Raw genomic sequence first — 57,319 nt, forward strand, 5'->3', positions numbered from 1 at the left:
ACAGGCTGATGATGCCCAAGAGTCCATATCGACGGCATTGTTTGGCACCTCGATGTCGGCTCATCGCATCCTGGGGCTGGAGCAGGTCCCAAGGGTTTGGCTGTTCGCCAATTAAAGCGGTACGTGAGCTGGGTTCAGAACGTCGTGAGACAGTTCGGTCCCTATCTGCCGTGGGTGTCGGAAACTTGAGAGGAGCTGTCCCTAGTACGAGAGGACCGGGATGGACACACCTCTGGTGGACCTGTTGTGGCGCCAGCCGCACTGCAGGGTAGCTATGTGTGGAAGGGATAACTGCTGAATGCATCTAAGCAGGAAGCCCACCTCAAGACCAGGTTTCCCTTGAGAGCCGTGGAAGACGACCACGTCGATAGGCCAGGTGTGGAAGCGTAGTGATACGTGAAGCTGACTGGTACTAATTGCTCGATAGGCTTGATTTCCCGATGCTCATGCACGGCGATCGTTTCGTTCGCACGTCCATGTGCCTCGGTCAGGTTTTGTCTCTTCAGATTTTATTGGATCGCACGTGCCGACCGGGTGGTTATTGCGGGGGGACCCCACCCGTTCCCATTCCGAACACGGCCGTTAAGACCCCCAGCGCCGATGGTACTAAGTCCTAAGACTTGGGAGAGTAGGTCGCCGCCCGGTCTGCACGTTCGATCCAATGACCCTCCTTCATGCGATATCACGCACAAGAAGCCCCGCCGGCATCCGCCGCGGGGCTTTTTGCGTTCCGGGGCCGCGTTTGGTGACTTCGTCACAGACACGCGCGCTGCGCTGGCCGCATTCTTCCGGCATGGCCGCGTCTGGCGGCTGGCAATCGGAGGACATGACATGCCGCGCAACGAAGGAACGCTCGATCGGATCCTGCGGATCGTACTGGGCCTGGTGCTGATTTCACTGGTTTTCGTCGGACCGCAGACGGTCTGGGGCTGGGTCGGCGTCGTGCCATTGCTGACGGGCCTTGTCGGCTTCTGCCCGCTCTATGCTCTCATCGGCTTTCGAACCTGCCCGGTTCGAAGCTAGATCCGGTCGCTTCAGACTTGCGCCTTCCCCAGCCTCTGCCAGTCTCGGGGGATTGGCCGAGGAGGGAGCATGCCCGCAGGTAAGGCAGCGCATTCGATCGAATGTCCGCAAGGAACGGTCCTTTTCCGGGCCGACGATGCCTGCAAGGGATTCGTGGTCGTTCGCTCCGGACGCATCCGTGTCTCGTTGACATCGCGGACCGGGCGCGAGGTCACGCTCTACCGTGTCGGGCCCGGTGATATCTGCCTGCAAACCTTCAGCTGCCTCGTCGAGGGGCGGCGGTATGCCGCCGAAGGCGTTGTGGAGGCAGATCTTGTCGCCGAAATCATACCGCCGGACGCGTTCCGCCAGCGCCTGGCGTCCGATCACGTGTTCAGGGATGCCATTCTGAGGGCCGTTGCGCACCGGTTTTCCGACTTCGAACAGCTGGTCGAGGACGTCGCGCTGTCCGGTCTTTCGGCGCGGCTTGCGAGGGCGTTGTTGCGGCTCACTGACCCGCAAGGGCATGTAACCATCACGCATGAAGCGCTGGCGGTTGAAGTGGCCTCGGGGCGGGCCGTGATCAGCCGTACACTCGGCGAGTTTGCCCGCCGCGGCTGGATCGCACTTCATCGCGGCGACATCGAAATCCTGAAGCCCGAAGCCCTGAAACGTGTTGCCGGCTGATTTCCACCCAAGGCTTGCCGCCTCTGACCGGCTTCTACCTGCGATCGCTGGACCCGGATGCCGGGTCTGATACCTGCGAGATCGGGTCGGTTCTCTTCAATGTCCCGAGGTTTCCATGCTTTCTGCCTTCGCCAGCGCTCTTGTGCTTGCCTCCGTCCAGGATGGCTGCGTCGATCATTCCGCCTACAATTTCGATCTTGAGGGCGCGCGCCTGCGTGAGGTCGAGATCATCCGCAGCGAGCCGGCCGGCCGCAGCGAGAGCGGCAGCTTCCCGGATGGGACGGTCGTGACCGTTTCGGCCGCGTACTGCACCGATCCGGTGATCACGATGGATGTCGATGCCCCGCTTGATGCGCAGAATGAGATGCGTCTGGGCCAGCTCCTGGGGCGGCTCGATGTCATCGCCGGTTGCACGGCCAATGACTGGGCGGCGCAGGACGCGTCGCTGGCGGCCGCCACTGCGGCGGTCGAGGCGGGCGACGCTTGGAACAATGACGGAGCGCCGATCGCCGGAACCGGCGAGGGCGGCGAAGTCACGCTCGACGTTCGCCCGGTCGACGGCCGGCTTCACGCGACCTTCGTCTGCTCGCGCGCGGCGGGCTAACCCTCCCGCCTCACATCATCGTGCCTTGGCGGCTCCGGACCGGCCTGTCAGTCTGATGGGTGAGGGAGGACTGCCATGCTCGTGACTGCCGCCGCACTTGCGCTTTTCGTCCAGAGCGAACCGTTCGATGTCACGCGAGACTGGGACAGCGTACTCGACACCCGGATCAGCGCGGAATGGACCGGACCTCACCGCGAATACGATTTCTGGATCGGCGAGTGGGACGCGAACTGGCGTGGCCGAGAGGAAGACGGGCTGCATCATGTTGCCGACGGGAACCGCCAGTACCACCTTGTCTTCCCTGTGCTCGGCGGCAAGGCGATCATCGAGCTGGCCCAGCCGATGGAGCAGCCCGAAGGCGAAGCGCGCGGGCGGGGCTTTTCGATCCGCTACTATGACGAGGCCCGAGAACATTGGGTGATGGCCCAGCACTGGCCGAACCCGCAATTCGACGGCGTCGCCTTCCTCGACCAGCTGACCGGACGGTCCGACCACGGCCGGATCATGGTCTATTCCTCGGCCCTGCAGCAGACCTCGGACGCGGGAAACCCCACCATTCGCCGCTACCAATTCTCCGATATCGCCGCCGATCGCTTCCGGTGGGACGGGGCCAACACGACCGACCACGGCGATAGCTGGACAACCTGGATGGTGGTTGATTTCGACCGCACCGGTCCGCAGCCGGACCTGCCCGGCACGTCAGAGGCCTTCCCGGGACAGGATGAGGATCTCCTCTGCACCAGCGAGCCGCACGGCGCACTCGATAGCCTTGAGGGTGTCTGGTCCGGCACCGCCCTGTCGCCGGACGGAACCAGCGAGCCGGCCCGGCTGACGGGAACGCGCATGCTGGACGGCTGCGCGGTACTCGTCGTTTTCGAGCGCCCGGAGAGCGGCTATCGCAGCTTCACCTTCTGGAGCTATGCGCCGCTCTTCCAGCGCTGGTTTGCGCTCTATCTCAACAACCAGCCGGGCGAGGGGCATCGCTACTATGCCGGCGGTGTGGCCGGGGAGGGCGCATGGTTCGCCGCTCTGCCGGGCGCGGCGATCACCGACGAAACCACGCCGTTCATTGGCAATGCGGCCGGCGATCATTCCAATGCACCGGCGCGGATCGGCTGGACCGCGCTGGACGACGATCATGTCGTCTTCCGCGTCGAGGTGCGGGGCGGGGACGGGGAATACGCCATGCGCCGGGAATACGAGATGCGCCGCGAATAGCGCCCGGCGCTATTTCCCGCCGAGGGCGCGCGCCGGCAGCGAGATGATGCTGGCGGCCAGCCCGGCGAGCGTGCCGGCCGGGCCCGGTGTGTCGCGGCCCTGTTCGCCCAGCAATGCGGTCTGCAGCGCTCCGCTGGTCACCATGCTCATCAGTGTCGGCGAACTGGCGAAGGTCGTGTGGTTCAAGGATCCGCCATCGCTGAAGTGCGTGAGGTCGATCACTGTCACGCCCATCTGCGTCAGTTCTTCGACATGGTTGCCCGATCCGACACGCGGGGCCCGCTCGCCGCGAATGAAGCTCGACAACGCCAGCAGGCGGTCGCGGTGCGAGACGAAGACGACGAGATGCTCGGGCAATGTGTCCATCGAGGCGACCTGCTCGCGGAACACATCGGAATCGATATCGGGGGAGGCAAGGACCACGGCATCGAGGCGCTCGATCACGCCGCTCCGTCCCGTCAGGCTCAATTGGCGCAGCGACTCCATCGTCAGGAGAGCGCCCATCGAATGCGCGATCACCGTGATCGATCCGGTATCGCTTTGCGAGAGCAATTCGAGCGTATGGGCGAGCCCGTCGCGGCTGAACTGGACGCTGTCGCGGTCGTAGAGATAGGCCGAAAACCGCCCCGCCGACGGCCACGCGAAATGAACCCCCACGCCCTCGACCTGAAAGTCGGCGAAAATCTGGGCGTTCAGGTAAAGCCCGTTCGAAAACGGCGTATTGAAGCCATGGACGAAAACGACGATGTGACGATCCTCGCCGGCCAGGTCCGCGAGGCGGGCATTCAGGCGCGCGATGAATTCCGCTTCACTCCCCAGACCTTCGTAAGACGACAGGGCGAATTCCGAAGCGGGATCGACGCGCGAACCGGGATAATCGATATGGCCGGGCTCCCGCTGCCGCGGCACCCAGACCCCCGCATCGGCGAAATCGAGCTTGATCGACCGCGCGTCGTCAAACCGGCGATCGCCGGTCTCGTCGGGCGTCCGCGTGGTTGCAATCAGCAGGTGCTCGGTCTGGCCGAGCGAAGGGTCAGGCGTGACCAGAGGCAGCCGCGCCGGATTGGAGGCGCAGGCCGATGCCAATATGCAGAGCGCGACGGCGAGGCCGAAGGCGTGAAGGCTTGGCAAAGGGCGTCTCATTGCCTCTCCGGTGGGCCGCGGAATGACGGGCAAGATGCCAGAATGTCCGCGAGGTTCAACGCCGTGTCAGACTTCGAGCGCCGTGTTGCGCCCGGTGTCCATGACGACGCGATAGCCGGCAGCTTCCGCCATGGCGACCGGGTCGCGTCCCGACAGGTGCGGCAGGCGTTCCAGGACCAGCCGTTTCGGCCAGCGCGCTTTCGGTGCTTCGGCGAAGAAGGCTTCGAGGATTTCCGGCTCCGCCCCCTCGACGTCGATCTTGATTGCGTCGGCGCATTCGATACCGGCGGCATCAAGCAGCTGCAGGAGGGTGACGGCATCGACCGTCAGCCCGCCATCGCCGATCAGACCGCTCTCGCCGCGATTGTGCGTGTTCTCGGTGAAGGACAGCGTGCCGGCCTGACCCGCGACCGCGACGGGGCGCACCTCGATCCGGTCGGCAAAACCGGATGCGTCGATGTTGAAGCTGAGCCGCCGCAGCATTTCCGGCTGCGGCTCGATGGCGATAATCCGTCCGGGTCCGGTCGCGGCCGCGGCCAGCGTCAGTGAGTACAGGCCGAAATTCGCGCCGATATCGATAAAGCTGCTCTCCGGCGTCAGCGCGTCGATCAGATAGTCCAGCTCGCGCCGTTCCAGCTTGTCCGGCCGGGCGAGGGCGCGCTTCTCCGACAGATTGTCACGCGGATGCAGGCGCGCGCGGAAGCCGTTGACCTCGATGTCGACCGGGCCGGGATTGAACCAGGCGACCGGCCGCACGGCCAGGCCCAGCCCGCCGCGGGAAGCTTCGATCAGCGATTTCCTGAAGCCCGTCGGGGCATGGTCCCCCCAAGCGGCGGGGGCGGTTTCGGCGCTCTGTGTCATGGCATCGAGACTTAGCTTGGCTTCGCACTGCACGCCAAGCTGTTCCGCACACGGAGCCGCCCTTGCATCCCCCGCCGCCATGCTCTAGATACGCCGCTCCCCCGGAGACGGGGGCGCGGCCTGGCCGCATCTGAGACGGGGTGGAGCAGCCCCGTTCGCCCGCAGCGGGTTTCCCGCGAGGACGGACAAATGAGAAGGAACCGGGCTGCGGCCCTTTTCCGGATCGGCTCACACTGACGCGGGGTGGAGCAGCCCGGTAGCTCGTCAGGCTCATAACCTGAAGGTCACAGGTTCAAATCCTGTCCCCGCACCCAAACTGAAAGCCCCGCCAACCGGCGGGGCTTTTTCCTTTTTGCCGCACCCTTCAGCCATCGTTTTGTGGGGCGATCGGGCGTAGGGTCATGGATCACCTCAAGGAGAGGTCGAACCATGATGCGCCTCGCAGCAGCATTCCTCACGGCCTTCGCATTGACCCAGATCGCGGCACCTGCCGAGGCCGATCCGCCCACCGCCGTCGATGACAGCTATTCGCGCGATGCGCGCCGAACCCCCGCTGCCACAGGCGGATGGAACCAGGATTTCTACGAACTCTCACCCAGCAGCACGACCAGCCTGTCAAACGGTGGCGTTGCCTTTGCCTGGCGGACCTCGGCGGGTGAGATAAGGGTGCTGACGCGCGACCGGCTCGGCAATCAGACCGCCCCGGAGTTTGTCGTCAGTTCCACGTCGAGCGGCAGCCCGTCGATCGCCGGGCTGACCGGCGGCGGCTTCGTCGTCGCCTGGGCGGGAACCGACCCGTCAGGGATCGGGACGGCGCCGGACATTGTCGCGCGCCGCTATGATGCTGCGCTGAATGCGGCAGGTCCGGCCTTCCGGGTCAACAACGCCACCGCGGGTGACCAGGCCGTGCCCCACGCAGCCGGACTGACCGGTGGCGGTTTCGCGATCGCCTGGACGACTGCCAGCGAATACCAGGCCCGATTCTACGACGCGGCGGGATTGGCGGTCACCGGTGAGGTCATTCTCAATACGAGTGCCATTACCGGGACCAGCTTCTTCGACACGCGCGCCCTCGACGATGGCGGTGTGGTGTTTGCCTGGGCGACGGCGACCGAGATGCGTACCCGCGCCTATTCCGCCACCGGCACGTTTCTCACGCCGGAACGCAGCTTCATGTCGGCGGCAACGCCCGTCGACATGGCGCTGCTGGATGGCGGCGGCGTCGCGTTCGTGTCGCGCTACGACGTCGGTACGAACCGGGACCTGCGCATCGAGATGTTCGACGCCCGGGGCATTCAGACCGCGCCGCTCACGATTTTCGGTCCCCACCAGAGTTATCCGACCGAGTTCAATCACGTCACGCTCGACGCCCTTGATGATGGCGGCGCTGTCCTTGGGGCGGCCTGGTACCGGCCCGGCATATTCGGATATGCCGACCTGATTGTCGGCATTGTCGACGAACGGGGAGTGGTGATCGCAACGGCACCGACCGGGTGGGGCAACCGGTTCCGACCGCACAGTCCTGACGCGATTGCGCTGGAAGACGGCCGGTTCATCGTCGTTGGTCCGGCAGGAACCGGCGCTGTCTTCTACGACCTGGCCCTTTTGTACGAACCGCGCCCGCTTTCGGCCGAGGAGGTGCACACGCTGAACGTGGCGGTCAATGACCGTGATGGCGATGGCAATGCACTGACCATCACGCAGATCGCCGGTCAGGTACCCGTCGGCGGAGTGACCCTGCCGTCCGGCGGGGTCGTTTTCCTGTCGAACAACACGCTCGTCTACACGGCGACGTCGGCGGCTTTCGCCACGGCCCTCGCCAACGGCGAGGCGGGGGTGGATTCTTTCGCCTATACCATCAGCGATGGCACGGCCACGGATACAGCGACGGTGAACGTCACCCTCGTCGGCGTCGGCGATGCGCCCACCGCCAACAACGACACGCTGAGTTTTGCCGAGAACGAGGCGGCGCGGGATGTGCGCGCGACGCTGCTCGCCAACGACACCGATCCTGATACCGGTGAGACCGCGCAACTGACCGTCTCGGCGGTAAATACGGCCGGCACGCAGGGACAGGTCGTCTACGCTCCGACCGCAGTGACCTATGCGCCGGGCGGGGCCTTCGAGGCCCTGCCTGCCGGACAGTCCGGTTCCGACAGCTTCGGCTACACCGTCTCCGATCCCGCTGGCCTGACGGATACCGCGACGGTGAACGTCACCGTCAACGGTGCGAATGATGCGCCGGTCGCTGCGAATGACGCGGTGACCTTCTCCGAGGAGGAGGGCGCGCGCAACATCACTTTCGCGCTTCTGAACAACGACACGGATGTCGACACCGGCGAAACCGCCCAGCTGGCGATCACCGCGGTCGACACGGCGGGCAGCCAGGGCGTGGTCGATCTGACCGGCGGGCAGGTCCACTACATCCCGAACGGGGCGTTCAACAGCCTGTCCGCCGGACAGACTGCGACCGACAGCTTCACCTACACGATCACCGATCCGGGTGGGCTGACCTCGACCGCCACGGTGACGGTCACGATCAATGGTTTCGACGGTTACACGCTGACCGCCGAGGTCGAGGGCCTGGGGTCGGGGACGGTGTCGAACCTCGACCTCGCGATCAATTGCGGCACTGGCGGTTCGGCCTGTTCGGCGAAATTTGAGCAGAATACCAATGTCGAGCTGTTCGCCACGTCCGCCAGCGGCTCGCGCTTCGACGGCTGGTCGGGCGCGTGCAGCGGCACGGGCCAGTGCCTCGTTCCGATGACGATGGCGCAGGCGGTGACGGCCCGGTTCGAAATCGATACCCCGCCCGCCGGCCGCATCGTGGCCGCAACCCTGCCCGGCGCACGCTCGGGCTATGTCGGCGGACCGGTCCTGACCGCCTACATGACAGTGATCAGCCGGGCCACGACCCCGGCGCAGGATTGCCGCATCTCCGCGGCGGGCGGGGCCCCCTTCGGCTTCGGATACCAGGCGCTCGACGCCAGCAATCAACCGACGGGGCCGGCCGAGCCGCGCTTCGATCTCGGCAGTGGCCAGTCAATGAGCTTCGTGCTGATCATGGCCCCGCAGACCGCCACCAACGCATCGGGTTATGCCTTCCAGCCGCAGATCGCGTGTGACAATGCCGATCTTGCGACCATACCGGGCGTCAACACGGTGCTGGTCTCGATCGGCAGTGCGCCGGTCCCGGACATATTATCGATCGGCGTGACCGTGTCGGGCGACGGGGTGGTGCGCATTCCTTCCAGCGGCAACCGGATCAGCTTCATGTCGGCTGCCGCAATGAATATCGGTGCAGGGGATGGCTCTGCCGGCGCGAACGACGCCACCGTCACGGTCAGCGTCGATACCGGCGCGGCGACCCTGCCGGTCACGCTGGAAGTCTGCGAGACCAATGCCAGCGGCTCGTGCACCACGCCGCGGGGCCAGGCCGCGTTGTCAACGGTGTTCTCGGGCTCCACGGCCAAGACCTTCGCCGTCTTCGTCCGGGCAAACGAGGGGGCGAGCGTGCCGTTCGACCCTGCGAATGCGCGCGTCTATCTGCGCTTCACCGACGCCACCGGAACGCTGCGCTCCGTCACCAGCGCCGCCATCTCGGCTCCGTGACATCGCGCCGCCGCGTCCGGTTTGACACGGGAGTGCAATGTGATACCCACGCCGCGTCACTTGGGGAGTAGCCACCGCCGCCGGGCGGACCCTCGCGTCAACACACTCGGCCGGCAGGCCGTGGCGCAAGGGGAACGATCCATCGTTCAGGCGAGACCGAGGACATCGCGTCACCGCACGCCGGGCGGGGGACGGGATGTCTTTGGTTTGATGTCTGCCCGGCTGGAATGCTTCCATGGACGCGCTTTTCACTTCCACGCTTGTCGTTGCGCTCGCCGAGATCGGCGACAAGACGATGCTGCTCGCGATCATCCTGGCCGCGCGCTTCAACCGGCCGGTCGCCATCATTCTCGGCATTCTCGCCGCGACCCTGGCCAATCATTTCCTCGCCGCGCTCGTCGGATCGCAGACGGCGTACTGGCTCGACGGTTTCTGGTTTCGGCTCGCCGTGGCTCTCTCCTTCATCGCCATGGGCCTTTGGACCCTGATCCCCGACACGCTCGAGGACGACGAAAAGCCGTCCGTAACGCGTTTCGGAGCGTTCACTGCGACCGCGGTCGCCTTCTTTCTGGTGGAAATGGGTGACAAGACCCAGTTGGCGACGATCGCGCTCGGTGCCCGGTTCGAGAACGCCGTGCTGGTCACGATCGGCACCACGGCCGGCATGATGCTGGCGAATGTGCCCGCAGTTCTGCTCGGCGACCGGATACTTCGCCGCGTGCCCCTGAACGTCGTGCGGTATCTCGCCGCCGGCCTGTTCGTGGCGATCGGCGTCTGGATGCTGGCGGCGATCTGGATGACGGGCAGCTAGCGGGTCATCCGATCAACGCACCAGTCGCGCCGACAGGGAATTGGATTCCGGCACGATGTTGCGCAGCTCGTCAGGATAGCCTGCATAGCGGCGATCGCGCGTGTTCACGTCGCCCTCCGGGAAGTTGATGAACACCGTGCCGTCGCCTTCCCAGCTGGCACCCTCGACGATCCACACCGCCCATTCGTGCTGGACCTGGTGCATGTGTTGATAGGAGTTCCGCCGGTCATTGACCCAGATCAGCTTGGCGAGGGGCATGTAGATGACGCCCTCGATGTCGATCAGGCTGCCATCAAAGGCGTTCCGGTCGCTGTCATTGAGGCCCATGATCGCCATGCCGGCATAGGTGCCGGTGTCCGGCGCGGACAGGATGACCGTGGCGTCTTCCCATTCGAAGTTCACGTCGTCGCCGAAGATCAGTGTTACGTCCTGGCCCGTGACCCGTGCACCATCGATCGTGAAATCCCCAAAGAAATAATACGTACCCGGTTCCAGATGCGTCGTCCGTTCGACGGACACATCCTCGCAATAGGTACCGGGTTCGAGGCGGCCATTGCCGGTGCGAATCCGCACGCGCTCGTGGACCGCATCGGAACCCGGGTCCCGGCAATCCGCTGCGCCGCGCAGGGCGTTCGTGACCCGCGAATGCCCGATCGGATCCGGAATGACATAGGCGTTCAGGAAGGTGCCTGACGGGATGTAGTCGGTCAGGGGGCCCGGGCAGTGGTCGGGGTCGACACCAGCATGATGGCCGCCACCGACGGTCTGGACCATGCGCGCGTTGAGATAGTTGTCGCAGGAGTGCAGGTCGACGACATCGTCGAAATCGTCGGAATTGCCGTAGAAGAGACAATTCGGGGCTTCGATCCGGACTTCGTCGTGCAGTTCGATCGTGTGCTTCTCGTGCTCGTCCATCGACATCCAGCACGCATCGCCCCAGGTCCGGGCGGTGGTGCCTGCTGAACGGACGTCGAGACGCAAATCCTCGATGCCGAGAAGGCCAACCAGCATTGTCGGGATCGTCGCCTGTGCATGGGCGGTGAGCACGGCGTTGTCGCTGCTGTAGTCCCATGCCCATTGGACCGTGGGCTCGAAATTCAGCCGGAAGCGCGTCGCTTCGTAAAACTCCTGCGCGGCTTCCATGCGTTCGTCATCTTCGCCATCGAAGGCGACACCGGCGAGAACCGCACCGTCCATGATGGCCTGAAGATCGCGTTCGGCGTTCAGTCGAGCGCCGAATTCGACCGCGCCGCCGCCCAGCCCGATCAGCACGGGAATGGCCAGTGTCGCGATCACGGCGACATTGGCATTCGTGTGCCCCATAAAACGACGTAAGAAATTGCGCATGACGACCTCCATAGGGAAATCTGCGTATTTCAGAGGTCAGTTAATCACTCGATTCGTAACAAGAAACTTAAGATCCGTCTAAATCGGCCATTGGCTTTAACGCTTCGGTAGTATTTGGCCCCGTCCTTGCGGCGCACCCCGACCGGGTCATCTCGGAGAGGGGCCATGCCGTTTCAGATCGTTACAATCCGGCCAGGTGAACTGAGCGCTGACGATCATGTCCGGTGGTCCGTCGCCATCGCCCGAGGCGACAAATACTCCCCGCTCTTTCATCCCGATTTCGTTCGATTGGTCGCACAGGCGCGGGGGGACGTTCAGATCATCCGTGCCGAAGACCGAAGGGGGCGGCTGGGCTTTCTGCCGCTGCATCGGCGGCAATTCGGATTCTCGCGGCCGATCGCCGCGACGTTCAGCGACTATCATGGCGCGATCCGGGAACCGGGCTTTGACCTGGAACCCGAGACGCTGCTGCGAGCGGCAGGCATCAGACGCTACAAGTATTTCGGGCGTATCGGACCGGGCTTGAAGCCGGCGGGCCGTGGGCTGCGCGCCGACTGTCTGGATGGGTATCCGGCACCCTTCGAACATTTCGAGACGCAACACGCGAAGAAGGCCAAGCAGCTTCGCCGCCTGCGCCGCAAGCTGGAACGGGAACAGGGCGCGGTCGAACTCATCCTTGGCGACGACCGGCCGGAAACGTTCGACCGGCTGTGGGCGTGGAAGGAAAGCCAGTTTCGGGAGACCGGGCGTCACAACGTCCTGCGCCCGCTCTGGGCCGTTGAGTTGATGAACCGCCTGCACGAAGGCGGACGCGGTGAGGTAAGCGGGTTTGTCGCCTCACTCAATGTGAATGGCGAGCCGATTGCCACTGAATTCGGACCGCGCTGGCGCGGGGCCTTCCATCCCTGGATCGCTGCCTACGATCCGGCATTCGCCGAGTATTCGCCCGGCCATCTGCTGGTCGCGGGCCTGCTTGAAGGGATGCGCGACGCCGGCCTTGATCGTTATGACCTCGGCCATGACGACGCGCCCTACAAGGCGATGTTCGCCAACACATCCGTCGCTCTGACGGCCGGCGCCTGGCGGGCTGATGGAGCACGGGAAGCCACCTTCAACCTCCCGGGACTGGCCGGACAGATTTCACGCCGTTGGGAACAGATCTGTCTCGCGGAGAATGACGCGGCCGGCCTGCTTTCCGGCGCGGCAACGGCCGCAATCTCTCTGATCCGCCGATAGGAGGATGTGATGAATTTGAGCGTCGAACATGCCGGTCCCGCGATTGCCCTTCTTGGTGCGGGCCTGATCGCCGCCCCGATCGCTTTGGATTTTGCGCGCAATCGCCTGAGCTCGGGCTGGGCATCCCTGGTCCTTCCCGCTGGCCTTGCCGCGGTTGTGCTCGCTGGCGCTCTGCTCAGCGCCTGGCACAACCGGTCCGGCGAACCGCTTGTCTGGCTGTTCGGGTCCGAGACCGTCGACTTCGGCCTGTCGGAGTTTGGCGTCGTCTTCGCGCTGTGCGCCGCTACCGCCATGCTGGGCTGGCTTGCAATACGTGAAGACAATTGGGGACGCTGGGCATTCGCACTGGCCGGTTTCGCCGCCTTCCTGATTGCTGGCGAAGAACTCAGCTGGGGCCAGTGGATTTTCCACTGGTCGACGCCGGAGTCGATTGCAGCGGTCAATCTGCAGCAGGAAACCAATCTGCATAACCTCGTCGATCCGCGCCTGTACGACATTGTCTACGGCATTGCCGGCTTCGCCATCCTTCTGGTCGCCTCGGGACTTTACTTCTTCGGCAGCCGGGTCTGGTCCGGCGATGGCTTCCTCTCGCGCATGGTCGGTACAGCGACCCGCTGGCTCCGTTGCAGCCATTCCGGTGCGGTCCTGACCCTGTCGACCGCGGTCCTTCTGCAGCACGAATTGTTCGAGGAATATGTGGAATTCCTGTTGGGTGCGGCCGCTGTGCTGTTCCTGCTTTCGGTCGTCAGGGATCAGCGCGGCACGACTCGACTGGAGGCCGTCCATGTCTGACGGGCACGATATCCGGGTCTATGACTCCGGCGCGTTCGATGGCCGCTCCGCTCACTTCGGACGCGAGGTTCAGCGTTTCCGTCACTGTCTGCACCAACGTCCGGTGTTCACCGATGATGGCCTGATCGAATTGCTCGATCGCTATCCGCGCCAGCATATCGGCGTGTTCACGATGGGGGACACGCCCGACACCTGGCGGCGCGGGCGTCTGGGCCAGATCGGTGGAGCGGAACTGCTCGAGCGCGTGCGCGACGGTCGTCTGTGGCTCAATTTGCGCGGAGCGAGCGAACACGACGCGGACATGTCAGCGATCCGGGACGCCATCTTCGGCGAGACCCGGGCGAATGTCCCCGGCTTCCACCCATTCCGTGCCGATGCCGGGCTACTGATTTCGTCGCCGAATGCGCGGGTCTTCTATCATCTCGACATTCCGCGTGTGATGCTGTTCCACCTGCGCGGACACAAGCGCTTCTACGTCTATCCGCGGGAGGCGGGCTATATCCAGCCATCCGATCTGGAAAATGTCGCGCGCGGTCTGACCGAAGAGGAAATCCCTTACGTTGCCGGCCTTGATGCTGGTGCGCAGGTCTTCGATCTCGAACCGGGAGAGATGGTCCACTGGCCGCAGAACGCGCCGCACCGGATCGACAATGGCGGCGATCTGAACGTCTCGCTCTCAGTCGAATTCATGACGCCGCTGGCGCTGATGCGCGCCAATGCGCTTTACGCCAATGGCTGGCTGCGGGAGCGTTTCGGCGCGCAGGCCGGTCTCGAATGGCAGCCGTCGCTTGCATGGGCCTGGAAGGCGCCGCTGGCGCAGGCCTTGCGCAAGGTGGTCGCGTCAAAGCGCAAATGTAAGGCTCCACTTCCGCCCAGCTTCACCCTCGGGACGTCCGGGCTTCAATTCGAATGAGGTCGGTGTCCATCCGGGAAACGAAAAAGACGCCCGAAAGGGGCGTCTTTTCAATTCGAACCAGGCCAGAGACCTGGGCCAGAGCCGCCCGCAACAGAGCGGCCTGATTCACGCGCGGCGCGCTGGCTCATCATCCGGATTGCATGGTCCCATGCCTTCGTTTTCCGCCCGGTTGATCGCACGGCGATCGGGCTCGGAAAGCGCGTTGTGTCCGGTTCGGCCCTCGGGCGGGACGCGTGTCCGGGATGGCGGATTGCCCGGTGACTGCCGGAACATGCGCAGCGTGGGACGAAGCGGGCTGCGGGAAATGGGACGTATCTTCATCGGAAACTCCTGACGCGAGCCGGGCAGGTGTGCCGGTTCGCTGATCGGTTATGCCCTCGGGTGACCAACCGCGTCGCCGGCGGCAGGCATCGGAGAGGTCGGGACTTCAGCCAGCACGTCAGCGATCGTGACCGGGCCGGAGTATTCCGGCTTCGCGCCGCGCGGCCGAGGCATGCGGGAGTCGTAACGCCCAAGCCTGATTCCCCGACTGTTTAAATGTGACATAAATAACGCCTTTCAAATTGAAGCAATAATAATTAAATGGCGATTGCATTACGAAAAACAAGATCAATAAAAAGAAAAACAAATATATTTATTTGTTGCCGAGTCGCGCGCCGTGCGGTCGCTTGCGCCAGAAAAAAGGCGCCCCGCGGGGCGCCTTTTCCAATTCAGCGATGGCGCGAGGCCTATTCCGCAGCGACGCGGGACAGGGCGGCCTGGTTCACGCGCGGCGCGGCTGCGATGACGTAGGGCGCGACATGGTCCTCGTACTTGCCAAAGTTCTCGATGAACATCGCCGCAAGGCGGGCGGCCTGAACGTCATAGGCGTCGCCATCGGCCCAGGTCGAACGCGGGTTCAGGATCTGATCCTCCACGCCCGGAACCGAGGTCGGCACCATGAAGCCGAAATTCGGATCTTCGCGGTAGGTCGCGTTCTTCAGCGTGCCGTCGAGGGCGGCGTTCAGAAGCGTGCGCGTGACCTTGATCGGCATGCGGTGACCGGTGCCATAGGCACCTGACGTCCAGCCCGTATTGACGAGCCAGCAATCGACGCCGTGTTCGGCGATCAGTTCGCGCAGCAGCGCGCCGTATTCGGCCGGGTGACGCGGCATGAAGGGACCGCCGAAGCAGGCCGAGAAGGTCGCCGTCGGTTCTTTCACGCCCTTTTCCGTACCGGCCACCTTGGCAGTGTAGCCCGACAGGAAGTGATACATGGCCTGCGCCGGGGTCAGCTTGGCGATCGGCGGCATCACGCCATAGGCGTCGCAGGTCAGCATGACGAGGTTTTTCGGCTGACCGCAGCGGCCCGTTGCGCTGGCGTTCGGAATGGCGTGGATCGGATAGGCGCCGCGGCTGTTCTCCGCCAGCGTCGCATCGTCGAGATCGAGTTTCCGGGTCACCGGGTCCATCACGACGTTTTCCAGCACCGTGCCCCACTGTTTCGTGGTGGCGAAGATTTCCGGCTCGGCCTCGGCCGACAGGCGGATCATCTTGGCGTAACAGCCGCCTTCGAAGTTGAAGAGGCCGTTTTCCGACCAGCCATGCTCGTCGTCGCCGACAAGGGTGCGGCTGGCGTCCGCGGACAGCGTCGTCTTGCCGGTGCCCGACAGGCCGAAGAAGATGGCAGCATTGTCGTTCTCGGTCGTGTTGACCGAGCAATGCATCGGCATCACGCCCTTCGCGGGCAAGAGATAGTTCAGGATGGTGAAGACCGACTTCTTGGTCTCGCCGGCGTAGGATGTGCCGCCGATCAGCACCATGCGGCGGTTGAAGTCGACCGCGATGATCGTCTCGCTGCGGCAGCCATGGCGCGCGGGATCGGCCTTGAAGCTCGGCAGGTTCACGATGGTGAACTGGGCTTCGAAATCATTCAACTCGTGGGCTTCCGGACGGCGAAGCAGGTGGCGGATGAACAGGTTGTGCCAGGCCAGCTCGTTGACGATGGTCACGGGCAGGCGATGGTCCAGGTCGGCGCCGCCGAACAGGTCCTGGACGAAGAGCTCCTTGCCCTTCATGTGGGCCTTGAAGTCTTCCCACAGCGCCGCGAACTGGTCGGACGTCATGGAGGCGTTCTTTTCCCACCAGACCGTGTCTTCGGTGGTCTCGTCGCGGACGGTGAACTTGTCGTTGGCGGAGCGGCCGGTATGGGCCCCGGTCTTCACAACCAGCGGGCCGCCTTCGGCGATTTCGCCTTCGCCGCGCTTGACGGCTTCCTGATAGAGCGCGGCCTCATTGAGATTGCGGTAAACCGCGGCGGCGCCTTCGACGCCCAGATGTTCCAGACCCGTCGCTTGGCCGTTCGTCGCCACTGAAGACATATCGTCCCCCGTCTCAGCAGGTCGCGTGCCTGTTACCGGCACGCCTCACCCGATCCACTTCACCTTACCCCGTGCGGGCGCCGGAATCACCCCCGTCTGGGTCGTTCCGGGACGCCGCGTGCGGGCCGCTATAAAGGAAGAGCAAGCCGCCTGCCAGTCTGTCCGGTCTCGCTAGCTGCCATCCGGTAACGGAATATGTTCGGATTCACCGGGGGGCAGGCGGAACACGCTGTCCACGAAACCGGCTTTGGCGGAGGCAGACCAGTCGCGTTTGGCTTGTTCTATGCGCTCCGGGCGGCTCGAGACCAGATTCCAGAATATTTGACGCTTCCCGGTCAGAGGCGCGCCGCCGCACAGGAAAACATGGCCTTCCTTAAGGGCGCGGATCTCCGGTTCATGGCCGGGATCGAGCACCGCCATGGTTCCAACCGGCAAGACTTCGCCATCAATCGTGATGTCGCCCGTAGCGGCGTAGACGGCCCGGTCCTCGTGCTCGGCAGGCACGGTGACGGCGCTGCCTTCCGGCATGCGGGCGTGAACGTAGAGCGTCGGCGAGAAGACCTCGACCGGCGAGGTGCGCCCGTGCGATGTGCCGAGGATCAGCCGAAGCGTCGCGCCGCCCTCGCTCCATTCCGGCAGGCTGGAGCCCGGATGGTGATGGAAGGACGGTTCGATTTCTTCCTTGTCTTCGGGCAGGGCGATCCAGGTCTGGATGCCGCTCATCGTGAAGCCGCGTTCGCGCGCTTCTGCGCCGGTCCGCTCGGAATGAACGATGCCGCGCCCCGCCGTCATCCAGTTCACGTCGCCGGGGCGGATCGTCTGGAAACAGCCCAGGCTGTCATTGTGGTCCATCTCGCCTTCGATCAGATAGGTGACGGTCGCCAGCCCGATATGCGGGTGGGGTCGCACATCGATGCCCTTTCCGGGCGCGAAGGTCGCCGGACCCATCTGGTCGAAGAAGATGAAGGGGCCGACGGTGCGGCGGCCTGCGGCCGGCAGAACGCGGCGCACGGAAAACCCGCCGATATCGCGTTCGCGGCCCTCGATCATGCGCTCGATCATCCTGCACCTCCATGCTTCTGATGGCCGCAATGTAGACCCGCCCGGCGCGCCTGAAACCCGCGACCTCGCGAAAACGTCATTCCGGTTTGGAACAGATACGCGCAGCCCCGGCGTTGAGCCGCCGCGCGGGCTCGGCTAGCGTCGCCGCGATTTTTCAATCCGGGGAGTGGGAGCCATGCATCTGAAGACGATTACAACGGCCGTGCTGGCGGGCAGTTTGCTCGCATCGCCGGGTTGGAGCCAGGACGACACCGAGTTCACGATTCCCGAAAACCAGGCGGCCACGGCGAGTCAACTGGCCGAGGCGGGGCTGGAAAGCGACCTTGCGTGGGATATCGTCGAGAGCCTGACGACCGAGATCGGTCCCCGTCTCGGGGGCAGTGAGGCCGAGGCCCGCGCCCGCGATTGGGGTGTCCGCACCCTGACCGAACTCGGTTTCGCGAATGTGCGCATCGAGGAATTCGAGATGCCGTACTGGGAGCGGGGCGAGCTTGATGTCGCGATCGTTTCACCTTTCCCGCAGGCGATGGCCGCGACCGAGCTGGGCGGCTCGGCGGCGACACCCGAAGGCGGGGTGACGGCCGAGATCGTCTTCTTTGAATCCTTCGATGATCTGCAAGACGCGCCGGCGGGCGTGCTTGAAGGGCGCATCGCCTACATCAATGACCGCATGGTCCGCGCGCATGACGGGGCCGGCTATGGCCCCGCCAACCGCAAGCGCAGCCTCGGCTGGATCGAGGCGCAGGCGCGCGGCGCGGTCGGCCTCCTGATCCGCTCGGTCGGCACGGACAGTCACCGCATGCCGCACACCGGCAATATGTCGCGCGTGACGGAAAATACCCTGGCGCAGGGCAGCCTGTCGGATGTCGCGGCGGATTATGTCCGCGCGACCTATCCCGACCTCGCGGAGGCCCCGGCGCGGTCGCAAATCCCCGCGATCGCCCTGTCGGCCCCCGATGCTGACCAGGTCGAACGCATCCACCGGATGGGCGAGGCGATGGAAGTCAGCCTGCGCGCCTCCGGCGGCTGGCAATCGACCACGACGTCCGGGAATGTCATTGGCGAGATCGTGGGCCGGGAACTGCCCGAGGAGATCATCGTCATTGGCGGCCATCTCGACAGCTGGGACGAGGGCACCGGGGCTGTCGACGACGGTGCCGGTATCGCGATCACGGTGGCCGCTGCGCGTCTGATCGCCGAACTGCCGGAGAACCCGCGCCGCACAATCCGCGTCGTGATGTTCGGCGCGGAGGAAGTCGGTCTGCTCGGCGGTTTCGACTATGCCCAGCGCTATGCCGACAGCCTTGGCGATCATGTCGTCGCATCTGAATCGGATTTCGGCGCCGGCCCGGTCTGGCGCCTCTCGTCGAATGTCAGCGCGGACGGCACGGCCGCGATGGACGAGATTCTCCGCATCATCGCGCCCTATGGTGTGATCCGCGGCGAGCGTGCCGGCGGCGGCGGCGGTCCGGACATTATTCCGATGGCGATGCGCGGCGTGCCGACCTTCCGCCTGGAGCAGGAAGGCTCGGACTATTTCGATCTGCACCACACGCCGGACGACACGCTCGACAAGATCGACCCGGATGAACTGGCCCAGAATGTCGCCGTCTGGGCGGCCACGGTTTACCTCGCCGCGGAACTCGACGTCGAATTCCGAACGGCAGATGAACAGGCCGGTCGCGATTAGGCCGAAATCAAGCGGCTTTAAGGCAGGCCCGCCCCAATCGGGGCGGGCCTGCCCATATTAATCTTTCATTTGCCATGCGGCGGCGTCATTGCCTCCACATCGGCTGACGAGAACTGACCCCGTCAACGGTCCAGAGGGACCAACTGCTGGGGGCAGTTATGAAGATCGTTCTCGTTGCGGGCACCCGCCCGGAAGTTATCAAGCTCGCGCCTGTTCGCGCCGCCGCGCTTACCCATCCGAACATTTGTGTCGAGTGGATCGCCACCGGTCAGCACACCTCGCTGGCCGACCAGGCGATGGAGATGTTCGCGCTGCGCCCCGACCGGCGTCTGGCGCTCGACTGGGACGGCTCCAGCCTGACCAGCCTGACCGGCGCACTCGTCAGCGAGCTGGGCGCGGCGCTCGCCGAGGCCAAGCCCGACATGGTCGTCGTTCAGGGCGATACGGCCTCCGCCTTTTCCGGCGCGGCCGCCGCCCACCTCAACCGCATCCCGGTCGCGCATGTCGAGGCGGGGCTGCGCAGCGGCGATTTCGCCAATCCCTTCCCGGAAGAGGGCTTCCGCCGCCTGATCACGCCGATCGCGGACCTCAACTTCGCCCCGACGCGCGATGCGGCCAGGAATCTCCGCAATGAAGGCATTCCGCGCGGCAAGATCTTCGTCACCGGCAATACCGTGATCGACGCCGTTCTGGAGATCGCGAAACAGGACCGGGTTCCCGAAGTCCTGAACCGCGCGAAGCCCGGCGAACGCCTCGTCCTTGTCACGACGCACCGCCGCGAGAACTGGGGCGAGGGCGTCGCCAATGTCTGCTCGGCGATCCGCACCCTGCGCAGCGCCTATCCCGATACCCGCTTCATCCTGCCGGCCCACCTCAATCCGCGCGTGCGCGATACGGTGGCCGCGGAACTGGCGGGCGAAGACCGGATCGAGGTGATCGAACCGCTCGCCTATCCCGATTTCATCGCCGTGCTGAAGAATTGCACACTGGTCCTGTCTGACTCAGGTGGCGTTCAGGAAGAAGCGCCCAGCTTCCGGGTTCCCGTCCTCGTTCTTCGTGAAAGGACCGAACGCATGGAAGCCGTGAAGGCAGGAACCGCGAAACTCGTCGGCACCGACCGCGAGAAAATCGTCCAGGAAGCGTCCCGCCTTCTCGGCGACGAGACGCGCCGCCGCGCGATGATGCGGGCCGGCAATCCCTTCGGCGACGGGAAATCTTCCGAGCGCATCGTCCGCGAGATCGCGAAATTCTGCCGCGTCTCGCTGGCCGATCCGGCAAATGCAGCTGCCGCTGTTAACCCTGTTGGCGTTGGCGCGCCGGCAAAGGCATGAGGCCCGATAATGACGGCCCAGCTCATATCCGCGGCGGCTCCGGTCCTCGCTGAACTCGGACAGTTCGGCGACTGGCTCGGCTCTGACGAATTCCGCACCGATGCGGGGGCGGCCGTGCGCCTGTACTGGGCCATCCTGTCGGGCCTGACCGCCTATTCCGCCATTGCCATCTTCCTGTCGTCGATCGATGACGCCTTCATCGACCTCTACTACTGGATCTACCGGGCCCAGCGCCTGGTCACACGTCCCTTCCGCAAGGTGCCCAGCCTGAAGAAGCTGCACGCCCTGCCACAGAAGCGCTTTGCCGTCATGGTGCCCGCCTGGCAGGAGAGCGACGTCATCGCGCGCATGCTCGTCCACACGCTGAAGACGATGGACTATGCGCAATACGACATTTTCGTCGGTACCTATCCGAACGACCCGGACACGATTGCCGAGGTCGACCGTGTCGCGCGCCAGTATCCCCAGGTGATCCGCGCCAGCGTCGGTCATGCCGGCCCGACCTCGAAGGCGGACTGCCTCAACTGGGTGATCGCCAACATCACCAAGGTCGAGGACGAGCGCGGCCAGAAGTATGACGCCATCCTGATGCAGGACTCGGAGGACGTGATCCATCCACTCTCCTTCAAGCTGGTGAATGCGTATCTCGACCGCGCCGACATGCTGCAGCTGCCGGTCCTGTCCATGCCGCGCAAATGGACCGCGCTCGTGGCCTGCCACTACATGGACGAGTTCGCCGAGTGGCACACCAAGGACCTGCCCGTGCGTGCCAGCATGACCGGCCAGGTGCCCTCCGCTGGCGTGGCGAGCGCGTTCTCCCGCCACGCGATCCAGCTTCTGTGCGACGAGCGCGACAACCAGCCCTTCAACACGGACTCCCTGACCGAGGACTATGATATCGGCCAGCGCCTCTACGAAGCCGGCTTCAAGTCCGAATTCGTGCGCTACCGCGCGAAGACGGCGGTCGCCGAGCGCAAGGCGCGCTTCCGCCCGGGCATGGTCACGAAGTACAAGCGCCAGCTGATCGCGACGCGCGAATTCTTCCCCGACAAGGCCAAGTTCTCGATCCGCCAGAAATCGCGCTGGATGCTCGGCATTTCCTTCATGGGCTGGAAGCAGCTGGGCTGGGTCGGTCCCGCCGCCCACCGCTACTTCCTCTACCGCGACCGCAAGGCGATCTGGACCGCGCCGACAGGCATGCTGGCCTATGCCATCGTCTTCCAGTGGCTGCTCTATGCCGCGCTGGTCTCGCTGGTGCCGTCGACGGGCGGACTGCCGCCGCTGATCGACCCGAATTCCTGGCTTTGGACGATCGTGCAGATCAACTTCATCTTCCTGGTGAACCGCGTCCTGCACCGGGTCATCTTCACCGGCGCGGCGCACGGCGTGAAATACGCCATCCTGGCGCCCGTCCGGATGGTGATCGCGAACTATATCGGCTTCATGGCCTGCTGGCGGGCCGGGCGCCGCTGGGTGTGGCACGCAATGAGCGGCACGCGCCTGACCTGGGACAAGACCGCCCACGCCTATCCCTCGATGGAGGAGCTTCAGGCCGCCGGCGCGGCGAATGCCGCCAAGGCCCGCCGTCTGGGCGACATCCTCCTGTCCTGGGGCATGGTCGGTGATGCGGAACTGGAAGCCGTCGTGGCCGAGCAGCGCCGTCAATACCGCCCGCTGGGCCTGGCCCTGCTCGACAACACCCTCGTGACCGAGGACGAGCTGGCGACCGCCTTCTCCGACCTGACCGGCCTGCCGCGGATCGATCTCGACCCGCTGAAGACCGAGCCGGCCCTGTTGAAGCGCATCCCGCAGGCGCTCGCCGCGCGCCTGACGGCCTATCCCTATGGCAAGGAGAATGGCTCCATCCATGTCGCCATCGCCGAGCCGATCACCGAAGACCAGCGCGCCATGCTGGAAAAGGCGGCCGGCAAGCCGATCAAGCTCGCCTTCGCGCCCCTGAGCGACGTCGCCTTCGGCATCCGCTTCGGCTGGAACCGCGCCGAACTGGACAGCGATCTGCGCGCCGACCGCGTTCTGTCGCAGATGACGATGCTGGCAGGCGAGGAAAGCGCGACTGTGTGGAAGCACATCCGCCGCCAGTGGACGCGTGCGGGCGATCTCCTCGTCCGGCGCGGCGCGCTCAGCCACGACCAGCTGATGGCCGCGCTCGACCGGATCTACTCGACCGGCGAACGCCTCGGCGACTATCTGCGCCAGAACCGCATCGTGCGCCCGGTCGATATCGCCGCGCTCGACGCCGCCCAACCGAAAACGCCCTTCGGCTTTGTTCATGTCGCCACGCGTCTCGGCTATCTTAAGGATGCCGATCTCGCCGAGGTGGCCGCGAAGCAGCCGGAAATCCTGGAGGACGCGTGATGTCCAAGACGCTGAAACCCCGCCGTCACCGCCGCTTGTTGCTCGCGACCTCCGCGCTGATCTTCGGCCTCGCCGCCTGGCCGGCCGGGGCGGAGCTCGATCCGGCGGAGCTGGAAGCCCTGCGCATCCGCGCTGTGGAACTGGCGAATTCGAACCGGTGCGGCGAAGCCCTGCCGATGCTGGAATCGGTCGCCAATTCCAGCCGCAGTGCGATCGACTGGATGGTCGCTGCTGAGTGCGCGGTCCAGGAAGGACAATCCGAACGCGCCGCCGACGCTTACTGGCAGGCGGTGACCTACCGCGACCAGCTGCCCGAGGCGCAGGCGCTGAATGCCATGCGCGGGCTCGGCTACCAGTCAGAGGCTGCCAGGCAAACGACGCGCGCCCTGATCGGATGGGAAGCGGCCTCGCGCCTGTCGGGTCTCGCCAGCGACCGGCTGATGGCCGCCCGCGCCGCGCGTCTCGACAACCGCCCCGGTCAGGCGATGGCCCGCCTCAACGCGATCGATCCGAACGACCTCAACGATGCGCCGCTTGCCCTCTATTTCGAGGAGAAGGCGCGCTCGATGGCCGACGCCCAGCCCGATGCCGCCGCCCTCTACTGGGAGCGCGCCGTCGCGATCGAGGACGCGCCTTACCGCCAGTACGAGCTCGGCCTGCTCTATGACCGCCTCGACCGCCCGGTCGAAGCGCGCCGCGCCTTCGATGCCGCGCTGGCCGGTGATCCGGACAATGTAACCATCGTCCTCTCCGCCGCCTATGCCGCGCGCCGGGGCGGGCAGGACGCCCGCGCCGCGGAGCTCTTCCGCCGCGCGCTTCGCCTGGACCCGAGCCGCAACGAGGTCCGCGAGGATCTGGGCTATGCGCTGATCGCCGCGGGCGACCGCCAGGGTGCGGCCGGGGCCTTCCGCGCCGCCATCGATAATGGGGCGGGGCAGGGTGAGGCGGACGAAACCCATCTCTACCGTCTGCGCCGCGAGATCGAGCAGCTGGAACGCTCGACCTATGGCTATGCCTTTGCCGGCTACCGCTCGGAGCAAGCCATCCCGAACCCGCTGCAGCAGGGCGCGTCGGAAACCCAGATCGGCGCGGAAGCCGGCTGGCGGCCGGACGCGCTGCGCGACCTGGGCGGCGGTGTCACGATTTACGGGCGGGGTTATGTCTCGACCGAACCGGGCACGTTCGACCTCAACGAGGACACGCTGCAATTCGGCGCGGGCGCGCGCTGGCGGCCCTTCCGGGACCACGACTTCAATGTCAGCGCCGAACGCCTGATCGCCGGGGGCGACCTCGCCCGCGATGCCTGGCTTCTGCGCGCCTCATACGGATGGACGGACGGCTATGACTGGAACCCGTCACGGGACAGCTGGAACTACACGGCGCTCTACGCCGATGTCAGCTACATCCCCGACAGTCCGGAATTCCTCTCCGCCTATGCCTCGGCCCGCCAGGGCCGCCGCTTCCGCATCGCCGACCGCTGGGCGGTGACGCCCTATGTCGTCGCAGTGGCGCAGGCGACCGATGACAGCTTCACCACGCGCGAGCGCTTCGAGGCCGGGCCGGGCGTGTCCTTCAGCTACTGGTTCGACGAGGACCGCTACACCGCCCCGCGCAAGCGCGTCGATTTCGAGCTGGAATACCGGGAAAGCCTCGCCGGCGATGGCGACGACGCGGTCATCGGCCGGGTGGTGTGGAGTTTTTAGTTTGCGCTCAATATGCTTCTTTATGCAGCGATTGCCGCCTCGATGCGATTATTGTTTTCAATCTGATGCTTGATAACGGACTCTGATACGTGAAATCGCTCCGAGATTGACGAAACGTCATGTTTGTCCTCCAGCATCGACTTTACTTCGGTGCTTGGAGCAAGGAATTCAGCGGCAAACGCACGGCCTGCAGCTTGGCGGTATGCAGAGGTTGCATCATTCACGATCGAAATATCGCTTTCAGGGAAACAAATCGCGTCGCCAATTGCTCTTGCCAAAGCAAATAGGTGAGAGCTTTGAGCTTCGCCTGACCGCCCGCGATCGCGAACATGAACTTTGATGCTGTCGCTCGCTTCGGTCCGCAGAGCTTTCACACCTTCGACACTTGGGGCAAGCGCGAATGAGCGATAACTTCCAAATTTTGAAGCCAAACTTTTAAAATTATCGAATTCGGCATGTTCAGGCATCCCAAGGGCGCGGCGGGCCATATGAGCGAGCTTGTATCCCTTACTCCAAGCGGGTCCGCTCTGTGGATTATAATTTCTGTTCAGCTGATCCGAAATCCGTCGAAGCTCGCGAAGCTTATAACGCGTGCTTGTGTCGGTGTTCATTCGCTGCACCCATTCAAGTAGTTTTTCGCGATCAACACCAATTGATCCAGATAAAGCCTCAACCAATGATTCTCCTGAAAAAAATGATTCAAATTTTTCAATCATTTCAGCGGCTGCATCATCAATTTGATATGGGTCGAGGCCGAGCGCGCCTGCTGCGAGGCAAAAATCTCTTTCACCATTGACTTCGCTATTTTTGATGCGCCTCCACCTTTGAGAAAGGCTGGTCGACGTCAGACCGGAATCTTTAAGCCTCGAAATCACCTCTTCAACAAAACTATTCAAAAACGAAATGCCGTCCTCAATTCCTATGGCGTCATGTGCAGAGTTCAGAAACTTTATCTTAGAATCATTATATCTGATGCTTCGCGCATTGATATAAAGCATCTCCCCATCGGTGTGCATGGACATGTTGGGTACAATATACCCGCTCCTAAAATTCAATATTGACACCCCGCCATCGCGAGAGCCTAACAATTTCCACCATTCATGCACTAGGCCGTCTGCAATGCCGTAGATCGGTATGCAGATTCGTTCGAAAATAGATCCTTCAGATAGGTGTTCAGTGACATTTACGTCATTGATTTCAAGCAATAGGTTGCATACAGTATTGCGTTCTTCGGGGGCCCTATTGCTCTGCTCCTCGATCCATTGAATATTTTTATTAATCATGTTTGAATGACTCTACTGGCCAACCTTTATATTCACCCGAGGCCGTATTGATGCAACGACCCTCCCACTTTTGCCCATTCTCGTCAGTATGCCAAATGTGGCGTGGGTAGTCTTGATCGCCCTCGACGTATCTAAACGCTCCTGAAAGGAGCGCGGATTGTACCCAACTTGTCGCAATTTTCCTTTCTGCTTCCGTGGTCAGTGGGCAAATTGTCGTAAGCTGCTTCTTCGGTCGACTTGCGGCTCCGGTATGATCCACTCTGACGCAAGGTAAGCCATTCCACCAGCGATTGGCCTTGTGCTCGCAACTGCCCACATAGTCAGCTGCTGCGGCTTGCTCAGGCGTCAATCGGTCTGGCTTTTTTTGTTGTCTGGGACGAGGCATCAGTACCAGTAGTCAATCGGCGTCGTGAGTATCCCGAACGGAGACAACTTGTCTAGCCGTCACCTGGCAACTCTGACCAATACGCCCGGACGCCGAGCTGGCGGAAGACGAGGTCCCAGTAGTCGCGCAGCGGGCCGGCCTGATCGGCCTCCCACCCGGCGCGGGGGATGAGGCGGATTTCGAGCGTCACGCCCATCAGCCCGTCGCCATGCTGCGCCTCGAGCGCCTGGGCGACCTCGACCGGGTCGGGCAGCCGCTCCTCGATCGAACCGCGGCCGCGGCCATAGACGGTGAAGATCTCCGAATTCTGCAACATGTCCGAGACGAGGACGATGTGACGCCCCGGCACGGACCGGTCGAAGCTGTCTTCGTGCGTCAGGCCGGCCAGCGCCTCGAGGATCGGGCTTTGCGGCGCATCCTTCGGCGTCACGAGGTCGGAGAGAGCGGTCTGCAGCGGCCCGGCGAACAGCGCCTCATAGCGCGCCTGGATGCGCTCCGGATTGCGGTAGAGCGGGTTCACCTGCTCGCCGCTGCCCGGATTGCACAGCGAGAAATTGTTGGTGTCGGAGAGATTGCCGTTCTCGTTGAGCTCGAACAGGGACAGGCGTTCACCGACGCCCAGCCGGTCGCGCTCATTCAGGATCACGCCGGCAATCGCCTCGGCCTGGTCCATGGAATAGAGGTCGGTCTTGTCGATGATCACCACGCGGTGGGGCGGGGTGACGCCCACGACGCACAGCGTGTCGCGATCGTATTCTTCCGGCTGCAGCGACATGGCGAGATAGCTGATCCCGCCCAGGATGCCGAGCACGATGATGATGTTGAAGATACCGAGTGCGTCACGTCCCGACATGGCAGGCCCCCCTTGGTCGCTGCGGCGTCAGCCTAGACGGTTGGGATGGCCGCGTCAGCGGCCGATCCGCTCCCGTTCGCTGAGGTCGTTGGCCATCTCCATCAGGAGGTCTTCGGCCTCTGCGACCTGTTCCGGCGTCGCCAGACGGCCCGATGCGGCCTTCTTCAGCGTGCGGTTCAGCTCACGCGCCGACTTCTCGGCATTGCGCTGGACCACGCCATAACCCGGCAGGGCGTCGTCAAAAGTGCGGCCCTTGAAGGCGGCGATCGCCGCGAAGGTCAGGCCGAGCGTGAGCAGGAGATAGGCTTCCAGCGTCTGTAGGCCGAACGGGTTCTCGAACATGTGCGGCAGCGGGGCGAGGATGGCGCCCGTAATGTCCGCTCCGCCGAGCGCCAGCGTTGCGGCGTTCAGTTCCAGGAGGTCGCGATAGTGCGCCGCGGCCAGGTTCAGGACCACGATGAAGGCGATGGCGATCGGCAGGCCGATGGCGGCCGGCACGAAGAACCACAGCTTCTTCGGGTTCATCAGGTGACGCAGGCACAGGAAGCCGATCAGGAAGAAGCTGGCGATGACATTGGTGAAGGACACCGTGATCGCCTGCAGCCAGCCGCCGAGGAGGCCGAGGTCCGAGCCGGTCGAGAAAAAGTAGGCATTCGCCAGACCCTCGAACAGGACGAGGCCCGCGAGGATGGAGAAGTGCAGGACGTGGCTTTCCGGATAGATGGCCGCGCGCTCGATCCCTTTCGGCGTCTTCGCCGGATCGGCGTTCGCCGCCGGGGCGTCGAAGGCCCAGCCATGCGTTGCGCGGAACAGTTTCAGATTGGCGAAGGCGCGGTTGGCGCGGGCGATCGCGAATTGCAGATCATAGTCGCGCTGTTGGCCCTTGGTGCCGCGGGAGACGGAAAAACGCGAGCGGTTTTCCTGCTGCGGCTCTCCTTCACGGAGATATTGCCGGCTCCCGAAATCTTCGATGTTTGCAGCCATTTTGCCCCTCGCTTTTCAAAAGGTCAGTCAGCCCCGCCGCTTTCGCAGCCATTCATGGTTAAGAAGCAAATGTGGCGAATTGGGGCGGTACATGAGTCCATTTCTGGATCATCCCGGACCATTTCGGGATGGAGATTGACAGGAAGCATTCATGTTTCATCTCCTGCTTCACGCTTGAACGACACCTGAACGGGGAGGGGAGGCATGTCCGATCGCCACACGACGCGGCGCAGAATGCTGCAGGGACTGGCCGTGGGGGCGGCGGGGCTCGCCGCCGGACGCGCCGGAGCGCAGGAACAATCCGCGCCGCAATCGATCCCGGGGGCGCTGGGCGCCGAATCGCCGGCCGCTGAGGCCGCCGCGATTTCTCCGGACACGATTGCCAACGCCGAACGCCTGTTCGCTGTGCGCTATACCGACGAAGAGCGCGCGATGATGGTCGAGGAAATCGACCAGTGGATCGACCGCATGGTCCGCCTCCGCCAGGTCGACAAGCCGAACACGCTCGCCCCCGCCACCATCTTCGATCCGCGCCTGCCGGGCATCGCCTATCGTGAACAGGGCAATACGGTGACCGCATCCGGCCGCGCGGCGGGATCTTTGCCGGGTAATGACACCGACATCGCCTTCGCCCCGGTCTGGAAACAGGCCGAGTGGATCCGCTCCCGCCAGATCACATCCCGCCGCCTGACCGACATCTATCTGGCGCGCATCGCGCAGCACGGTCCGCGCCTCGAATGTTTCGTCACCGTCACCGCCGATATCGCACGGCGCGAGGCCGATGCCGCAGACGCGGAGATCGCCGCCGGGCGCTATCGCGGCCCGCTGCACGGCATTCCCTATGGCATGAAGGACATTATCGACGTCGCCGGCGTGCGCGGCACCTGGGGCGCGACCCCCTGGCGCGACCGCATCGCCGAACACGACGCCGTCGTGACGACGCGCCTGCGCGAGGCCGGAGCGGTCCTCCTCGGCAAGACCACGAATGGCGCCATTGCCTATGGCGACCGCTGGTTCGGCGGCATCACCCGCAACCCGTTCAACACCGATGAAGGCTCGTCGGGCTCCAGCGCCGGCTCCGCCTCGGCCACGGCCGCCGCGCTCGTCGGCTTCGGCATCGGGACCGAGACGCTCGGCTCCATCGTCTCGCCCTCGCACCGCTGCGGCACGACCGGCCTCAGACCCACTTTCGGCCGCGTGCCGCGCGAGGGCGCGATGGCGCTGTGCTGGTCGCTCGACAAGGTCGGCCCGCTCTGCCGCTCGGCGGAGGACACGGCCTTCGTCCTCGCCGCGATCAACGGCCTTAACGCCACCGAGCCCGGCTCGCTGGGCCATGGCTTCGATTGCAATGCCGGACGCGACGTGCGCGGCATGCGTGTCGGCTACAACCCGCAATGGTTCGAGAACGCCGCCGACCCGGACCGCGCCGCTTTGCAGGCCGCCCGCGATGCCGGCGTCGAACTCGTCGAGGTCTCGATGCCGGACCTGCCCTATGACGCACTGTTCGCCGTCGTCGAGGCGGAATCGGCCGCCGCCTTCGAACAGCTCACGCTGAGCAATGAGGATGACAGCCTCGTCTGGCAGGACGCCGCAGCCTGGCCGAACACCTGGCGCCGGGCGCGCTTCATCTCGGCGGTCGACATGGTCAATGTCGACAGGCTGCGCCGTCAGGTCATGACCGCCGCGCACGACATGTTCTCGAATGTCGACGCGGTGATCGGCCCGAACTTCGCGGGCGCGATGCTGGTGATCACCAACTTCACCGGCCATCCCTGCCTCGCTTTCCGGTCCGGCTTCGTGAACCAGCGCACGCGGACCATCTTCGGCAGCACGGCCAACGAGGACGCGACCGAATACCGTGTGCCCTATGCCTCGACGCTCTGGGCGCCGCTGTTCGAGGAAGGCAATCTCGTCGCGCTCGGCCGTGCGATCGAGGAGCGTCTCGGCGTTGCCGACGAACGGCCGGAGGCTTTCGCATGAGGCTCGACGGTCACGTCTTCTACGACTGCGCCACCGCACCGAGTCCGCGCCGCTCGCGCATCTTCATTGCCGAGAAGGGGATCGAGGTCGAAACCGTCCAGGTTGACCTGAAAAATGGCGAGCACCTTCAGCCACCATACCGGAAACTCAATCCGCGTTGCACCGTCCCTGCGCTGAAGCTTCCGGACGGCACCGTGCTCGGCGATACGTCCTCGATCGCGCGCTATCTGGAAGAGGTCTGCCCCGAGCCGCCGCTCATGGGGCGCACGCCGGTGGAAAAAGCCCTTGTGGCGGAATGGAATGCGCGCGCCGAGATGGAAGGTCTCTGGGCCGCCGCCGACGCGCTGCGGAACTCCAGTCCGGCGCTGAAGGGGCGCGCCCTGCCGGGGCCGGAGGGCTATGAGCAGATCCCGGCGCTCGCCGAGCGGGGTCTGAAGCGCATGGCGGTTTTCATGTCCGTACTCGATACTCGATTGCAGGACGTGCCCTGGCTGGCGGGTGACGCCTTTTCCAACGCCGATATCACCGCCTTCATCTTTGTCGAGTTCGCAGCCTGGGTGAAAATCCGCCCGGAATCAGACATGTCGGCGCTGCGCGAATGGCATCAGGCTATCAGGGCAAGGCCGAGCGCCTCGGCCTGACCCCGGGAAAAGTGTGTCGTTCTCGCAACAAATTTCGGAAAACCATGTGACGGGCCGGGAAACAGGTGCTTCCGAGGGGGTTTGGACCGGGGATACCCCTTCTTTGAAACAGCACTTTGCGGCATGTTCCTTCCCAAGGTCCGGAAAAGGGCCGCATCAGAACTCGGCCACAGGCCGGGAACCGGGAGGACAGTTAAGATGAACATCCGCGTTACGCGCGCAGCGCTGCTGGCTGCTGCCTCGTCTGCCGTTCTTATGGCCCCGAGCGCTTTCGCTCAGGAAACCGAGACGCAGACCCGTTCCACCGTCGACACCATCGTCGTGACCGCCCAGAAGCGTGAGCAGGGCATCCAGGACGTTCCGATTGCCGTGACGGCCTTCACCGCCGAACTGCTGCAGAACTCCGGCGTCCGCGACATCAAGGACCTCACGGTTCTCGCGCCGGGCCTCAACGTCACCTCGACCTCCAACGAGTATTCGACCACGGCGCGTATCCGCGGCGTTGGTACGGTCGGTGACAACCCGGGTCTGGAAAGCTCGGTCGGCATCGTGATCGACGGCGTGCCGCGCGCCCGTAACGGCGTCAGCTTCGGCGACCTCGGCGAGATCGAGCGCATCGAAGTGCTGCGTGGTCCGCAGGGCACGCTGTTCGGAGCGAACACCTCCGCGGGTCTGATCAACATCGTCACGGCCGATCCGGAATTCGAATACGGCTACAATCTCGAAGCCGGCTACATCACGGGCGGCGCCGACGGCTATCGCCTGGCGGGCAGCGTCACCGGCCCGATCGTCGACGACTTCCTCGCCGTCCGCCTCTATGCCGCACGCGGCAACCGCGATGGCTTCCTGGACGTCCAGACCTTCGGCGGTCCGCGCACCTATGCCGAGGACAACGACCAGGACTTCGTGACCTTCCGCGGCCAGGCGCTGTTCAATCTCGGCACGCGCGGTGAATTCCAGCTGACGGCCGACGTCACCAATCGCGACGAGAATTGCTGCGGCGCGCCCAGCCTCGTGTCCGGCCCGACCTCGCTTGCCCTTAACGCGCTGGTCCCGGGTTCGCGCCCGACGCCGGGCAATGAGGCGCCGTTCTCGCGCGTCGTCCAGGCCAACCGCGACACCACGCAGGACGTGACCGACGGCGGCTTCCAGGCCGAATTCACCTATGATTTCGATAATTTCGAACTCGTGGCGATCGGCTCGGTCAGGGATTACTCGCTGATCACCGGTCAGGACACCGACTTCACCGGCGCCGACGTCGTCTATCGCGACCCGACCCGCAACTCCTTCGACTTCGGAAACGCCACCGCCGAGCTGCGCCTGCAGGGCACCGCCGGCAATTTCGACTGGATGGTCGGCGGCTTCTATAGCCAGGAAGACCTGACCCGCCGCGACGCCATCCAGTACGGCGTGCATTTCGAGCCCTATCTCGGCCTGCTGGGCGGTTCGCCGACCCTCGTGACGACCCTGGCCAACGGCCTCGGCGGTGCCTTCATCCCGGGCTATACCCCGCTCGCTCCGGGCCAGGGTGCTCCGGCCGGCGGCGGCAACAATCTGGGTGACACCTACGAACAGGAAGCCAGCACCTTCGCTCTGTTCACGCACAACACCTGGGCGGTTGGCGAAAATACCGACCTGACCTTCGGTGTCCGCTGGACCGACACGACGAAGGACGCCCGCGCGGACTTCTCGCCCTCCAATGTTCCGGCGTGCGATGTCTGGGAAGCGGTGTTCGGCGAAGCGCTCGATTTCACCACGGCGCAGAACCAGGCCATCCTGGCCGGCTTCTCGCAAGCCTCGCAGGTGCCGGTCGCCAGCCTCATCCAGTTCGGTACCTTCACCTGTCTGCCGGGCGCGCGGGATGTCTACTCGAACATCAATTTCGACCAGTCGCGTTCGGAAAGCGAACTGACCGGGATCCTCTCCCTGTCGCACCGCTTCAACGACGACTTCCTGATGTACGGTACGTATTCGCGCGGCTACAAGGCGGGCGGCTTCAACCTCGACCGTTTCGACCAGGCAGGTGCCCAGCGCGTTGACTTCCAGTCCATCCTGAACGGCAACGCGGTATATCCCGCGCAGTTCGAGCCGGAACTGGTCGACAGCTTCGAGCTTGGCTTCAAGACCGAAGCCTTCAACGACACGCTGCTGGCCAACCTCTACCTGTTCTACTCCGACTTCGAGACCTTCCAGCTCAACACCTTCAACGGCATCGCCTTCTTCGTGACCTCGCTCAACGAAGGCGCGACGACCCGCGGTGCGGAACTGGAACTGCTCTGGCTGCCGACCGACAACCTGACCCTTCAGGGCGGCGTGACCTATGCCGACGCGCAGTACAATGACTTCGCGGCGACCGGCACGCCGGACGTGGACCGCCTGTCGGGCGCCACGATGTCGCTGGCTCCGGAATGGTACACCTCGGGTGCGATCACCTACCGTGCGCCGCTGGGCGGCAACATGGAGTGGCTGGCCCACCTCGATGGCCGCTACGTTTCCGAGCAGAACACCGGTTCGGACCTTGACCCGGAGAAGATCCAGGAAGGCTACACCGTCCTCAACGCCCGCCTCGGCGTCGGCGCGCAGGACGAAAGCTGGGCTCTGGAACTGTGGGCGCGGAACCTCACCGACGAGGATTACATCCAGGTCGGCTTCGACGGTCCGTTCCAGCCGGGTTCGTTCAACGCCTTCCTCGGTGCCCCGCGCACCTGGGGCGTGACGCTTCGGGCACGCCGCTAGGCGGGGGGACGCCAAACGGCATGGAAAGGCCGGGGCGGCAACGCCCCGGCCTTTTCTTTTCCACAATCACTGGATACCGACGGCGAAACTTCCTATTTCGGGGCGTGAACCGGCAGGGCGGTCTATGGCGAAGCAATTGCCCATCTTCAGCGAACGTGTCTGGCGCATCATCGGCGCCGGACTGATTGCGTTCGTGCTCGTGGGCGTGATCGGCATCCACTTCTCCGGCGTGTCGGCGGGGCGGCTCGAACGCCAGTTGCTCGACCATGCCGACGACGCACTCGCCGGCCGCGAACATGCCTGGGCGCATGTGCGCATGGATGGCCAGCGGGCGATTCTCGAAGGCCGCGCACCGAGCGAAGCCGCGCGGCTTGATGCCGTGTCGGCCGCGCTGCGCTCGACCTGGTCGGGCGGCGAGGTGGCGGGCGGGGTCACCCGCGTGATCGACCTGACGACACGGACCGATTTCGAAGCCGTCTTCGCTTTCCGCGCGACGGCGTCCAATGGACGGATCACCATTCTCGGCGATGCCGCGAGCGAGCGCGCCGTGCGGTCCATCACGGATTATGCCCGCCAGCTCTTCCCGGCAGGCCAGGAAATCTCGCTGACCGTCACGAATGACGGGTCCGCGCCGGCCAATGACTGGGAAACCGCGGCCAAACGCATCATTGCCGAACTCGCGCGCCTCGAACGCGGAACGGGTGTGCTGACCGATCACGAGATCGGACTATTTGGTCATGCCGGCAGCGATCAGACCGCGCGTTCGGTTCTGAACATGTCCGCGGATCTGCCGCCCGGTTTCACGGCCTCGGCCTATCTGGTCGATCGCAACGGACGCACCCATGACGGCATCACCAGCGTCGCGGGTTGCGACGCCGTCGTCCGCGCCGCACGCGCCGACGAATCGATCCGCTTTACACCGGGCCAGGCCGGGCTGACGACGGGTTCGCGCGAGGCTGTGCGCCGCATCGGCGAAATCCTGACCGGCTGCCCGCCCGCGCGGGTGACCGTTTCGGTCCGCGTGACCGGAGATCCGGGCGAAGCCGCGGTCGCGTTGACCGAGGCGCGGGCGCAGGAGGCGATGGACACGCTCGCCGAGGCGGGCCTGTCGCCCGACCGGCTGGCGTGGAATGCGTCCGAAACCCAGGCCGAAATCATCCGGTTCGACATCGTACCGGCGGAAGGAGAATAGAATGCTCTGGCTGATCTGGCAGATGTGGTTCCTGCTCGCGCTTGCGCTCGGGATTGGGGTCGTCATCGGCTGGCGCATCTGGGGTGCGTCGCCGGACGCCGATGGCCGTTCGCTTGCCGCTGCGCGCGACGAGGTCGAGCGTCTGCGCCGCGAGAATGACGACCTGCACCGTTCGCTCGCCATGGCGCGCCGCGACCGCGAGGAGTCTGTGGTCGAGCCGGTCTCCGTCATCGCGGTTCCGAAGGCCGCCGAGCCGGTCGTCGAGCCAGTCCTGGGAGAGGAAGAAGACGATCTGCAGGCGATCAAGGGCCTGGGTCCGAAGGCGGCCAAGGCGCTCAAGGCCGGCGGCGTGGTGCGCTATGCGCAGATCGCCGCATGGTCGGACGAGGACATCGCCCAGTGGGACACCGATCTCGGCGCCCGCGGCCGCATCGTCCGCGATGACTGGGTGGGACAGGCGAAAACGCTGTCGGTCCGCTAGCGCCTAGAGCGGCGGGACATTGTCCAGAACGTCCTGCGAATCATAGACATTCGGTTGGAGCGGGCGAGGTCCGGCCCCGCCGAGCACTTCCAGCGTCACCGTCTCGCGCCGTTCGCTGCCCGGCGAAAAGCTGAGGCCTACACCGACACCCGAAGCCCGAAATCCGCCCGAGCCGAAACTCTGCGCGACACTGACGCCGCCGCGCACCGGGCCATCGCCCGAACCGCGCTGGTCGCGGCTGTCATTGACGACGCGGAACCACGTATAGCCGTTGTCGAGGGTGAGTTCCGCCGCGCGGCGAAGCGCCAGGTCTGCGACGCGCGGGGAGGGCAGGTCGGACCCGCCCGTGAAACTGACGCGCCAGCGATTATTCTCGATCCGCACTTCCCGGTAGCCGGGATCGCGCGCGCTGTCCGCCGGGGCATAGACGCTGGGACTGGCGCAGGCGGCCAGCAGGGCGGTCGAAACGAGAATGGCGAAACGGCGCATGGTTACGCTCCCGGATTTGAGTCCCTCGGCCCAGTATACGCCATTTACGGGTTTTGCGTTCCGGCTTGCTAGATCACGACTGCCGTACCGCTGGCCGAGACCATCAGCATCGAGCCCTGTTCGCCGATCACCTCATAGTCGAGATCGACGCCGACGACGGCGTTTGCGCCGCGCTTCTGGGCCTCTTCCTGCAGTTCCTGCAGGGCAATCTCCCGTGCTTCGCGCAGGGATTTCTCGTACGAGCCGGACCGCCCGCCGACTATGTCGCGAATGCCGGCGAACAGGTCGCGGAACAGGTGTGCGCCGAGAATGGCTTCGCCGGTAACGACGCCCTTGTACTCGCGGATGATCTTGCCTTCGATGCTCGGCGTGGTGGTAACAATCATGGGGAGGTCTCCTTTTCTTATCTGAAAAGGATGCGCCTCCCGATCGTCCACCGGTAGGGGGAAAGCCGGACTAGCTTTCCACCCCGAGACGCCCCAGCAGGGCGAGCGCGCTCTGTGCGATGACCGAGCCGGGACCGAAGACCTCGACCGCGCCCATCTGCTTGAGGACCATCACGTCTTCCGGGGGCACCACGCCTCCGACGACGATGCGGATATCGCTGGCCTCCAGCTTCTGCAGGGCTTCGCGCAGCGCCGGGACCAGCGTCAGGTGGCCGGCGGCGAGCGAAGATGCCGCGACGAAATCCACCTTCGTCTCGACCGCCTGCTGCGCGGCTTCTTCCGGGGTCTGGAACAGCGGCCCGACTTCCACGTCCCAGCCGAGATCGGCGAAGGCGGTCGCGACGACCTTCTGGCCGCGATCATGCCCGTCCTGGCCCATCTTCGCGATCATGATGCGCGGGCGGCGGCCGGTGGCCTTCTCGAATTCTGCCGCAGCGGCGCGTGCGCGGTCGACCGTCTTGTCTGCGCCCGCGGCGGTCAGATAAACGCCCTTCAGCGTACGGATCTCGGCCTTGTGCCGGCCCCAGACCTTCTCCAGCGCAAAGCTGATCTCGCCGACCGTGGCGCGTGACCTGGCGGCGTCCACGGCGAGCGCGAGGAGGTTGCCGTTGCCGCTTTCGGCCGCCTTCGTCAGCGCGCCGAGCGCCGCCTCGGTCGCCGCCTCGTCACGGTCGCGCTTCAGCTCTTCCAGCTTGGCGAGCTGCTCGGTGCGGACCTTGTAATTGTCGACCTTGAGGACCGGCACGTCCTCTTCCTCGTCGAGGCGGAACTTGTTCACGCCGACGATGGTCTGCTGCGCGCTGTCGATCTTCGCCTGCGTCTTCGCGGCAGCTTCCTCGATCCGCAGCTTGGGTGTGCCTTCGGCGATGGCCTTCGCCATGCCGCCGAGCGCATCGACTTCCTCGATATGTTTCAGCGCCTTGGCGGCAAGGTCGTGGGTCAGGCGCTCGATATAGAAACTGCCGCCCCAAGGATCGATCGTATCGGTCAGATGCGCTTCGCTGGCCAGCAGGAGCTGCGTGTTGCGCGCGATCCGGGCGGAGAAATCCGTCGGCAGGGCCAGCGCCTCATCGAGCGAATTGGTGTGCAGCGACTGGGTGTGTCCGTCGACCGCGGCGATGGCCTCCAGCGCCGTGCGCCCGACATTGTTGAACACGTCCTGCGCGGTCAGCGACCAGCCCGACGTCTGGCAATGCGTGCGCAGCGACAGCGACTTGTCGGATTTCGGGTCGAACCGGTCCTTCACCAGCCGCGCCCAGAGGAGACGGGCGGCGCGAAGCTTCGCCACCTCCATGAAGACATTCATGCCGATGCCGAAGAAGAAGGACAGGCGCGGCGCGAAGCGGTCGACATCGAGCCCGGCCTCGATCCCGGCGCGGATGTAATCGAGACCGTCTGCGATCGTGTAGGCCAGTTCCAGGTCGGCCGGCGCTCCGGCCTCCTGCATGTGATAGCCGGAGATCGAGATCGAGTTGAAGCGCGGCATCTTTTCCGCCGTGTAGGCGAAGATGTCGGAGATGATCCGCATCGAGCCTTCGGGCGGATAGATATAGGTGTTCCGCACCATGAACTCTTTGAGGATGTCGTTCTGGATCGTGCCGGAGAGCTGTTCCGGGGCAACGCCCTGCTCCTCCGCCGCGACGATGTAGAGCGCCATGATCGGCAGCACCGCGCCGTTCATCGTCATCGACACGCTCATCTGGTCGAGCGGGATGCCGGCGAAAAGCTCACGCATGTCGAGGATGGAATCGATCGCCACGCCGGCCATGCCGACATCGCCGGTCACGCGTGGATGGTCGCTATCATAGCCGCGGTGCGTGGCGAGGTCGAAAGCCACCGAGAGCCCTTTCTGACCGGCGGCCAGATTGCGACGGTAGAAAGCGTTGGAATCCTTCGCGGTCGAGAAACCGGCATATTGCCGGATCGTCCAGGGCCGCTGGACATACATGGTCGGATAGGGGCCGCGCAAGAAGGGCGCTGCGCCCGGCACGCTGCCCGTGAAGTCGAGACCCGCAACGTCACCTGCGCCATAGGCGGGTGACACCGGAATCTCCTCCGCCGGGATCCAGGCTTCGCCGTTGGACGGGGACGCGGCAGTGATGTCGCCGAGCTCGAGCGTCGTGAAATCGGGATGGCTCATGCCTTCACTCCCAGAATGGCGTGGGCGTCCTGAAGATCGTCCAGACGATCGCTGCGCAGATGGATGTGGCGATCCATGCCGCTGACGCCGTCGATCGGCCGTCCGGCCAGCCAGACCGCCTTCGCCCCGGCCTTTTTAAGTCCTGCGGCCAGTTCACTCGCCTGCGTCTCATAGGCCGCATCCGTACCGCAGATCACGGCGAGAGCGGTGCCACTGTCCTTGAAGGCCGCGACGCATTTGTCTGCGTTCGCGTATGCGGCTGCGCCGCTGACTTCGACCCCGCCGACCGCGAGATGGTTCTGCGCGAAGGTCGCGCGAGCGTTGAATTCCGCGAGCGAACCGAGCGTCGCGAGGAAGGCTTTCGGGCGATGCCCGGCCTTCTTTTCGTGCTTCTCCGCCGCATCACGGAAGGCTTCGAAGGGTGCGGCAAAGCGGACCGGTTCGAACGGAGCGTCATGGCCGATATCGTGGCCGGGCAGGGCCTCGACCGGACGCGAGTGAAGTTCCGGGAAGGCGTTGATCCCGATCAGCGATTCCTTGCCCGAACGATACGCCTTCTCGTGTCCGGCGCGCGCCTCGGCGATTCGCGTGCGGAAGGCGTCGCCATCGACTGCATTACCGTAGCCGCCTTCGCTTTCCAGCGTCTGGAAAAGCGACCAGGCCTGCTGCGCTAGCTCGCGGGTCAGGGTCTCGTGCAGGAAGGAGCCGGCCGCGGGATCGGCGACGCGCCCCAGATGCGATTCCTCCTGCAGCATGATCTGAAGATTGCGCGCGACGCGCTGGGCAAACGGTGTCGGGCGTCCGAGCGCGGCGGTGACCGGGCGGATCGTGATCGCGTCGGCCCCGCCTGCCGCGGCGGCGAAACCGGCAGCCGTCACGCGGATGAGGTTGGTCCACGGATCGCGCCGCGTCATCATCCTGTAGGCGGTGACGGCGTGGATCGGGGTCGCAACGCCGTTGACGCCGAACGCGTCCAGAATCCGTGCCGCCACAATCCGGGCGGCACGCAGCTTCGCGATGGTCAGATGAATGTCCGCGTCGGCTGCGAGGCGCGCTTCGACACCACGCGCAGCCCGGTCCGCATCAACGCCGTGATCGATCAGGTCGCGCATCGCTTCGGCGAGGCCGCACGCCATGCAGGCGACTTCCTGCACCTCGCTGCCGCCCGCATCGAACACCGACCGCGCGTCGACAGCGACAAGGCGCATGTTCGGGAATTGCTTTGCGAATTCAGCCGCATGCGGCGTGGCCGGCGGCAAGCCGAATCCGCCCTTCGTGTCCGGCGCGTGTTTCAGGACCTCGGACAACAAGTGCGCACCGTCGAGGCCGCCCGCCTCGACGTGAACGGGGGCGATCGACAGATCCACGCCTTCGAGCGCTCGGCGAATCTCATCGGCGGATGCCGCTGCGATCCCGTTCGTGCCGTCCTCGTCAAGACGCAGCGAGATTTCAGACACGCCGCCGGCGAGGTCGGCGAGGATGTTCGCATTGGCCCTGGCCGGGTCGGCTTCGCCATGACTCTGGCGGATCGCCCACGGCAGAAACGCGTCGCGTGCCGGGTAGAGCGGGGCGCTGCCCGAAGGACGATCGAAGAAGACCGGGCCGCGCGCGAGTCCGTCCGCGGTCGTGCGCACCAGCGTCCGGTCGAAGTCCGCGCCCTTGAGGGCGCCGAGTGCCAGTTCGCGCCAGTCCCCGGGCGACTGGGCCGGAAATCCCCGTGCCAGTTCGCGGATATCCTCGCTCATCCGTGATCTTTCCCTGAAGCCATGTTGCGGCGCGAGAAAAGGCGCGGGGCGGCTTTGCGTCAACCCTCAAGCGCGGGGAGAAGCGCTGCACCTGTCCGTCAGCCTCGAAGCGGCCTCTACGCTCTTGGCCGATTTCGAAAGGACGGCGGAATGAGCCAGGAAAACTCCCCGCGCCTCGGGCTCGACTATCTGATGCCCGCCCAGGCGCAGAAACATGTGACGGTGAATGAGAGCTTCCGGCGGCTCGACGCGCTGGTGCAGATGAGCGCAGCCAGCCGCACGGTCAGCGACCAACCCGCCGATCCCGATGACGGAACGATCTGGATCATGCCGGTTTCGGCGTCGGGTGCTATCTGGTCGACCTTCGGAGAGAACGAGATCGCAGTGTTCCGCGACACCTCCTGGGTGTCGATCCCGCCGCGGGCCGGGTGGCGCTGCTGGATCGAGGACGAGGACGTGCTCGTCGTGTTTGACGGCACGGACTGGATCGAGACCGGCGAGACCCTCTCCCGCCTCGCCAACCTGGAGCGCCTCGGCGTGGGAACGGCGGCAGACGCGGCCAATCCCTTCTCTGCCAAGCTGAACGCCGCGCTCTGGACAGCGTTGTTTGCGGGCGAGGGCGGAACGGGCGATCTTCGCTACACGCTGAACAAGGAAGCCTCGGCCAATGTGCTGTCGCTGCTCTTCCAGTCGAACTGGTCGGGACGGGCGGAGGTCGGTCTTGTGGGCGACGACGACCTGGTCGCCAAGGTCAGCCCGGATGGCACGAACTGGATCGAAGCGCTGCGCCTGTCCAACGGCACCGGGGATCTCGCCTGCATCGCCGATGTCAGCGTAGCATCGCTGAATGGCGGCACGCTCGGCGGTGTCCGGAATTTCCTGATCAATGGCGGAATGGACATCGCGCAGCGCGGCACGGCTTTGTCCGGCCTCGGCGATGGCGACTTCACCCTCGACCGGTGGTGTCTCGCGGTGTCGGGCGGAGGAGCCTCCTCTGTCGCCGCCGAGCGCACGGACTTGCCGGCCGGAGAACTGCCCGCCGGTTTGCGCCACGCTTTGCGCCTGTCGCCTGCCGGAGGCGCAGGCAGTGGCAAGTGCGCACTGGTTCAGCGTACGGAAGCACTGCGCGAGACGGCGGGCAGGACCGTCACGCTTTCGGTCTGGATGAAGGCGGATGCGCCCGTTGCCGTCGGCGCAAACCTCACCCAGAATTTCGGCGTTTCCGGCTCGGCACCCGTGACTTTGACCGGGTCTGCCGCCGTGTTGTCGACGTCGTGGCAGCGCTTCAGCTGGACATTCGATCTGCCGGACATCACCGGCAAGACGATTGGCACGAACGAACATCTGGCGATCGCCTTCGATCTGCCCGTCACCGGTACGCCGCAGATCGACGTGACCGGTGGTCAACTGGAATCGGGTTTGACCCCCACGCCCTTCGAACCGTTATCGGCCAGAGGCAGCGAGGACGCGGAGATGCGCCGCTGCCAGCGCTATTTCCGTCGTATGCAACCGGGCGCGTTCAACGCCTTCCCCGGCATCGCGATCAATCTCGGCTACAACATCACTCGCATCGTCATGGCGCTGTCACCGGCGATGCGCGCGGCCCCGACGCTCAGCTGGTCGGGATCGCTGCAGGTCACCCCGGCGGATGCCGCGGTCGATACGCTCGAATTCTTCACCGCGAACCGAAACCTGGTCGTCCTGCAGACCGGCTCGACCGACCCGATCGCCGCCGGCGCGCTTATGATGCGCGCGCTCAGCGCGGATTCGCATATCTCCTTCAGCGCGGAGCTTTGATCATGACCGAACTCGTGACCGCCCGTTGGGCCGACGCCGAACACACCCGTCTCATCGCCGAGAGTGCCGCGGGAGAGACGCTGCACATTCCGGCCAATCCGGCGAACACGGATTTCGCACGGTTGATGACGTCCAGCGTCGAGATCGCGCCCTTCGTGCCGCCATCACCGAACTGGTCTTCCATCCGCGTGGAGCGGGATGCGCGGCTCGCCGCGACGGACTGGACGCAACTTGCCGATGCGCCACTGGGCGCGTCGCAGTCGGCGGCCTTTGCCGCCTACCGGCAGGCGCTGCGCGACCTGCCGGCCCAATTCCCCGACCCCGCCGGCATTGTCTGGCCGGTTGCACCGGAGGCTTGAGCCATGAGCGAACTCATCGATTTCGGCGCGTCGGCGGTCACCGGCGGCGCGCTGGGTGTCCTCGGCACGGCGCTGGGGCGCGTCGCGGGCTTCTTCGAGCGGCGGCAGGACCACGCGCAGGAACGCGAACGCTGGGCGCATGAGCGCGAGATGGCGGACGCCGAGGCGGCCCGCGCGGATCAGGCCGCGGCGCGTGATGCCGAAACGGAGCGGCGGCAGGCCTCCTATGCCGGGCTGCAGGCCAGCCTGGAGGCGGAAACCGCGATCCGCGCCAGCTATCCCTGGGTCGAGGCGGTCCGGGCGCTCGTCCGGCCGATCCTGACGCCGCTTCTCTGGCTGCTTTACCTGATCGTCTTCTTCGCGGTGATGGAGGGACAGGCTGAGCGCTATCTGACGCCGGAGGCGCAGGGCGACTTTATCGGCTACTTCATCGCCAACATCGCCTTTGCTGCGACGGCGGCGACGCTGTGGTGGTTCGGCGACCGCGCCCCGCCGCCCGGCTGGCGGCGGTAGGAACACAATCTATCCCAGAAACATCGACGTTTCCCGGACGCCCGTCAGGGCGATCCGGGATCCAGACTGGGCCCCGGTCTTCGCTTCGCGAAACCGGGGAGCGTCGGAGTAATTCGAGCCGCCCTTCGAGACGGGCGCTTCGCGTCCTCCTCAGGACAAGCTCTGTCCTGAGGAGCGCCCGTCAGGGTGCGTCTCAAAGGGCGAGGGCGCTACTTGTCAGCCATCTCCCGGATCGCCGCGATCACCGTCGGGCGCACCGCATCGGTCATGGCGTGGCCGTTCACAGCGATCATCGACAGTTCGGCATGCGGGCAGGCCTGGGCGAGGGCCAGGGCCGTCCCCGCGGGGCAGACCATGTCGTAGCGGCTCTGGACGATGTGCAGCGGCACGTCCTTCAGCCGTCCGGCATCCCGCAGGATCTGGTCGGGCTCCAGAAAGCAGTCATGCGTGAAATAGTGCGCCTCGATCAGCGAATGCGTCGCGACATAGCCGCGGCCGCGCGCCGCCATCGAATCGCGCGCCGCCTCGGGTGATTTTTCCAGATAGGACAGCCGCTCCTCATACTCCGTCCAGCGATAGAGCGGTGAGGCGCGCAGATCGTCGATGGTCGCCGACGAATCATCCAGCCGGTCGAGCACGGGCGGGCCGTCGGCCCATTCACGCGCCATCGCATCCATATACCAGGCCATCAGGTCAGTGGATGGGGCGTCGTGAAGTTGTTCGGGCACATGCGTCAGCAGGTCGGCGCGCACGTCCGGGAAAATCCGCGCGACCCCGTTCGGCGACAGCCACCAGTCGAGCTCGCCCGGCGTGCCGGTGAAAATGCCTTCCACCACAACCCCTCGCACCGAGCCGGGATGCGTCTCGGCGTAGAGCAGGGCCAGCGTCGAGCCCCAGGACGGGCCGAATACGACGAAGCGGTCGATGCCGAGATGTGTCCTCAGCGCTTCGATGTCGGCGACGAGATCCTGCGCGGTGTTGTGCGCAAGGCCGGCCAGCGGCGCCGAACGCCCGGCGCCGCGCTGGTCGAGCAGCAGGGTGTCGAAAATCTCCGGGTCGAACAGCCGGCGGTGATCGGCGGTACAGCCCGACCCCGGCCCGCCATGCAGCATCAGCGCCGGCACGCCGCCCCTCTTGCCGCTGCGTTCATAGTAGATTTCGTGACCGCCGGTTACGGCGAGGCGGCCGGTTTCGTAAGGGTCGATCGGAGGAAAGAAGGTCATGAGAGGAACGACTCCCCGGCGCGAAGGTCACTCGCAATACGCATCACGTCCAACGCGGCAGGTCCAGCGCCGGTTTCGACCGGTCAATCCGGGTGAGGGGGCCGACGGCGCGCCCGAAAGCCCGGATGGGCTTGAGGAACGGCGCAGGAATTCTCGGCGTTGCATCTCAGCGCCGGTTTCGAGCGGTTCGACTGGGTGAGGGGGCTGCCGGCGCGCCCGAAAGCCCGGATGGACTTGAGGAACGGCGCAGGAATTCTCGGCGTTGCATCTCAGCGCCGGTTTCGAGCGGTTCGACTGGGTGAGGGGGCTGCCGGCGCACCCGAAAGCCTGGATGGGCTTGAGGATATGCACAAATATTCTCAGCAGCGCATCTCAGCGCCGGTTTCGGGCGGATCGGCTTGGTGAGGGGGCTGCCGGCGCGCCCGAAAGCCCGGATGGGCTTGAGGATCAGGAAAATGGTGCCGCAAGAGAGAATTGAACTCTCGACCTCGTCATTACCAATGACGCGCTCTACCACTGAGCTACTGCGGCATACCCGTTCGGGAGACGGGCGTATAACGCAACCCCCGCCGCTCGCCAAGAGCGGCTTGACTGCAACTGCACACACCCCCATCACGCTGACATGAAGACAGGCAAGACCCCGCCGAAGGGCAGGAAGGGCGAACCGAGCCGCGAGGACCGGTTGGCCGAAGCACTACGCGCAAATCTCCGCCGCCGCAAAGCTGCCGCGAAACCCGAAAAACCGTCGAACTGACGCCGCTTTCCCGCGTTTGAGTGTCTGCCGGGCAAGGGCGGCAGCGAACAGGATATTTCATGGACCGGATACATATCGAAGGCGGCGCGCGGCTGAACGGGCGGATCCCGATCTCCGGGGCGAAGAATTCGGCATTGAAGCTGATGGCGGCGGCGCTGCTGACCGATCAGAAGCTCAAACTGACGCGCATGCCCGACCTGGCGGACGCCCGTTTCCTCACGGTGCTGCTGACCCATCTGGGTGCGTCGGTGGAGGCCGGTCCGGGGTTCATGAATATTGAGGCCGGAACGCTGGCGCGCACCGAGGCACCCTACGACCTCGTCCGCAAGATGCGCGCGAGCTTCAACGTGCTCGGCCCGATTCTCGCCCGCGAAGGCCAGGCGCGCGTTTCGCTGCCCGGCGGCTGCGCGATCGGCGCGCGGCCCGTGGACCTGCACCTGCAGGCGCTGACCGAGCTCGGCGCGTCGATCGAACTGGAAGAGGGCTATGTCGTCGCCTCGGCGAAATCGGGCCTCAAGGGCGCGCGGATCGCCTTCCCCTTCGTCTCGGTCGGCGCGACGGAACATGCCATGCTCGCCGCCGTCCTCGCCAAGGGCGAGACGGTGCTGGAGAACGCCGCGCGCGAGCCGGAGATCGCTGATCTGGCGCATTGCCTGAACGCGATGGGCGCGAGGGTCGAGAATGCCGGCCAGTCGACCATCCACATCACCGGCGTCGAGCGCCTGGGCGGGGCCGAACACGCCGTGGTCCCCGACCGGATCGAGACCGGCACCTACGCGCTCGCCGCGGCGGCGGCCGGCGGCACGGTCGTGCTGGAAGACGCGATCCCCGAGCACAATGAAGCGCTGTGGAAGCTGATGCGCGCGGCCGGGATCAAGGTGACGCCGGTAGAGGGCGGTATCCGGATCGATCGCAACGGCCATCCGGTGACGGCGGTGGATGCCGAGACGCGCCCCTATCCCGGCTTCCCGACGGATCTGCAGGCGCAGTTCATGGCGCTGATGACAAGGGCGGACGGCACGTCGATCATCCGCGAGACGATTTTCGAGAACCGCTTCATGCACGCGCCGGAACTCTCCCGGATGGGCGCCAACATCACGGTGCGCGGAAACGAGGCGGTGGTGCGCGGCGTGAAGTCGCTGCGCGGTGCGCCGGTCATGGCAACGGACCTGCGCGCCTCGGTCAGCCTCGTCATCGCCGGGCTGATGGCAGAGGGTGAAACCATCATCGGGCGCGTCTACCATCTTGATCGCGGCTTCGAACGGCTGGAAGAAAAGCTGAAGGCGTGCGGCGCGCAGATCGAGCGAAAGCCGGAAGCTTAGGAAGCACAAGAGGAAACCGGGTGCGCAAACCCCTGAGACTGATCGCCAGCGAACCGGACGAGGTGGAAATCGTTTCTGCAGCGCTCCAGGACGCCGTGGCCCAGCTGGGCGACATCAAATGGGACCGCCGCGCGCGCCGTTTCACCCTGGTGGTCAATCGCTACCGCTGGGAAGATGGCAAGCGCGGCCCCGGCTGGCGCGTGCGCTCAGCCCTCGATATCGGCAGCGTCACCGCAGTGAAGTCTTCGCGCGTGAAGCAGGACGCGCCCGGCGCGGTCGTGTCCGTTCTCGCCCTCGTATTCGAGACCGGCGAAGCCCCGGGCGGCGCGTTGCGCGTCGATCTGTCCGGTGGCGGCCGCATCCGGATCGAGGTCGAATGCGTCGACCTCATCCTGGCGGACCTGTCCGAACCCTGGCGCGCGGTGGGCCGCCCCGATCACGGAGGGCTGGACGCATGAGCGAGACGCACTGCATCGCGTCGATCGAGCTGGCCGGCTTCAACGCCGCCGGCGAGGGGCAGGCCGACCACGAACGCCGCATTGCCGTCAGTGACCTGCTCGACAGCAATTATTTTGCCCCCGAGGACGCGCCGGAGGGGCCGTATGATGTGCGCATGGCGATCGAGGACGGCCGCCTGATCATCGATGTGCGCAATCTCGACGGTCAGAGCCTGAAGGCGCACGTCTTCTCAATGGGGCCCTTCCGCGGCGTCTACAAGGATTACTTCATGATCTGCGATAGCTATCACGAGGCCGTCCGCGACGCCTCGCTGGCGCAGATCGAGGCGATCGACATGGGTCGCCGCGGCATTCACAACGAGGGCTCCGAGCTGCTCCGCGAACGCCTCAAGGGCAAGATCGAAGTCGATTTCGAGACCGCCCGCCGGCTCTTCACCCTGATCGGGGCATTGCACCGCCGTGCCGTGGCCTGATACCGGGCCTGATCCCGCGTGGCCGGAACCGGTGATGCGCACTCGACGTTTTCCCCTTTAATCACTATATAGCCGCCACCGCGGACGCGCCCGAGCGATTCCGCGTCGTTTGCGTTGTCTAAAGAGGAGCCGCATGGCGAAGGAAGAACTTCTGGAGTTTCCCGGTGAGGTGACCGAGCTGTTGCCGAACGCCACCTTCCGGGTGAAGCTTGAAAACGATCACGAGATCATTGCCCACACGGCGGGCAAGATGCGCAAGAACCGCATCCGCGTCCTCGCCGGCGACAAGGTGCTCGTGGAAATGACGCCCTACGATCTGACGAAGGGCCGCATCACCTATCGCTTCAAGTAAGACTCTGCCGGATTGGGGCGCGAGCGCGTCATGACGAAGCCGCGCCTGATACTGGCCAGCGCCTCGCCGCGCCGCCTTCAGCTTCTGGACCGTATCGGCATCGTGCCGGACGCGGTCCTGCCCAGCGACATCGACGAAACCGAAATCCCCGGCGAAACGCCGCGGCAGATTGCCTTGCGCCTGGCGCACGGCAAGGCCGAGGCCTGCCCGGACCGGGACGCCTTCGTGCTGGCGGCCGACACCGTCGTCGCGCAGGGGCGCCGCACGCTTCCGAAAGCCGAGACGGTCGAACAGGCCGAGGCGTGCATGCGCCGCCTCTCGGGTGGCAATCACCGGGTCTGGACCGGGGTCGCGCTGCGATCGCCGGATGGTCAGATCACGACCCGCGTCAGCGAATCCCGGGTCAGGTTCAAGCGCATGTCCGAGACCGAGATCCGCGCCTATCTCGCCAGTGGCGAATGGCAGGGCAAGGCCGGCGGCTATGGTCTTCAGGGCATGGCCGAAGCCTTCGTGATCCAGGTCATCGGCTCGCCGTCCAGCATTATCGGCCTGCCGCTCTATGAAACCGCCGCGCTTCTGACCGGGGCCGGCTTTCCAGTGTTCGGATCAACGAAATGAGCCGCATCGTCGCCGTCGAGGACGCCATCGGGGAAACCCGGGTTGCGCTGGCCGACAATGGCCGCGTCGTCGAGCTTCACATCGAACGCTGGAGCGAGGCCGGGCTGCGCGCCCGCGCCGGTGCGCTCTATCTCGGGCGCATCCGCACCATCGATGCGCGCCTGAACGCCGCCTTCGTCGATCTCGGCGTTGGCGAGGCGGGCTTCCTGCCCTTTGGCAAGGCCGGCCGTCCCGCGGGCCTGCACGAGGGCGCAGCCATCCCGGTGCGCGTCACCCGTGAGGCCCATGCCGGCAAGGGGCCGACGCTCGCGCGCGAGGAGGGGGAGTTTTCCGCCGATGCGCCGCGCCTCCTCGAAGACGCCGCCCCGCTCGCCGAACGGGTTGCAGCACGCTTTCAGGACGCCGAAGCGCGCTGGGCCGACGAGGTCCGCATCGACATCGCCGAGGCCATCGACGAGGCGCTTTCAAGAGAAGTCGCCATTCCGGGCGGGGGCCGCCTGATCATCGAGCCGACCGCGGCGCTGACCGCGATCGATGTCGACATGGCGGGACGCCAGGGCCAAAACGGAGCATTGGGCGCGGCGGAGAAGATCGCCGCCGACCTCAACCGATCCGCCGCCAAGGAAGCCGCCCGCCAGATCCGCCTGCGCGGACTGGGCGGAGTGATCGCCATCGACTTCGTCCATATGCGCGACCGGAAGATCCGGCTTGGCGTCGAACAGGTGCTGAAGGCCGCCGTGAAGCACGATCCTGCGCGGATCGACATCGCGCCGATCTCGCCGTTTGGCATCGTCGAACTGGCGCGCCAGCGCACAGGCCGATCGCTCTCCGAACTCCTGAATGGGCCGGGTGGCCAGCCGAGCGACGAGACGCTGGCGCTCAATGCCATCCGTCGCCTGGAATCCGAGGGCCGGTCCGACCGCCGCCGTCAGCTGAAACTTCGCGTCAGCCCGGCCATCGCCGCCTGGCTCGACGCCGAACACATCGCCTGGCGCGATGCGCTGACCCAGCGCATCGGCCCGCGCTTCGCGCTCGAGACGGTTGACACCTGGCCCCGCGAGCGGTTCGACGTGTCCTCGAAATGAGTGACACGAAACCAACCACCGCCCGCTGCCCGATCTGCAAGAAGCCGACGGTGCCGGACTACCGCCCCTTCTGTTCGAAGCGCTGCGCCGATATCGACCTCGGCCACTGGTTCAAGGGCGACTACGCCATCCCCGGCGATCCGGTCGATCCCGCCGACCTGCCGCCCCCGGATGGCACGCCGGATGAGGGCGGTGAAAACAAGTGATTTTGGCCCGTGGACAGGCGCGCCGCGCCTCTCTATAAACCGCGCTCCAACTGACGGCGAAGCGCTTCGCGCCCCCGCCGCACGCACCGGATGCCCAGGTAGCTCAGTTGGTAGAGCAGCGGATTGAAAATCCGCGTGTCGCTGGTTCGATTCCGGCCCTGGGCACCATTCAACTTATTATCTTAGCTCAACTAATTGTCTTAACCCACGCTCGCGTTGACCATTCGTCGGGCTAATGGTCTTAGTTGTCCTCACAGTGCCGACAGTAGGTCTGCAAGCATGCACGATGCTAGAGAATCCGATCAGCGATAGGACATAGCTAAGCCGATATCATGAGCAGCATCGACGACGAGCGAACAACGGCCATCGGGCTTTTTAATTTCGCGGAGTCGTATCGCATTTGTGCAGACAGTCTTACGAACAGTCGCCCCTCTGGGCTGCGCTTCGAGCAACCCATTCAGTTCCTTTATTGGCACGCGCTTGAACTGTTCCTGAAAGCGTTCCTACGGGCGAAGGGGGTGGGCATTGCCGAGCTGAAGAGTCGCTACGGTCACAATCTAAAGAAGCTTCAAGCCGAGGCGATCAATCGAGGATTCATCAAATTGGAACTAGCAGCATGGCTGATCGAGAACTGGCAGCCGATGGATATTTTCGAGACACGCTACATTCGCACAGGGGCAGCTCAGATCCCGCATTTAGAAGACCTCGCGCTGGCCGTGGTAGAACTGAAACGGACGATTGAACCGATCGTGATGCGGGGTCAGCCTTAGTCGAACCCGGCAAAGGGCAAGTTCGGATGGCGTCTATATCTGCCATGCTTCTATCCAAAAACGCGCAATAACTTCATCGGCTGCCGTGTTGGTCGGTGTGACTGTGAGGGCGACAGTTTTGTCCCGAGCTAGCCTAGCCTCACCGGTTAGGCCCAGCGTTCGCGGCGCTCCGGCTGGTCGAGGCATCGTGTGAACGTTAATTCCCAAGTTGGCCTGCCAGTAGGTATTCGGAGGTGATATTTCAGCCGTGTAACGGACAAGTACGCCGCCTGGTACAAACGGAATTTTGTAGTTAGAAATTGCTAGTGGCTTGCCTACCGAAGTCTTCAGAGTCGCAGCGAGTTTTGGGCGGTGGAGAACAAATTGGTCCTCAAACCAGTGCCCCTCATCGCGGATCAACTTTCCAGCACCCGCAACTGCCACGAAGGCATTGATTAGCGTCCAACCAACTAGCGTCGAAAGCGCGGCGTAGAATTCTGCGAACCGTACCAACAGCTCATCGCGAACGTCGTTTTCAGGCACACCCCAACGAAATAGCAACACAGCGACGATCGCGGCGGTAATCGCGCCGCCAGCACCAAACGCGATCGAGGTAGCGCTCATCCGCCCGAGATAAAGCGTGCCGAAGGCAGTCAGCCATTGAAAAATCTTAAGCTGGCGACGTCGCGAAAGCACCGGTGAATTCCCCCCTCACGAATAGCCGATCCAGACCGCCACGATCAGGGCGATCGCGGCCGCGAGCGTCAGCTTGATCATCAGCGGGAAGACGAAGCGGAACCAGCGCGCATAGGGGATGCCGGCAAGGCCGAGAATCCCCATCAGCACCGCATTGGTCGGCACGATCATGTTCGAGAAGCCGTCGCCGAACTGGTAGGCGAGCACCGTCACCTGGCGGCTGACGCCGACAAGGTCGCCGATCGGCGCCATGATCGGCACGGTAGCGAAGGCCTGGCCGCTGCCCGACGGGACGAAGAGATTGAACAGCGTCTGGATGAACAGCATGCCGACGGCGGAGAATTCCGCGCGCACCTGTTCCAGCGGCGTCGCCAGCGCATAGACCACGGTGTGCAGCACCTGACCGTCCTCGAGGATGAGCGAGATCGAGCGCGCGAAGCCGACGAGCAGCGCCGTCGCCGTCAGCTGTGCCGCACCCGCGATGAAGCTTTCCGCCGCGTCATCCAGCCGGAGCCGGGCGAAGACGATGGCGGCTACAGCGAGCGCAAGGAAGACGGCGGCGAGCTCGGTCAGCCACCAGCCCTGCAGCGTCACGCCGAGGATGAGGCCGACAATCGTCACGCCGAGCGAAAGGAGGACCAGCCGCCGCGGCCAGGTCATCGGCGGGTAGTCTTCCGGCGGCGGGGCCTGCGCCGTGGGGACATCGGCCACCAGGCTTTTCGACGGGTCGTTCCGGACTTTCCTTGCGTAGCTGTAGACGTGGTGGAAGCCGATCGCGAAGATCGGCACCGCGATGGCCAGCCGGTACCACCAGCCCGACAGCGGGGTCAGCTCCGCCACGTCCTGCGCGATCATCACGGTGAAGGGGTTCATGAAGGACACGCCGTAGCCGACGCCGTAGCCCACCACCATCATCCCGACGGCGGTCATCGCGTCGAGCCTTAGTGCCGCGCACAGCGCCACGAGAATGCCGACGAAGGCGATATATTCCGCGGCCATGCCGAAGGCGGCTGAGAAGGTGCCGAACACGAACATCGAGGCGAGGACGAGGAGGGCCAGCCGCTCGCGGAAATGCACCAGCATCCCGCCGATCGCCGCCTCGATCGCGCCGGTCGAGCGCACCACGCCGAGCACGCCGCCGATCAGGAAGACGAAAAAGATCACGTCGGCCGCGGACGCCATGGCGCGTGGGATGACGGTCAGCAGATGCCAGGGCATGAGGGTAGGCGCGTCGTCCGCGACCTCGTACGTGCCGGGGACGACCATCATCCGCCCGGCCTCGTTCGGGCGCATCTCGAAACTGCCCGCCGGCAGGATCCAGGTCAGAATCAGCGCCGCGATCATCATCATGACCATCAGCACCAGCGTGTGTGGGATCCGGAATCCGCGCTTGCGCGCACTGCCGGCATCAATCTCCGCCATTCGCCATCCCCTTGAGCGATTTCCGTGGGTTGCGAGTGGAGTCGCCCCGGCGGAAAAGGTCAAGCAAACTCGGACGGTCTAGGCCTCGAAAAACGGTTTGATCGCGCGGGCGGCCTGGCGGATACGCTGGGTGTTTTCCACGAGGGCGAGGCGGACATGGCTGTCGCCCTGTTCCCCGAAGCCGAGGCCCGGCGCGACGGCGACGCTGGTTTCCTCCAGCAGGCGCTTGGCGAATTCCATCGAGCCCAGATGCGCGAACCGCTCCGGGATGGGGGCCCAGGCGAACATGGTCGCGGGCGGGGAGGGCACGGCGAACCCGGCGCGGCCGAAGCTTTCCACCAGCACGTCGCGGCGGTCCCGGTAGAGGCCGCGCAGCGCATCGACATGGTCCTGTGGACCGTCCAGTGCGGCGACGGCGGCGATCTGGACCGGCGTGAAGGCACCATAGTCGAGATAGGATTTCACCCGTTTCAGCGCGTCGATCAGGCGCGCCGACCCGGCGGCGAAGCCGATCCGCCAGCCGGCCATGGAATAGGTCTTCGACATCGAGGTGAATTCCACAGCGATGTCTTTCGCACCCGGGACTTCGAGGATGGAAGGCGGCGGATCGCCCTCGAAATAGATCTCCGAATAGGCGAGGTCTGAGATGACGTAGAGGCCGTGCCGTTTCGCCAGTGCAACCGCCTCGGCGTAGAAATCCCGGCTCACGACACGAGCGGTCGGATTGCTGGGGAAGTTCAGGACGATGGCGCTGGGCGCGGGAACCGAGCGGCGGCAGGCTGTGTCGGCGATCCGAAGGAAATCCTCTTCCGACGCGAAGGGCACGGACCGCACCACCGCTCCGGCAATGAGGAATCCGAACATGTGGATCGGGTAGGAAGGGTCCGGCACGAGAATCACATCGCCCGGCGCCGTGATGGCTTGCGCGAGATTGGCGAGGCCCTCCTTCGACCCCAGCGTGACGCAGACTTCGCGGTCGGCATTCAGCGAAACGCCGAAGCGCCGCTCGTAATAGCGGGTGAGGGCTTTCCGGAGGGCCGGCACACCCTGGCTCGCGGAATAGCGGTGGGCCCGCGGGTCCCCGGCGACCTCGGCCAGCTTGGCGACGATGTGGGGGGCCGGGGGCTGGTCCGGATTGCCCATGCCGAAATCGATCACGTCGCGCCCGGCCTTGCGGAAGGCCAGCTTCAGCCGGTTGATCTCGGCGAAGACATAGGGCGGCAGGCGCCGCTCGCGATAGAATTCAGTGGGGAGGTCAGCCATCGGAAACAGAAATCCCTTCGTCCGTCACCGGCACACCACAATTCGCGCCGGGCTGCAATCGCGCGCAAACGCTTCCCGGAACATGGGAACCGGACCGGACGTTTTGACGGCAGAAACGAGGCTGTTCAGGGAGGCCGAACATGACCCGATATGGACTGAAGTTCTGCGCCAGCGTCGCCGTTGTGTGTTCTGTCGTGGCGGCTTGCGGCAACAATGATCCCTATATCGACGACGGCGAGGCGACTGGCCCGTCCGATGAAATCACGGTGACGGGCGTCATCTCACAGGGCCAGCGCTGCGCGCTCATGACCGCCGATGATGGCACGGTCTATTCCCTCGCCGGCGCGCAGGGCGTGTCGGCCGGTCACCGCTACGAGATCAGCGGACTGCGGGTCGAGGAATCCGTGTGTGTGGATGGCGACGTCCACATCAGCGTCTCGACCGTGTCCGAAGATTTCGAACCGCCTGCCACGCCCGAAGGCTCCGCGATCGATCGGGACTATGTGCTTGGCGCCTGGACGCACCGCGGCGGTGACTGCGCACGCCCCGATTTCGACGTCACCTCCAACACCGCCGGCGGCCAGGTGGTCGAGACCGCGCTCGATGGCGCGCCGCGCACCGGCTATGTCCGGCTGGGCGACGCACCGGCCTTCATCTTCGACCAGCCGCTGCGCGAATTTCCGCTGGAGGCACGGCGGGCGGAATCGCTGGCGGTTCTTCCGGCGGACGGCGATCCGGTTTCGCTCGGCGGTCAGACCATCACTGGGGATGGCGTGGTCTTCATCAAGTGCGCCGAGGAATTCGTCGAACAATAAATCTCCGGCCGCACGATCATCTCGTGCGGCCGGAGCGAGACGTTCCCCCTGAAAGAACGCCTCAGTTCTGCGGCGTGGTACGAACAGCGATCGTCGTGCCGCCCACCAGCCGTGCCGAGTCGAAGTTGATCTGCCCGTTCGTGTAGGTGACCTGGATGAAGATCAGCCCGATCCGGTTCTGTGCCGGCGCGAAGGCGATCTCCTCGCCCTGGCCTTCGAGCCGCACCGCGAAGGTGCGCGACTCGCCGGGGTCGAGACCGCTGATCGACAGGTGCGGCGCAAAGTCCGAATAGCAGACCCCCGTGGTCGGGTCGGTCGGGCAGATGCTGAGCCCGACCGGCAGGGGCGGGAAGGGATCGATCCCGCCGACGACGTTGAAGAAGGCTTCGCCCGCCGCCGCGGACAGCGCGCCGGAGAAGGAATCCGCGAGCGCGATCGGCACGACCAGCACGTCGCCTTCCACCGAACCGATATTCACCGCCGCCGCCGCAACGCGCGCCGCGCCGTCCAGCGGGACTTCTGCCCCATTCCCGCTGGTGGGGGCCATGGAGGTGAGGATGTCGAGCAGCGGTGTCTCCGACACCGTCAGATAGAGCGTGTTCAGCGAGGTCTGACGGGCGGCGGAACCGTTCTCGCAGCCCACCGTCACCGGGGTGAGGGTCAGCCCGCCGAATGCGCTCGGCGTCGTCGTGTTCGGGCCGCGCTGGGCGCCGAAGGCGAAGATCTGCGACTGGCCCGCCGGGATGTCGGCCGCATCGCCCGAACCGCCGGCTTCCGGTGTCAGGGGCATGAAGCGGAAGACCCCGGGATAGCCCAGTGGGGCCAGGACGCCGCACTCGCTGGCGTCCTCGCCGGAAGCGGCGGCCGAGGCCGCGACGAGCGCCGAGACGAACCGGTTCGGCTGGACCGTCCGCACCTGGGGTGCGACGGCGGTCATGACTTGTGCGGAACCGGCCTCGCTGGAAACCGACCAGTTGAACACGAATTCCGCGTTGTTCGGCACAGCGCCGCCGAAGGAAATCGGCATGGCGCGGATATAGAGGCCGCCGTCCGGGATGGTGACGGAATGGATCTGGCCGAAGCTGAGTGTCGTGTAGACCCAGCTTTCGACTTCGGAAAGCGAAGCCAGCGCGTTGCCCGAGAACGTCTCGAGCACGACCCCTTCGGTCGCCTGTACGACGGACAGGTTCAGCTGCGAGCCGGCAGGGCCGCTCAGCTGCATCCACAACGTCCCGCGATCGGCTTGAGTCGGCGGGAAGGGTTCCCCGGCCTCCACCGTCGATCCGGCGAAGCTCATCTGTTCCAGACCGCTGTCGCCGGTGAGTTCGAGCGCCGAGGCGAACGCGTCATAGCCCGCAGCCAGCGGAAGGACGGCCAGCGTGATCGGGTCGCGCTCGCCTTCGCCCGCCGTGTTCGGAATCGGGTTGTAGTCGACCGCGATGTGCAGCCTGTCACCTTCGTTCGTGGCGATATCGACGCTGGCATCCCCGCCCGTAACGCTCGCGGATGCGACGGTCTGGAGGGCGGCCAGCGAGCCGCCGCGATAGACGCCGATCGAGGTTTGTCCGAGGCGGCCCTGAGCGGTGAAACGGACCGTGCCGCCGCGCTGGGCTTCCATGACGTACCAGATCGATCCGCCATTATCCTGGCCGGCGTGATCGGGCTCGCCGATCTGTGTCGTGGCGCCATAGGTCGAGGCCGGGAAGGAGGCGACGGCATCGGTGATCGGGAAGGCGTTGGCGAAATTGTCGTTCAGGGGGCGCTCGGTCGGCGGCGCTCCGGCATAACCGATCGTCGTCGCCGTGATCGTCAGGACCTGTTGGCCGCCCTGCCACGGCGTGGAGATCTCAATCTCGCCATTGGTGCGGCCGAGCGTGACGGCGGCCAGGTCGATCTCGATCCCGAAATCGACACTGCCACCTGCGGCGATTGTCGTGGTGAAGCTGCGCAGGCCGCCGCCGAAGGTGATGGCGTCGTTGCCGGTTGCGGTCACCGTCACATTCATGTCGGCAGTGCCGGTATTGCGGATGGTGTAGGTCACCGTGTCCGGCTGTTCGGGACGGTTCAGATCGACGGTGGCGTAGAAGTCGGTCGTCGGGCTGACGGCGAGCGGACCCATGCCTTGCGTCAGTTCGACCAGCGCCGCATAGGCGGCATTCAGTTGAATGCGCGGGCGCGTGAGATTGTTGTCGGTATCGGTGATCGGCCGGCCGGTGGCTTTCAGCGCCAGTTCGATCTCGTCGAGGCTGGCATTCGGGACCGCCGAACGCAGCAGGGCGATCGCGCCCGCGACGTGAGGCGTCGCCATCGAGGTGCCGTTATAGGCGTCATAGAGCGGGGTGGTCCCCTCCATATCGGTCGATGAGCGAATGCCGACGCCGGGGGCCAGCAGGTCGACGACAAAGAAAGAGTTGGAAAAGGACGCCACGCGATCGTCGCGATCGGTCGCGCCGACCGTGATCGCCTGTTCGATACAGGCGGGCTCGGCCAATCCGTAATTCCGCGATTCATTGCCGGACGCGATCACCGTGGCGACGCCGGCCGTGCGCAGCATCGAAACGATCGGGGTCAGCGGATTGGCCGGACAGAAATTCTCCGTATAACCGCCACCGAGGCTCATATTGATCGCGGCCAGCTGGATCGGGTCCCCGCCCTCGGGGTTGGGAATTTCCCGGTTGTCGAACAGCCATTCGAGCGCGGCGAGCTGATCGCTGGTCTGCGAATAGGCGTCATTGTCCTCCGTGTCCGTATAGAACACGTTGACCGCGACGATGCCTGCGGCCGGGGCTACGCCCATGAGCTGCCGGCTGGTGCCGTCGAAATCCGTGGTCACCGGACGGCCCGCGGCGGTTCCGCCGACATGGGTGCCATGCGTTGCGGGAAGGCCGCAGCGGTCGCAGTCATCGCCGGAGCGGCCGCCAATCTCGACCGGCAGGCCGCCCGGACAACGCGATACCGCGTGGATTGTCGGGTCGGTCGTCGAGAAACAGGCCGACGAAACGATACCGTCCGCCAGCATCGGGTGGTCGTGGTCGGTGCCGGTATCCACGATGGCGACGGCATAGCCCTCACCGGCGAAGCCGAGGTCGTGCATCAGCGTCGCGCCGA

At 65.0% G+C, this 57,319-nt stretch carries 47 protein-coding genes, 3 tRNA genes, 2 rRNA genes and 1 riboswitch (2 of these 53 only partly in view); of the genes, 34 read left to right on the forward strand and 18 right to left on the reverse strand.

The annotated features are described in order from the left end of the window. From L5876_RS02015 to L5876_RS02040, 6 genes are all read left to right on the forward strand, one after another. Nucleotides 1-437 (forward strand): 23S ribosomal RNA (locus tag L5876_RS02015) (it extends 2,295 nt beyond the left edge of the window). A 93-nt stretch (nt 438-530) separates the two neighbouring features. Then, nucleotides 531-645 (forward strand): 5S ribosomal RNA (gene rrf / locus L5876_RS02020). Between the two features lie 186 nt (nt 646-831). Then, the gene (locus tag L5876_RS02025) at nt 832-1,023 is read left to right on the forward strand and encodes a DUF2892 domain-containing protein (protein ID WP_236954417.1); all 192 of its coding nucleotides are present in this window, start codon (nt 832-834) and stop codon (nt 1,021-1,023) included. 69 nt (nt 1,024-1,092) lie between these two features. Next, entirely contained in the window at nt 1,093-1,689 is a 597-nt protein-coding gene (locus L5876_RS02030) for a Crp/Fnr family transcriptional regulator (protein WP_236954418.1), read from the forward strand. 115 nt (nt 1,690-1,804) lie between these two features. Continuing rightward, nucleotides 1,805-2,293 carry a hypothetical protein gene (locus L5876_RS02035; protein ID WP_236954419.1) on the forward strand — a complete coding sequence of 163 codons (489 nt, stop codon included), beginning with the start codon at nt 1,805-1,807 and terminating at the stop codon, nt 2,291-2,293. Between the two features lie 75 nt (nt 2,294-2,368). Further along, nucleotides 2,369-3,511: a hypothetical protein gene (locus tag L5876_RS02040; RefSeq protein WP_236954420.1), complete on the forward strand. Its 1,143-nt coding sequence runs from the start codon at nt 2,369-2,371 to the stop codon at nt 3,509-3,511. 9 nt (nt 3,512-3,520) lie between these two features. Here the strand turns inward: L5876_RS02040 and L5876_RS02045 are convergent, their stop codons facing one another. Together L5876_RS02045 and L5876_RS02050 are read right to left on the reverse strand one after the other, a co-directional pair. After that, nucleotides 3,521-4,654 (reverse strand): alpha/beta hydrolase, encoded by a 1,134-nt coding sequence (locus tag L5876_RS02045; RefSeq protein WP_236954421.1) that lies wholly within the window; start codon nt 4,652-4,654, stop codon nt 3,521-3,523. Nucleotides 4,655-4,720: 66 nt separating this feature from the next. Next, nucleotides 4,721-5,515, reverse strand: a complete 795-nt coding sequence (locus L5876_RS02050; protein ID WP_236954422.1) for an FkbM family methyltransferase — start codon at nt 5,513-5,515, stop codon at nt 4,721-4,723. Nucleotides 5,516-5,752: 237 nt separating this feature from the next. Here L5876_RS02050 and L5876_RS02055 point away from each other — a divergent pair. From L5876_RS02055 to L5876_RS02065, 3 genes are all read left to right on the forward strand, one after another. After that, nucleotides 5,753-5,829 (forward strand) — tRNA-Met (locus L5876_RS02055). A gap of 115 nt (nt 5,830-5,944) precedes the next feature. Then, on the forward strand, nt 5,945-9,127 hold the full coding sequence (locus L5876_RS02060) for an Ig-like domain-containing protein (RefSeq protein ID WP_236954423.1): 3,183 nt from the start codon (nt 5,945-5,947) through the stop codon (nt 9,125-9,127). A gap of 49 nt (nt 9,128-9,176) precedes the next feature. Continuing rightward, nucleotides 9,177-9,275: riboswitch (yybP-ykoY riboswitch) on the forward strand. An 87-nt stretch (nt 9,276-9,362) separates the two neighbouring features. Further along, a complete protein-coding gene (locus tag L5876_RS02065) occupies nt 9,363-9,938 on the forward strand; it encodes a TMEM165/GDT1 family protein (RefSeq protein ID WP_236954424.1) in 576 nt (191 codons plus the stop codon). A gap of 12 nt (nt 9,939-9,950) precedes the next feature. Here L5876_RS02065 and L5876_RS02070 read toward each other — a convergent pair whose 3' ends face one another. Continuing rightward, on the reverse strand, nt 9,951-11,285 hold the full coding sequence (locus L5876_RS02070) for a TadE/TadG family type IV pilus assembly protein (RefSeq protein WP_236954425.1): 1,335 nt from the start codon (nt 11,283-11,285) through the stop codon (nt 9,951-9,953). A gap of 165 nt (nt 11,286-11,450) precedes the next feature. Here L5876_RS02070 and L5876_RS02075 point away from each other — a divergent pair, with 165 nt between their 5' ends. From L5876_RS02075 to L5876_RS02085, 3 genes are read left to right on the forward strand one after another with little or no spacing between them, the layout of a single operon-like run. Further along, nucleotides 11,451-12,521 (forward strand): GNAT family N-acetyltransferase, encoded by a 1,071-nt coding sequence (locus L5876_RS02075; RefSeq protein WP_236954426.1) that lies wholly within the window; start codon nt 11,451-11,453, stop codon nt 12,519-12,521. Nucleotides 12,522-12,530: 9 nt separating this feature from the next. Continuing rightward, complete coding sequence (locus L5876_RS02080; RefSeq protein WP_236954427.1) at nt 12,531-13,313, forward strand: hypothetical protein; 783 nt, start codon at nt 12,531-12,533, stop codon at nt 13,311-13,313. After that, complete coding sequence (locus L5876_RS02085) at nt 13,306-14,226, forward strand: hypothetical protein (RefSeq protein ID WP_236954428.1); 921 nt, start codon at nt 13,306-13,308, stop codon at nt 14,224-14,226. The genes L5876_RS02080 and L5876_RS02085 overlap by 8 nt, the downstream gene beginning before the upstream one ends. 731 nt (nt 14,227-14,957) lie before the next feature. Here L5876_RS02085 and L5876_RS02090 read toward each other — a convergent pair. After that, entirely contained in the window at nt 14,958-16,589 is a 1,632-nt protein-coding gene (locus L5876_RS02090; RefSeq protein WP_236954429.1) for a phosphoenolpyruvate carboxykinase, read from the reverse strand. Nucleotides 16,590-16,760: 171 nt separating this feature from the next. Then, a complete protein-coding gene (locus L5876_RS02095; RefSeq protein ID WP_236954430.1) occupies nt 16,761-17,651 on the reverse strand; it encodes a pirin family protein in 891 nt (296 codons plus the stop codon). Nucleotides 17,652-17,826: 175 nt separating this feature from the next. Here L5876_RS02095 and L5876_RS02100 point away from each other — a divergent pair, with 175 nt between their 5' ends. From L5876_RS02100 to L5876_RS02115, 4 genes are all read left to right on the forward strand, one after another. After that, a complete protein-coding gene (locus L5876_RS02100; protein ID WP_236954431.1) occupies nt 17,827-19,341 on the forward strand; it encodes a M28 family peptidase in 1,515 nt (504 codons plus the stop codon). Between the two features lie 158 nt (nt 19,342-19,499). Next, nucleotides 19,500-20,672, forward strand: a complete 1,173-nt coding sequence (gene wecB / locus L5876_RS02105; protein WP_236954432.1) for a non-hydrolyzing UDP-N-acetylglucosamine 2-epimerase — start codon at nt 19,500-19,502, stop codon at nt 20,670-20,672. Between the two features lie 9 nt (nt 20,673-20,681). Then, on the forward strand, nt 20,682-23,048 hold the full coding sequence (locus L5876_RS02110; RefSeq protein ID WP_236954433.1) for a glycosyl transferase family protein: 2,367 nt from the start codon (nt 20,682-20,684) through the stop codon (nt 23,046-23,048). Beyond that, on the forward strand, nt 23,048-24,751 hold the full coding sequence (locus L5876_RS02115; RefSeq protein ID WP_236954434.1) for a tetratricopeptide repeat protein: 1,704 nt from the start codon (nt 23,048-23,050) through the stop codon (nt 24,749-24,751). The genes L5876_RS02110 and L5876_RS02115 overlap by 1 nt, the downstream gene beginning before the upstream one ends. Before the next feature lie 20 nt (nt 24,752-24,771). Here the strand turns inward: L5876_RS02115 and L5876_RS02120 are convergent, their stop codons facing one another. From L5876_RS02120 to L5876_RS02130, 3 genes are all read right to left on the reverse strand, one after another. Next, entirely contained in the window at nt 24,772-26,034 is a 1,263-nt protein-coding gene (locus L5876_RS02120) for an ImmA/IrrE family metallo-endopeptidase (RefSeq protein ID WP_236954435.1), read from the reverse strand. A gap of 437 nt (nt 26,035-26,471) precedes the next feature. Then, the gene (locus L5876_RS02125; protein ID WP_236954436.1) at nt 26,472-27,272 is read right to left on the reverse strand and encodes a hypothetical protein; all 801 of its coding nucleotides are present in this window, start codon (nt 27,270-27,272) and stop codon (nt 26,472-26,474) included. 54 nt (nt 27,273-27,326) lie between these two features. Continuing rightward, a complete protein-coding gene (locus L5876_RS02130) occupies nt 27,327-28,256 on the reverse strand; it encodes a hypothetical protein (RefSeq protein WP_236954437.1) in 930 nt (309 codons plus the stop codon). Between the two features lie 204 nt (nt 28,257-28,460). Between L5876_RS02130 and L5876_RS02135 the strand changes: the two genes are divergently transcribed. From L5876_RS02135 to L5876_RS02155, 5 genes are all read left to right on the forward strand, one after another. Continuing rightward, nucleotides 28,461-30,236, forward strand: coding sequence for an amidase (locus tag L5876_RS02135; protein WP_236954438.1), 1,776 nt, complete (start codon nt 28,461-28,463; stop codon nt 30,234-30,236). Continuing rightward, nucleotides 30,233-30,877 (forward strand): glutathione S-transferase family protein, encoded by a 645-nt coding sequence (locus tag L5876_RS02140; RefSeq protein WP_236954439.1) that lies wholly within the window; start codon nt 30,233-30,235, stop codon nt 30,875-30,877. The genes L5876_RS02135 and L5876_RS02140 overlap by 4 nt, the downstream gene beginning before the upstream one ends. Before the next feature lie 198 nt (nt 30,878-31,075). Next, entirely contained in the window at nt 31,076-33,613 is a 2,538-nt protein-coding gene (locus L5876_RS02145; protein WP_236954440.1) for a TonB-dependent receptor, read from the forward strand. Nucleotides 33,614-33,737: 124 nt separating this feature from the next. Beyond that, nucleotides 33,738-34,805 (forward strand): hypothetical protein, encoded by a 1,068-nt coding sequence (locus L5876_RS02150; protein ID WP_236954441.1) that lies wholly within the window; start codon nt 33,738-33,740, stop codon nt 34,803-34,805. Nucleotide 34,806: 1 nt separating this feature from the next. Beyond that, nucleotides 34,807-35,286: a hypothetical protein gene (locus tag L5876_RS02155; RefSeq protein ID WP_236954442.1), complete on the forward strand. Its 480-nt coding sequence runs from the start codon at nt 34,807-34,809 to the stop codon at nt 35,284-35,286. 3 nt (nt 35,287-35,289) lie between these two features. Here the strand turns inward: L5876_RS02155 and L5876_RS02160 are convergent, their stop codons facing one another. The 4 genes from L5876_RS02160 to L5876_RS02175 all read right to left on the reverse strand — a co-directional run bounded on the left by L5876_RS02160 (nt 35,290) and on the right by L5876_RS02175 (nt 40,106). Then, nucleotides 35,290-35,775: a hypothetical protein gene (locus L5876_RS02160; protein ID WP_236954443.1), complete on the reverse strand. Its 486-nt coding sequence runs from the start codon at nt 35,773-35,775 to the stop codon at nt 35,290-35,292. A gap of 68 nt (nt 35,776-35,843) precedes the next feature. Continuing rightward, nucleotides 35,844-36,161 (reverse strand): heavy metal-binding domain-containing protein, encoded by a 318-nt coding sequence (locus L5876_RS02165; protein WP_236954444.1) that lies wholly within the window; start codon nt 36,159-36,161, stop codon nt 35,844-35,846. A 70-nt stretch (nt 36,162-36,231) separates the two neighbouring features. Then, nucleotides 36,232-38,361, reverse strand: a complete 2,130-nt coding sequence (gene scpA, locus L5876_RS02170) for a methylmalonyl-CoA mutase (RefSeq protein WP_236954445.1) — start codon at nt 38,359-38,361, stop codon at nt 36,232-36,234. Then, nucleotides 38,358-40,106, reverse strand: coding sequence for a methylmalonyl-CoA mutase family protein (locus L5876_RS02175; RefSeq protein ID WP_236954446.1), 1,749 nt, complete (start codon nt 40,104-40,106; stop codon nt 38,358-38,360). The genes scpA and L5876_RS02175 overlap by 4 nt, the downstream gene beginning before the upstream one ends. 150 nt (nt 40,107-40,256) lie before the next feature. Here L5876_RS02175 and L5876_RS02180 point away from each other — a divergent pair, with 150 nt between their 5' ends. Genes L5876_RS02180 through L5876_RS02190 form a run of 3 tightly spaced genes read left to right on the forward strand, consistent with a single transcriptional unit; the run spans nt 40,257 to nt 42,775 of the window. Continuing rightward, complete coding sequence (locus L5876_RS02180; protein ID WP_236954447.1) at nt 40,257-41,903, forward strand: DUF2793 domain-containing protein; 1,647 nt, start codon at nt 40,257-40,259, stop codon at nt 41,901-41,903. A gap of 2 nt (nt 41,904-41,905) precedes the next feature. Further along, entirely contained in the window at nt 41,906-42,262 is a 357-nt protein-coding gene (locus tag L5876_RS02185) for a tail fiber assembly protein (RefSeq protein ID WP_236954448.1), read from the forward strand. Nucleotides 42,263-42,265: 3 nt separating this feature from the next. Further along, on the forward strand, nt 42,266-42,775 hold the full coding sequence (locus L5876_RS02190) for a hypothetical protein (protein WP_236954449.1): 510 nt from the start codon (nt 42,266-42,268) through the stop codon (nt 42,773-42,775). A gap of 209 nt (nt 42,776-42,984) precedes the next feature. On the opposite strand, the gene L5876_RS02195 is transcribed toward L5876_RS02190, so the two are convergent. Further along, complete coding sequence (locus tag L5876_RS02195; RefSeq protein WP_236954450.1) at nt 42,985-43,998, reverse strand: alpha/beta fold hydrolase; 1,014 nt, start codon at nt 43,996-43,998, stop codon at nt 42,985-42,987. A gap of 456 nt (nt 43,999-44,454) precedes the next feature. Beyond that, nucleotides 44,455-44,529, reverse strand: a tRNA-Thr gene (locus tag L5876_RS02200). A gap of 282 nt (nt 44,530-44,811) precedes the next feature. On the opposite strand from L5876_RS02200, the gene murA reads away from it, so the two are divergent. The 9 genes from murA (at nt 44,812) to L5876_RS02245 (ending at nt 50,036) form a co-directional block, all read left to right on the forward strand. Continuing rightward, on the forward strand, nt 44,812-46,074 hold the full coding sequence (gene murA, locus L5876_RS02205) for a UDP-N-acetylglucosamine 1-carboxyvinyltransferase (protein WP_236954451.1): 1,263 nt from the start codon (nt 44,812-44,814) through the stop codon (nt 46,072-46,074). Between the two features lie 20 nt (nt 46,075-46,094). Further along, a complete protein-coding gene (locus L5876_RS02210; protein WP_236954452.1) occupies nt 46,095-46,532 on the forward strand; it encodes a DUF2948 family protein in 438 nt (145 codons plus the stop codon). Beyond that, entirely contained in the window at nt 46,529-47,005 is a 477-nt protein-coding gene (locus L5876_RS02215; protein WP_236954453.1) for a UPF0262 family protein, read from the forward strand. The genes L5876_RS02210 and L5876_RS02215 overlap by 4 nt, the downstream gene beginning before the upstream one ends. A 133-nt stretch (nt 47,006-47,138) precedes the next feature. Next, complete coding sequence (gene infA, locus L5876_RS02220; protein ID WP_019961978.1) at nt 47,139-47,357, forward strand: translation initiation factor IF-1; 219 nt, start codon at nt 47,139-47,141, stop codon at nt 47,355-47,357. Between the two features lie 30 nt (nt 47,358-47,387). Further along, nucleotides 47,388-47,975, forward strand: coding sequence for a nucleoside triphosphate pyrophosphatase (locus tag L5876_RS02225; RefSeq protein WP_236954454.1), 588 nt, complete (start codon nt 47,388-47,390; stop codon nt 47,973-47,975). Next, nucleotides 47,972-49,060, forward strand: coding sequence for a ribonuclease E/G (locus L5876_RS02230; RefSeq protein ID WP_236954455.1), 1,089 nt, complete (start codon nt 47,972-47,974; stop codon nt 49,058-49,060). Before L5876_RS02225 ends, L5876_RS02230 begins: the two co-directional genes overlap by 4 nt. After that, complete coding sequence (locus tag L5876_RS02235) at nt 49,057-49,266, forward strand: DNA gyrase inhibitor YacG (RefSeq protein WP_236954456.1); 210 nt, start codon at nt 49,057-49,059, stop codon at nt 49,264-49,266. The genes L5876_RS02230 and L5876_RS02235 overlap by 4 nt, the downstream gene beginning before the upstream one ends. Nucleotides 49,267-49,358: 92 nt before the next feature. Then, nucleotides 49,359-49,434, forward strand: a tRNA-Phe gene (locus L5876_RS02240). 164 nt (nt 49,435-49,598) lie between these two features. Then, the gene (locus L5876_RS02245; protein ID WP_236954457.1) at nt 49,599-50,036 is read left to right on the forward strand and encodes a hypothetical protein; all 438 of its coding nucleotides are present in this window, start codon (nt 49,599-49,601) and stop codon (nt 50,034-50,036) included. 33 nt (nt 50,037-50,069) lie between these two features. On the opposite strand, the gene L5876_RS02250 is transcribed toward L5876_RS02245, so the two are convergent. The 3 genes from L5876_RS02250 to L5876_RS02260 form a co-directional block, all read right to left on the reverse strand. Beyond that, nucleotides 50,070-50,711: a hypothetical protein gene (locus L5876_RS02250; protein WP_236954458.1), complete on the reverse strand. Its 642-nt coding sequence runs from the start codon at nt 50,709-50,711 to the stop codon at nt 50,070-50,072. A gap of 15 nt (nt 50,712-50,726) precedes the next feature. Beyond that, nucleotides 50,727-52,133 (reverse strand): YfcC family protein, encoded by a 1,407-nt coding sequence (locus tag L5876_RS02255; RefSeq protein ID WP_236954459.1) that lies wholly within the window; start codon nt 52,131-52,133, stop codon nt 50,727-50,729. 78 nt (nt 52,134-52,211) lie between these two features. Then, nucleotides 52,212-53,396 (reverse strand): LL-diaminopimelate aminotransferase, encoded by a 1,185-nt coding sequence (locus tag L5876_RS02260; protein ID WP_236954460.1) that lies wholly within the window; start codon nt 53,394-53,396, stop codon nt 52,212-52,214. A 140-nt stretch (nt 53,397-53,536) separates the two neighbouring features. Between L5876_RS02260 and L5876_RS02265 the strand changes: the two genes are divergently transcribed. Then, nucleotides 53,537-54,211, forward strand: coding sequence for a hypothetical protein (locus tag L5876_RS02265; protein WP_236954461.1), 675 nt, complete (start codon nt 53,537-53,539; stop codon nt 54,209-54,211). A 61-nt stretch (nt 54,212-54,272) separates the two neighbouring features. Here the strand turns inward: L5876_RS02265 and L5876_RS02270 are convergent, their stop codons facing one another. Continuing rightward, a protein-coding gene (locus tag L5876_RS02270) for a S8 family serine peptidase (RefSeq protein ID WP_236954462.1) crosses the window boundary here: on the reverse strand, nt 54,273-57,319 show its 3' portion. Its footprint extends 496 nt past the window's final position; 3,047 of the gene's 3,543 nt are visible here — the last part of the coding sequence; its start codon lies beyond the right edge, outside the window — the gene reads right to left on this strand; its stop codon occupies nt 54,273-54,275.

Origin of the sequence: Hyphobacterium sp. SN044, assembly GCF_021864465.1 — a bacterium.
Lineage (GTDB): Bacteria > Pseudomonadota > Alphaproteobacteria > Caulobacterales > Maricaulaceae > Hyphobacterium.

What these genes read in the sequence shown, in the direction of transcription:
- L5876_RS02025 (WP_236954417.1), top strand. Translation starts at nt 832, where the DNA reads ATGCCGCGCAACGAAGGAACGCTCGATCGGATCCTGCGGATCGTACTG.
- L5876_RS02030 (WP_236954418.1), top strand. Translation starts at nt 1,093, where the DNA reads ATGCCCGCAGGTAAGGCAGCGCATTCGATCGAATGTCCGCAAGGAACG.
- L5876_RS02035 (WP_236954419.1), top strand. Translation starts at nt 1,805, where the DNA reads ATGCTTTCTGCCTTCGCCAGCGCTCTTGTGCTTGCCTCCGTCCAGGAT.
- L5876_RS02040 (WP_236954420.1), top strand. Translation starts at nt 2,369, where the DNA reads ATGCTCGTGACTGCCGCCGCACTTGCGCTTTTCGTCCAGAGCGAACCG.
- L5876_RS02045 (WP_236954421.1), bottom strand. Translation starts at nt 4,654, where the DNA reads ATGAGACGCCCTTTGCCAAGCCTTCACGCCTTCGGCCTCGCCGTCGCG.
- L5876_RS02050 (WP_236954422.1), bottom strand. Translation starts at nt 5,515, where the DNA reads ATGACACAGAGCGCCGAAACCGCCCCCGCCGCTTGGGGGGACCATGCC.
- L5876_RS02060 (WP_236954423.1), top strand. Translation starts at nt 5,945, where the DNA reads ATGATGCGCCTCGCAGCAGCATTCCTCACGGCCTTCGCATTGACCCAG.
- L5876_RS02065 (WP_236954424.1), top strand. Translation starts at nt 9,363, where the DNA reads ATGGACGCGCTTTTCACTTCCACGCTTGTCGTTGCGCTCGCCGAGATC.
- L5876_RS02070 (WP_236954425.1), bottom strand. Translation starts at nt 11,285, where the DNA reads ATGCGCAATTTCTTACGTCGTTTTATGGGGCACACGAATGCCAATGTC.
- L5876_RS02075 (WP_236954426.1), top strand. Translation starts at nt 11,451, where the DNA reads ATGCCGTTTCAGATCGTTACAATCCGGCCAGGTGAACTGAGCGCTGAC.
- L5876_RS02080 (WP_236954427.1), top strand. Translation starts at nt 12,531, where the DNA reads ATGAATTTGAGCGTCGAACATGCCGGTCCCGCGATTGCCCTTCTTGGT.
- L5876_RS02085 (WP_236954428.1), top strand. Translation starts at nt 13,306, where the DNA reads ATGTCTGACGGGCACGATATCCGGGTCTATGACTCCGGCGCGTTCGAT.
- L5876_RS02090 (WP_236954429.1), bottom strand. Translation starts at nt 16,589, where the DNA reads ATGTCTTCAGTGGCGACGAACGGCCAAGCGACGGGTCTGGAACATCTG.
- L5876_RS02095 (WP_236954430.1), bottom strand. Translation starts at nt 17,651, where the DNA reads ATGATCGAGCGCATGATCGAGGGCCGCGAACGCGATATCGGCGGGTTT.
- L5876_RS02100 (WP_236954431.1), top strand. Translation starts at nt 17,827, where the DNA reads ATGCATCTGAAGACGATTACAACGGCCGTGCTGGCGGGCAGTTTGCTC.
- wecB (WP_236954432.1), top strand. Translation starts at nt 19,500, where the DNA reads ATGAAGATCGTTCTCGTTGCGGGCACCCGCCCGGAAGTTATCAAGCTC.
- L5876_RS02110 (WP_236954433.1), top strand. Translation starts at nt 20,682, where the DNA reads ATGACGGCCCAGCTCATATCCGCGGCGGCTCCGGTCCTCGCTGAACTC.
- L5876_RS02115 (WP_236954434.1), top strand. Translation starts at nt 23,048, where the DNA reads ATGTCCAAGACGCTGAAACCCCGCCGTCACCGCCGCTTGTTGCTCGCG.
- L5876_RS02120 (WP_236954435.1), bottom strand. Translation starts at nt 26,034, where the DNA reads ATGATTAATAAAAATATTCAATGGATCGAGGAGCAGAGCAATAGGGCC.
- L5876_RS02125 (WP_236954436.1), bottom strand. Translation starts at nt 27,272, where the DNA reads ATGTCGGGACGTGACGCACTCGGTATCTTCAACATCATCATCGTGCTC.
- L5876_RS02130 (WP_236954437.1), bottom strand. Translation starts at nt 28,256, where the DNA reads ATGGCTGCAAACATCGAAGATTTCGGGAGCCGGCAATATCTCCGTGAA.
- L5876_RS02135 (WP_236954438.1), top strand. Translation starts at nt 28,461, where the DNA reads ATGTCCGATCGCCACACGACGCGGCGCAGAATGCTGCAGGGACTGGCC.
- L5876_RS02140 (WP_236954439.1), top strand. Translation starts at nt 30,233, where the DNA reads ATGAGGCTCGACGGTCACGTCTTCTACGACTGCGCCACCGCACCGAGT.
- L5876_RS02145 (WP_236954440.1), top strand. Translation starts at nt 31,076, where the DNA reads ATGAACATCCGCGTTACGCGCGCAGCGCTGCTGGCTGCTGCCTCGTCT.
- L5876_RS02150 (WP_236954441.1), top strand. Translation starts at nt 33,738, where the DNA reads ATGGCGAAGCAATTGCCCATCTTCAGCGAACGTGTCTGGCGCATCATC.
- L5876_RS02155 (WP_236954442.1), top strand. Translation starts at nt 34,807, where the DNA reads ATGCTCTGGCTGATCTGGCAGATGTGGTTCCTGCTCGCGCTTGCGCTC.
- L5876_RS02160 (WP_236954443.1), bottom strand. Translation starts at nt 35,775, where the DNA reads ATGCGCCGTTTCGCCATTCTCGTTTCGACCGCCCTGCTGGCCGCCTGC.
- L5876_RS02165 (WP_236954444.1), bottom strand. Translation starts at nt 36,161, where the DNA reads ATGATTGTTACCACCACGCCGAGCATCGAAGGCAAGATCATCCGCGAG.
- scpA (WP_236954445.1), bottom strand. Translation starts at nt 38,361, where the DNA reads ATGAGCCATCCCGATTTCACGACGCTCGAGCTCGGCGACATCACTGCC.
- L5876_RS02175 (WP_236954446.1), bottom strand. Translation starts at nt 40,106, where the DNA reads ATGAGCGAGGATATCCGCGAACTGGCACGGGGATTTCCGGCCCAGTCG.
- L5876_RS02180 (WP_236954447.1), top strand. Translation starts at nt 40,257, where the DNA reads ATGAGCCAGGAAAACTCCCCGCGCCTCGGGCTCGACTATCTGATGCCC.
- L5876_RS02185 (WP_236954448.1), top strand. Translation starts at nt 41,906, where the DNA reads ATGACCGAACTCGTGACCGCCCGTTGGGCCGACGCCGAACACACCCGT.
- L5876_RS02190 (WP_236954449.1), top strand. Translation starts at nt 42,266, where the DNA reads ATGAGCGAACTCATCGATTTCGGCGCGTCGGCGGTCACCGGCGGCGCG.
- L5876_RS02195 (WP_236954450.1), bottom strand. Translation starts at nt 43,998, where the DNA reads ATGACCTTCTTTCCTCCGATCGACCCTTACGAAACCGGCCGCCTCGCC.
- murA (WP_236954451.1), top strand. Translation starts at nt 44,812, where the DNA reads ATGGACCGGATACATATCGAAGGCGGCGCGCGGCTGAACGGGCGGATC.
- L5876_RS02215 (WP_236954453.1), top strand. Translation starts at nt 46,529, where the DNA reads ATGAGCGAGACGCACTGCATCGCGTCGATCGAGCTGGCCGGCTTCAAC.
- infA (WP_019961978.1), top strand. Translation starts at nt 47,139, where the DNA reads ATGGCGAAGGAAGAACTTCTGGAGTTTCCCGGTGAGGTGACCGAGCTG.
- L5876_RS02225 (WP_236954454.1), top strand. Translation starts at nt 47,388, where the DNA reads ATGACGAAGCCGCGCCTGATACTGGCCAGCGCCTCGCCGCGCCGCCTT.
- L5876_RS02230 (WP_236954455.1), top strand. Translation starts at nt 47,972, where the DNA reads ATGAGCCGCATCGTCGCCGTCGAGGACGCCATCGGGGAAACCCGGGTT.
- L5876_RS02235 (WP_236954456.1), top strand. Translation starts at nt 49,057, where the DNA reads ATGAGTGACACGAAACCAACCACCGCCCGCTGCCCGATCTGCAAGAAG.
- L5876_RS02245 (WP_236954457.1), top strand. Translation starts at nt 49,599, where the DNA reads ATGAGCAGCATCGACGACGAGCGAACAACGGCCATCGGGCTTTTTAAT.
- L5876_RS02255 (WP_236954459.1), bottom strand. Translation starts at nt 52,133, where the DNA reads ATGGCGGAGATTGATGCCGGCAGTGCGCGCAAGCGCGGATTCCGGATC.
- L5876_RS02260 (WP_236954460.1), bottom strand. Translation starts at nt 53,396, where the DNA reads ATGGCTGACCTCCCCACTGAATTCTATCGCGAGCGGCGCCTGCCGCCC.
- L5876_RS02265 (WP_236954461.1), top strand. Translation starts at nt 53,537, where the DNA reads ATGACCCGATATGGACTGAAGTTCTGCGCCAGCGTCGCCGTTGTGTGT.